A 56,412-nucleotide genomic window follows, 5' to 3' on the forward strand; every position below is an offset into this window, starting at 1 on the left:
GTCACCGAGGCAGGGGGAGCGGACACGCTCATCAACATCGCGGGCGGCGCACGGGGCGCTGACACCCTGGCCAATGCGCAGACCGAAGACTGGGACTGGATGTACCAAGTCAACGTGCTCGGCACCCTGAAGTTGACCCGGGCCTTCCTCCCGATGCTGCGGGCCAACGGAGAGGGCACTGTCCTGAACCTGACGTCTACCGCGGGATTCACGGCCTACGAGGGCGGCGGCGGGTACAACGCGGCCAAGTTCGCCCAGCACGCCATGACCGGTGCCCTGCGCCTTGAAGAAGCCGAGAACAACATCCGCGTGATCGAGGTGGCACCTGGCCTGGTCCACACAGAGGAGTTCGCGCTCAATCGCCTAGGCGATGCCACTGCGGCGGCGAAGGTGTACGCCGGGGTCGAGAAGCCGCTCACGCCCGAGGACGTCGCCGACGTCGTCAAGTACGCGGTCTCGGTCCCGCACCACATCAACCTCGACGAGATCATCGTCCGACCGGTGGCGCAGGCAGCTACCCACAAGTTGATCCGCAAGGGCTAAGGTCGAGGCGTCGCGCGTTTCACCCAAGTGGAGCTCGCGGCGCCGCTGCCGTTAGACTTGTGGCACAAGCTTTGACCCGGACATCACCGGTGAGCTTCCGGAAGAACACCCCCGCCACCACGGGAGCCAGTAGAACCGGACGGGTAAGCCCGTCACAGCAGCAATGAGCGGCCGACGCCGGAACGGCTCCCCTTCACAGGGGGCAGCACCAGCGGCGGTAAGTGAGGTGGTACCGCGGTACCGGCGCTGTTGGAAACAACGCAGCTGGCGCCGTCCTCGCATCCTGAATGAAACTTTGTGTTCACCGGCTCAACCCAGGATGAAGAGATGACGTATTACCCCAAGGCCTCCACAACTCCGTCCGGCACCTCACGAGGGGTGTCCGCCTCCGTGAAGTTCCCGGAGATCGAAGAGCGCATCCTCAAGTACTGGGATGAAGACGGCACCTTCCAAGCCAGCATCGACAACCGCAGCGCCGATCTGCCCGGCGGGCACCCCGGCAGCAACGAGTTCGTCTTCTACGACGGTCCTCCTTTCGCCAACGGGCTGCCCCACTACGGCCACCTCCTGACCGGCTACGCCAAGGATCTGGTGGGCCGCTACCAGACCCAGCGCGGCAAGCGCGTGGAGCGGCGCTTCGGTTGGGATACCCACGGCCTGCCCGCTGAACTCGAAGCAATGAAGCAACTGGGCATGACGGACAAGACCCAGATCGAAGCGATGGGCATCGACAAGTTCAACGACGCCTGCCGTGCCTCCGTCATGAAATACGCGGACGAATGGAAGAGCTACGTCACGCGGCAGGCACGCTGGGTGGACTTCGACAACGACTACAAGACCCTCAACGTCGAGTACATGGAGTCTGTCCTGTGGGCCTTCAAGCAGCTCCACGAGAAGGGCCTCACCTACAACGGGTACCGCGTCCTGCCGTACTGCTGGAAGGACGAGACGCCGCTGTCCAACCATGAGCTGCGCATGGATGACGACGTCTACAAGAACCGCCAGGACCAGACCGTCACGGTGACCTTCCCCATCAAGGCAGGGGAGACCGAGCTCTCCAAGTCCCTGGCCGGCGTGCAGGCGCTCGCGTGGACCACGACCCCCTGGACCCTGCCCACCAACCTGGCGCTCGCCGTCGGGCCGGACATCTCTTACGCGGTGGTTCCTGCCGGTCCCAACGGGATCAAGGCCGCCTCCGCGGAGGCTCCGGTGACGGGCAGCTTCCTGCTGGCCGCCGATCTGCTCGGCAGCTACGCGAAGGACCTGGGGTACGACGACGGCGCCGCCGCACTTTCTGCCGTCACGGCCAGTTACACGGGCACCGAGTTGGCCGGACTGGAGTACGAGCCGCTGTGGGACTACTTCTCCGACACCGAGAAATACGGCACCCAGAACGGCTGGCGTTTCCTCGTGGCGGACTACGTCACCACCACGGACGGTACGGGCATCGTCCACCAGGCCCCGGCCTACGGTGAAGACGACCAGAAAGTCTGTGAGGACGCCGGTATCCCCGTGGTCCTTTCCGTCGACGAAGGCGCCAAGTTCCTCCACCTGTTCGCGCACGGACCCCTCGCCGAAATCTCCGGGCTGCAGGTGTTCGATGCCAACAAGCCGATCACGCAGGCACTGCGTTCCGGCGGGCGTTTGGTTCGACAGGCCAGCTACGAGCACAGCTACCCGCATTGCTGGCGTTGCCGCAACCCTTTGATCTACCGCGCCGTGTCCTCGTGGTATGTGGAGGTCACCAAGTTCAAGGACCGGATGTCCGAACTGAACCAGGAGATCAACTGGATCCCCGGCAACGTCAAGGACGGACAGTTCGGCAAGTGGCTGGCCAACGCCCGTGACTGGTCCATCAGCCGCAACCGCTACTGGGGCTCGCCCATCCCGGTGTGGCAGTCCGATGACCCCGAGTACCCGCGCACGGACGTTTACGGCTCCCTCGCCGAGATGGAGGCCGATTTCGGCCGCCTGCCGGTGAACAACGACGGCCAGGTTGACCTGCACCGCCCGTTCATCGACGAACTGACCCGGCCCAACCCTGACGACCCGCGCGCTCCTGAAGAGGGCCAGTCCACCATGCGCCGGGTGGAGGACGTCCTGGACGTCTGGTTCGACTCGGGTTCCATGCCCTACGGCCAGGTGCACTATCCGTTCCAGAACGAGGAATGGTTCGAGACCCACAACCCTGCCGACTTCATCGTCGAGTACATCGGGCAGACCCGCGGCTGGTTCTACATGCTGCACATCCTGTCCACGGCGCTCTTCGACCGGCCGGCCTTCCGCAATGTGATCAGCCACGGCATCGTGCTGGGCTCCGACGGACAGAAGATGTCCAAGAGCCTGCGCAACTACCCGGACGTTTCCGAGGTCCTTGACCGCGACGGCTCCGACGCCATGCGCTGGTTCCTGATGTCCAGTCCCATCCTGCGTGGCGGCAACCTCGTGGTCACCGAACAGGGAATCCGCGACGGCGTCCGCCAAGTCATCCTGCCGCTGTGGAATGTCTACAGCTTCTTCACGCTGTACACGAACGCTTCCCACGCAGTGGATGGGACAGCCGCCGGTTATGACGCCAAGCTGCGCTACGACGGCTACACGGACACAATGGACCAGTACTTGCTGGCAAACACCGGCGACCTCGTCCGCAACATCACCTCCAGCCTGGACGCATACGACATTTCCGGGGCTTGCGATGAACTGCGCAGCTACTTGGACATGCTCACCAACTGGTACGTGCGCCGCAGCCGGCAGCGCTTCTTCGACGAGAACACCGACGCCTTCGACGCCCTCTACACGGCACTCGAGGCAGTCTGCCGTGTCTCGGCATCGTTGCTTCCCCTGGTTTCCGAGGAGATCTGGCGTGGCCTGACCGGAGGGCGTTCCGTGCATCTGGCTGACTGGCCCGAGGCCTCGTTGTTCCCGGCAAATCCGGAACTCGTCGAGGCCATGGACCGGGTCCAGCAGATCTGCTCCACCGGTTCCAGCCTGCGCAAGGCCGCCAACCTTCGCGTTCGCCTGCCGCTGCAGGAACTCACGGTGGTGGCACCCGGTGCCGATGCGCTGGAAGGGTTCGCCGCCGTCGTCGCGGATGAACTGAACCTGCGGTCCGTCCGCCTCCTCGACGCGGCTACAGCGTCGCCGGAGGAATTCGGTATCGAGCAGAAACTCGTGGTCAATGCCCGCGCGGCAGGTCCGCGGCTGGGCAAGAACGTCCAGCAGGCCATCAAGGGTTCCAAGTCCGGCGACTGGTCTGTTTCCGATGCAGGAGTGGTCACGGCAGGAGGCCTCGAGCTGGAACCGCAGGAGTACACGCTCGAGACCGTCGTCGCGGAATCCGCTGACGGTTCCTCCGCGGCCGTCGCTGTCCTTCCGGGGGGTGGCTTCGTGGTCCTGAACACCGAGGTGACTCCGGAATTGGCTGCCGAAGGGCTGGCCCGGGACATGGTCCGCGCCATCCAGCAGGCCCGCAAGGACGCAGGACTTAATGTCAGCGACCGCATCCACACCACGGTCCTGGCCGTCCACGACGTCGTTGATGCCTTGCGCGCCAATGAAGAGCTGGTCAAGACCGAAACCCTGTCCCTCAAGCTCGACCCCGTCGTCTCCGGCGACGCCGCCGAGCCGCAGATCACCGTTACCAGGATCGAGGCCTAGTACATGAGCGACGAATTCTCCGTAGAAAGCGTCTACGCCGAACTCCTCGGCCGCGCCCCGGAAAACAAAATGGAGCCGCGCCTGGCGCCCCTGTACCGGGCCATGGATGTACTGGGGGAGCCCAACAAGGCGTTCCCGATCATCCACATCACGGGCACCAATGGCAAGACGTCCACCGCCCGCATGATCGAGGCGGGGCTTCGTGCCCACGGCTTGAGCACGGGCCGCTACACGAGTCCGCACCTGTCCAAGGTCACCGAGCGCATCAGCATCGACGGCGAGCCGGTTTCGGACGAGACCTTTGTCCGGATCTGGGACGAGATCCGTCCGTACCTCGAAATCGTGGACAAGGAACTCGAGGCCGACGGCCAGCCCCGGCTCACGTACTTCGAGTGCCTGACCATCCTGGGCTTCGCGGTCTTCGCTGACCAGCCTGTCAATGTCGCTGTCATCGAGGTGGGCCTGGGCGGCATCACCGATGCCACGAATGTGGGCGACGGACAGGTTTCCGTGGTGACGCCGATTTCGCTCGACCACACGGATCTCCTCGGCGACACCACCGAGGACATCGCCCACGAGAAGGCCGGAATCATCAAGCCCGGCGGCTTCCTGATCAGCGCGGCCCAGCCCGTGGACGCCGCCCAGGTGCTCCTGGAGAAGGCGCGCGAGGTGGGGGTGCCGTTCCGCTTCGAAGGTGTCGAGTTCGGGGTCGAGTCCCGTAGCGTCGCCGTCGGGGGCCAAGTGCTCACCATCCAGGGGCTCGCGGGCCGCTATGAGGACCTGCTGCTGCCGTTGCACGGCGCCCACCAGGCCGAGAACGCGGCAGTCGCCGTCGCGGCACTGGAGGCCTTCTTCGGCGGAGGCGAGAAGGAACTCGACGGCGACGTCCTGCGCGAGGCTTTCGGAAACGTCACCTCGCCCGGCCGTCTTGAGGTGGTGCGCACCGCTCCTACGATCATCGTGGATGCCGCCCACAACCCTGACGGCATCCGCGTCTCTGCCGAGGCAATCGAAGAGGCCTTCAGCTTCAGCAAACTCGTGGTGGTCCTCGGGGTCCTGAAGGAAAAGGACGCGGAAGAAATCCTGCGGCAGCTCAAGGAATCCCTGGGCGGACTGGCAGAAGAGTTCTGTTTCACGCAGTCCAGCTCGCCGCGGGCGATCCCGGCCGCGCAGCTGGCCGATCTCGCCGTCGACCTTGGCTTCGGAGCGGACAACGTCCACATTGCCGAGAAGCTGGATGACGCGATCGAGTGGGCCGTGGAGCGTGCCGAAGCCAATGATGATTTGGCCGGCGGCGTGCTCGTCACGGGTTCCATCACCGTGGTGGCGGAAGCCCGCATGCTCCTCGGGAAGGTAGGTTCCTGAGCATGGCCAAACTCACCAAAGCCCAGCGTGAATGGCGGCCCGGGATGCCCAAGAAGCGCCGCTCCACCAAGGTGATGTTCGCCTCGACCGTGCTGCTTTTGGAGGCCTTCGTCGCGTTCTTCGCCACCTTGGCTGTCTTCGGACTGAAACGTGGAGAGCCGGCGCTGGTGCTGGGCTTCGGCATCACCCTGAGCGTCGTGCTGATCCTGGCGTGTGCCGTGCTCAGCAGGCCGTGGGGCATCGGCCTCGGCTGGGTAATGCAGCTGGTCTTGATTCTCTCCGGCTTCGTCGAGCCCACGATGTTCGTGGTGGGAGTCCTCTTCGCCGCCTGCTGGTGGTACGGCATCCGTGCCGGGATGAGGATCGACCGCGAGAATGCCCAGCGTGATCGTGAGCAAGCCGAATGGGACGCTTCGCACGGGGAAGACTCCGCCGGGCAATCCGCCTGAGCGAAACCCCGTAAACTGGCTGGGAAACCCACACATCCAACATTGGAGCAACCGTGAGCATTGAGCGCACCCTTGTACTGATCAAGCCCGACGGCGTCGCCCGCAACTTGAGCGGCAACATCCTCGCCCGCATCGAGTCCAAGGGATACTCCCTGGTCGAATTGAAGAAGGTCAACGCCACCCGCGATCTGCTGGAGCAGCACTACGAAGAGCACCTGGGCAAGCCGTTCTACGAGCCGCTGGTCGAATTCATGCTCAGCGGCCCGGTTGTCGCCGCCATCTTCGAGGGTCACCGCGTGATCGAAGGCTTCCGTTCCCTTGCGGGAACCACGGACCCGACGACGGCGGCGCCCGGCACCATCCGTGGCGACTTCGGCCGTGACTGGGGCCTGGCTGTGCAGCAGAACCTGGTCCACGGTTCCGATTCGGTGGATTCCGCCGAGCGCGAGATCAAGATCTGGTTCGGCGCGTAGTTTCCCACCACGCCAACGAACAACGCGGGGTCACTTACGGTCCATCCGGAGGTCCGGAATGGGCCGTAAGTGACCCCGCGTTAGTTAAGGGATAAGTGCTCAGTAACCCGAAGTGCCGATGAAGACATTGATGAAGGAAAAGAAAATGCTCGCGATCACGGCAACGTAGAGCAGCGCGGAAATGATCCAACCGGATTCGGCGAGGATCTTCGCCAGGCCTGCCGGCGCTGGAATGACCCCGTGCGCCACGTTCCTGATGGTCACGAAGACGAAGAGCGGGATCATGCATGCCCACACCACCATGCAGAACGGGCACAGGATGTGAATGACATACAGTGCCTGGGACCATAGCCAGACGATGAAGATGAAGCCCAGTGTGACGCCGGTCTGGAGTCCGATCCAGTACCAGCGGGCGAACTTGGCCCCCGCAAAGATTGCCATGGCCGTGGTGATGATCACGGCGAAGGCGACAATGCCGATGAACATATTGGGGAAACCGAAAACCGAACTCTGCGGTGTCTTCATGACGCTGCCGCACGATACCCACGGATTGAGGTCGCAGGCCGTTACGTGGTTCGGGTCGATGAGGACCTGCAGCTTTTCCAGCACGAGCGCCCCGGATGCAAGCCACGCGATGGCGCCGGTGGCGAGCAATAGCCACGCAAAGGGGCGGTCGCGGACCATGCGCGGAAATGCGGAGTCCGCGGCGTTCTTCCCTGCAGGGGTTTTCGCGTTCTCCTGCCGGAGGGATCGGGCATCGTTGTTGGCCAGGTTCGGGCTGGCGGGGCTCGGCATGGTTGGCTGTCCTTTTCTGGGAGGCCCGGCGCGGAACCGGGGAGTGCTCTTGGGAGGATTCTAGCCGCGCCGGCTGGAGGGCGCGTCCAGCGAGGGCGACGGCACGGAAGGTTTCAGGGCGTGCTTCCTGCCGGGAGTGCGGGCGTGTGAGAGAATGAACATGGCCGGAAGCCGATCCACATGCGGAATCCGGTCCGGTATCTTGTTCCCAAGACCGCCAGTCATATGCAGGGCATGCCCAGGATCCAATGATCCCCGGAAGCGCCGCAGTGGCAATGGACGGCACCTGGTTGTGTTTTTAGAACAACGGGTTTGGAGCGAAGCCGGCTTTCCGTGGATGCCGCACCCCCATGCTGGTGCGAACCGGAAAGAACACTACTGACTTCTGTCAACGCCTGCGGGTTTTGACAATATTGCCCCTCTGGGCACCGGATGTGGCGGTTGCGCAAGGGCAGGAGTGTTGCCACATATGGATAATGAGCAAGTTGTAGCCGCCGCCGAAGATGCGGCGTCCGCCGAGACCACTGAAGCACCCAAGAAGGTCACCCGCACCCGCCGCAAGGCGGCACCGAAGACGGTCGCTGCGGACGCAACCCCCGACGTCGGAGCTGCCGCCACCGTTGAGCCGCTCGCTGCGGACGCAACCCCCGACGCCGGAGCTGCCGCAGCCACCGTTGAGCCGCTCGCCGAGTCGGCGGACACCGTTGAGCCCAAGGCCCCTGTCCGGCGCAGCAGGTCTCGCAAGAAGGTCGAAACTCCGGAACCGTTGCCTGGTTTCGCCGAAGACGCTTCCACCGGTGGCGGCGAGGCACCGGATGCTGCCGTCGTCGTACCTGAAGTAGCCGCAGAGGCCGAAGCCGCACCGGAAAAGCCGGCCCGTCGTCGTCGTACCACGAAAGCCAAGAGCACCGAGCCCGTTGCCGAAGAAGCAGTGGTCGAAGCTCCGGTTGCGGAGGTTGTGCCCGAGGAAGCAAGTGAGGAAACCGCTGGGGAGCCGGCCGTCGAGGCGGAATCCGCAAGTCCGATCGCTTCGCTGTTCCTGGAACCCGGCTCCGTTACGTCCATGATCTTCCAGGCGCCGGACTTGAGCGCAGTCGCCCGTCCGGCCGTCGTCGAAGAAGAACCGCGGGCCGAGGCCGAGGAAGTCTCCGAGGACAACGAACTGGACGAATCCGGAAGCCGCCGTCGGCGTCGCAGCCGGGGCCGTCGTGGACGCCGGGGCACCGAGCGTGATGAAGCCGCGGGAGAAGAAACCGCCGCGGAATCCGAGGACGAGGCAGAAGCCGGTACCGAGGATGTCCTCGAAGAAGGCGTGACTTCCCGCCGTCGCCGGCGCCGTCGCCGTGGCGATCAGGACCTGGAACTGACAGGTGGGGGAGACGACGATCCCCCCAACACGGTCACCCGTGTCCGCGCTCCGCGCCCGCATGTTGAGTCCACCAGCAGCTCGGACCGCGTCACGAGCGTCAAGGGCTCCACCCGCCTTGAAGCCAAGAAGCAGCGCCGCCGCGAGTCCCGCGAGACCGGCCGCCGCCGCCAGGTCATCACCGAGGCCGAATTCCTGGCCCGCCGTGAGTCCGTCGACCGCCAGATGATCGTTCGCCAGCGCGACGACAGGATCCAGATTGGTGTCCTCGAAGACGGCGTGCTCGCGGAGCACTTCGTGTCGAAGACACAGCAGGACTCCCTCATCGGCAACGTCTACCTGGGCAAGGTCCAGAACGTGCTGCCGTCGATGGAAGCGGCATTCGTCGATATCGGACGCGGCCGCAACGCAGTGCTCTACGCCGGCGAAGTCAACTGGGATGCCGTCACCCTGGAAGGCAAACCGCGCCGCATTGAAAACGCGCTGAAATCAGGCGATTCCGTGCTGGTCCAGGTGACCAAGGACCCCGTGGGCCACAAGGGCGCGCGCCTGACGAGCCAGATTTCCCTTCCCGGCCGCTACCTCGTGTACGTGCCGGGCGGGTCAATGACGGGAATTTCCCGCAAGCTGCCCGACGTCGAGCGCAACCGCCTGAAGAAGATCCTCAAGGATCGCCTCCCGGAGAACGCGGGCGTCATTGTCCGCACGGCCGCCGAGGGTGCATCCGAGGAAGAGCTGACGCACGATATCAACCGCTTGCGGGCCCAGTGGGAAGGCATCGAAAGCCAGTCCACGTCCACCAAGATCCTGGCCCCGGAGCTCCTGTACGGCGAACCGGACCTCACCATCAAGGTTGTCCGCGACGTCTTCAACGAGGACTTCTCCAAGCTGATCGTCTCCGGCGACGAAGCCTGGGACACCATCGAGGCCTATGTCACGTACGTGGCGCCGGATCTGGTGGGACGCCTTGAGAAGTGGACCTCGGACCAGGACATTTTCTCGGCATGGCGCGTGGACGAACAGATCCACAAGGCGCTGGAACGCAAGGTCTTCCTGCCCTCCGGCGGTTCGCTCGTGATCGACCGCACCGAGGCCATGACCGTTGTGGACGTCAACACCGGGAAGTTCACCGGCAGCGGTGGCAACCTCGAGGAAACCGTCACCAAGAACAACCTTGAGGCTGCCGAGGAAGTGGTGCGCCAGCTGCGCTTGCGCGACATCGGCGGAATCATCGTCATCGACTTCATCGACATGGTCCTTGAATCCAACCGCGACCTCGTATTGCGTCGCCTCGTCGAGTGCCTCGGCCGGGACCGCACCAAGCACCAGGTCGCCGAAGTGACGTCGCTTGGCTTGGTCCAGATGACCCGCAAGCGCATGGGCACCGGGCTGCTCGAGGTCTTCGGCGAGCAGTGCGAGACATGCGCAGGGCGCGGAATCGTCACGCACGACGAGCCTGTCGAGCACCGTCGGGCCAACGTGGTGGCAGCTGAACACCACCACCCACGCACTGAGTCACAGCCGGCCGTCCGCCCGGAGCAGCGCAAGCGCCGCCGCGGCAGGGGCGCCGGCCAGGGAACTGCCGAACTCCCGGTCACGCCTCCGGCGCCGGTCCACACGGTCGAATCCACCGATCCGAACCGGCAGGCAGCCACCCGCGCCGCACTTGCCACCATCGCGGCGGCAGCCCACGCTGCCCACCTGCACGACGACGAGCTCCACCACGCGGCGGAATTGCTCGCTGACGGGCACGTAGCCGAAGCAACTCCCGCAACCCCGGCCGCCCCGGCTCCTGCCGCTGCATCGGGTGGCGAGGAGCGTTCGAAGCCTGTGCTGCGGTTCGGCGGCGAGGAAGTGGCCCTGCCCTTCGTCCACCACGAGGAAGAGCCAGCGAGCGGCGCCCCTGCGATGAGCCTGGATCTGTTGGCTCAGGCGTTCGCGGGACTAGGGGAGGCGCCCGGCACGGTCCCGGCAGCCGCGGAAGCCCAGGAATCCCCGGCAGAGGCCCGCGCGGGCGTTGCGAGCGGTGAATCCCCGGACTCGGGCTCGCGTGGACGCCGAGGCCGCCGCAACCGCAGTGCCAGCCGTGCCCAGGGTGCAGCCAACGCCACCAACGTGGAGCACCACGAGGTCGCTGTGGCTGCCTCCGGCGGGGCAGCGCACGAGGCCAAGGCACCGGACGCTGCACCGGCCAAGTCGACGCCGGCAGCGGAACCGATCATTCTCGGAGTCGGCGTGCCCAAGTCCCAGCTCTAGGCGCAATACCCTGCAGGGGCCCCGGCCGTTCCACTCTCGTGGAAACGGCCGGGACTTCTGCGTTTCCGGCTGTTTCACCTGGCCCCCGCACGCCCCGGTTGCATTGGGCGATTTCAGCGGGCGGGGTGTGATCCGGGTTAAGCTAGGGGACTGACACGGGGTGCCGCGCACCAAGCCGGCTGAGACCAAACCCGTTGAACCTGTCCGGTTAGCACCGGCGAAGGGATGTCTCGCATGACTGTTTCGGCGCAATCGGCCGTCTACCCGCTCAAGGCTGTCCAGAACCATATCCCCAGGGTCCTCAGCATCGCCGGCTCGGATCCCTCGGGTGGTGCCGGGATCCAAGCCGACCTGAAGAGCATTGCGGCCAACGGCGGCTACGGCATGGCCGTCATCACGGCGCTCACCGTACAAAACACGCAAGGAGTCACTGCCGTCCATGTGCCTCCCGTGGAGTTCCTGCGCCAGCAATTGGATGCCATCAGCGACGACATCACGGTCGATGCCGTCAAAATCGGCATGCTCGGGGACGCGGCGGTCATCCACGAAGTCCGCCGCTGGCTCGGCGGGGCGCGTCCCGCCGTCGTCGTGCTGGATCCGGTGATGATCGCCACCAGTGGAGACCGGCTCCTCGCGGAATCCGCTGAAACCGCACTGCGGGAGCTGCTGCCCCTCGCCGACTTGGTGACCCCCAACCTTCCCGAATTGGCCATGCTGCTTGGCGAAGCTGAGGCGACTGACTGGGCATCGGCGCTGGAGCAGGGCAAGCGACTGGCAGCTGCCTGCGGAAACACCGTCCTGGTGAAGGGCGGCCATCTGCAGGGAGCGGGCTGCCCCGATGCCCTGGTCAACACCGGGGGAGTCCTGAGCCAGGACGTGGTGGAATTCGCCGGCCAACGTGTGGAGACCCGCAACAGCCACGGCACGGGATGTTCCCTGTCGTCGGCGATGGCGACGGCCAAGGCGCGGCTCGGCGATTGGGAATCTGCACTGCGCGCGGTCAAGCCTTGGCTACAGGAGGCCCTGACCCAGTCCGAGGTGCTGGAAGTGGGGAAGGGCAACGGGCCGATCCATCATTTCCACGTGCTCCAGCAAGAGCTGCAGCCAGGGGATTTCGCCGTCCGGATGTGGGACGCCGCCCAAACGGAACTTGCGGCCATTTATGGCCTGGACTTCATCCAGCACTTGCAAACCGGTGGCCTCGGCGAAGCGCAGTTCAGCTACTACCTGTCCCAGGATGCCATCTATCTCAACGGCTATTCGAGGGTCCTGGCCAGGGCAAGCGCCCTTGCCCCCAGCGAAAACGAACAGCTGTTCTGGGCCCGCGGCTCGCAGATGTGCCTTGAAGTCGAGTCCGAGCTCCATCGGAAGTGGCTCAGCGGACGGCAGGTAAGCGGAAAGCAGGGCCCCGTCACCAAGGCCTACGTGGACCACTTGCTCGCGGCGTCGGCGTCGGGCAGCTATGCCGTGCTGTTGGCTGCCGTGCTGCCCTGCTACTGGTTGTACGCCGAGGTGGGACAGCAGCTCCACCATGGCTACCTTCAGGCCGGAGCGTCGGACGAGCACCCATATGCGGACTGGCTGCGTACTTACGCGGACGAGGCGTTCGCCGAGGCCACCCGCAAGGCGATCGACATCACGGATGCCGCCGCACGGGCCGCTTCTCCTGCCGAGCGCACGGCCATGATGGAGGTATTCTCCGAATCCTGCCGCTATGAAACTGCGTTCTTTGATGCCCCAAGGCTGCATGGCTGAACCCGTTTCCTGGTGTGGAAGGACGGGATGGCGGGGCCATTCCGTCGGACGCCGCAGCGTGTCGGCGTGAGGATCCGGGATTTTCCCGGTCGGCAGGGTAAGGTGGACGGGCACGGTACCGGATGGCGGCATAGCCAGTCTGTGGCAGCCATCACGTGGCGGCCTCCGGACCTGGCCTCATTTGCAGCCGAAGGCGAAACTAGCGTAATCTAGATCTTCGGTGCTTACGCCAACACTTGGGTTATGCCCCTAGAGACCTTTCATGTGGAATTGACATTTCACGTGGATTTGTTCGAGGGATGACTCATGGATTCCGTAACGGAGTCCACGGCGTTGAGGCACAGCGTGAACCAGGCCCGTTTTCGGATCGGGGTTCCGCACGCAAATTTAGTAATAAACGTCGAGAGAAGTGAGTGCCCAAGTGGTGTACGCGATTGTCCGCGCAGGCGGCCGCCAAGAAAAGGTTTCCGTTGGAGACTACGTAACCCTGAACCGCGTCCCCGGTGGAGCCGGCAGCACCCTTGAGCTGCCCGCACTGCTCCTGGTGGACGGTGACAAGGTCACCTCCGCTGCTGCGGATCTGGCCAAGGTCAAGGTTACGGCTGAGATCCTCGAAGACCTCCGTGGTCCGAAGATCGTCATCCAGAAGTTCAAGAACAAGACCGGCTACAAGAAGCGCCAGGGTCACCGTCAAGAACTGACCAAGATCAAGATCACCGGTATCAAGTAACCACTGGTTGCTGTTCAGGTTTTCAACAGATTCCCCAGACTTTAAAGGCAGGCATTTCAAATGGCACATAAAAAAGGCGCGAGCTCCACTCGCAACGGTCGTGACTCCAACGCCCAGTACCTCGGCGTGAAGCGCTTCGGCGGCCAGGTCGTTTCCGCAGGCGAAATCATCGTCCGCCAGCGCGGCACCCACTTCCACCCGGGCGCCGGTGTCGGCCGCGGTGGCGACGACACCCTGTTCGCCCTGCAGGCAGGTGCGGTTGAGTTCGGTACTCGCCGTGGCCGTCGCGTAGTGAACATCGTTGCTGCTGCAGCTGCAGAGTAATAACACGTTCTGAACGGGTGGAGCGGGCCGTATGGCCCGCTCCACCTGTCTTTTTAACCGCACTAGAATTTACTAGGGCGGGCGGCGGCGCATGAGCCCGCAACGCGCATTCAAGCAGTAATTTCCACAAAGAGGAGAAACACGTGGCGACCTTCGTAGACCGGGTAGTACTTCACGTATCCGGCGGAACAGGCGGCCACGGCTGTGTCTCTGTTAAGCGCGAGAAGTTCAAGCCGCTCGGCGGACCCGACGGCGGCAACGGCGGCAATGGCGGCGACGTCATCCTGCGCGTCGATGCCCAGACCACCACTTTGCTTGATTACCACCACGCTCCGCACCGCCACGCGACCAACGGCGGTCCCGGCATGGGCGACTGGCGCGGTGGCAAGAACGGTGAAACCCTTGTGCTTCCGGTCCCGGACGGCACCGTGGTCAAGACCAAGGACGGCGTCGTCCTCGCCGACCTCGTCGGTGAAGGCACCGAGTTCGTCGCCGCCGCAGGCGGCATGGGCGGCCTCGGTAACTCGTCGTTGTCTTCCCAGAAGCGCAGGGCACCCGGTTTCGCCCTCCTCGGTATCGAAGGCGAGTCCAGCGACATCGTCCTGGAACTGAAGTCCATTGCGGACATCGCACTGGTTGGCTTCCCCTCCGCAGGCAAGTCGAGCCTCGTTGCGGCGATGTCGGCGGCTCGGCCCAAGATCGCCGACTATCCGTTCACGACCCTGATCCCCAACCTTGGCGTGGTCCAGGCCGGTGACGTCCGGTTCACCATCGCCGACGTTCCCGGATTGATCGAAGGCGCGAGCGAGGGCAAGGGCCTCGGCCACAACTTCCTGCGCCACGTAGAGCGTTGCGCGGCGTTGGTACACGTGCTGGACTGCGGAACCTTGGAAGCGGACAGGGACCCGCTCTCCGATCTCGCGATCATCGAGCAAGAGCTGGACAAGTACGCCGTGGACATGAGCTACGCCGGCGTTGACGGCGAAGTTGTCCCTTTGAACGAGCGCCCCAAGCTTGTGGTCCTCAACAAAGTGGACCTGCCTGACGGTCGGGACATGGCCGAGTTCGTCCGTCCCGAACTGGAACAGCGGGGCTACCGCGTCTTCGAAGTCTCCGCTACGAGCCATGAAGGCTTGCGCCAATTGAGCTTCGCCATGGGTGAGATCGTCATGGCCGCCCGCAAGGCCGTTGCCATTGCGCCTCCCAAGGTCGCAGCGCCCGTTCTCCGCCCGCGTGCAGTCAATGAGTCCGGCTTCACGATCCGCCGCGAGGAAAAGAACCTCGAGCCGCTCTTCCGGGTATTGGGGGAGAAGCCTGTCCGCTGGGTCAAGCAGACCGACTTCACCAACGAGGAAGCCATCGGCTACCTGGCCGATCGCCTGGCCAAGCTCGGCATCGAAAACGAGTTGTTCAAGATGGGTGCCGTCCCGGGCGACACCGTGGTGATCGGCGAAGAGGACGGCGTCGTCTTCGACTGGGAGCCCACCATGATGGCAGGTGCCGAACTCCTGGCGACGCCTCGAGGCACCGACATCCGTGTTGCCGACATCGGCGACCGTCCCACCCGTTCGCAGAAGCGGGACGAGCAGATCGAACGCCGCGAGGCCAAGGCTGCCGCACGGGCCGAGCTCGAAGCCGAGCGGAAGGCGGGCATCTGGACCGAGTCCGTCAGCGGACGTCGTCTGCCCAAGCCCCTGAAGGAAAGCGGCCTGGAAGCCGAAAATGACGACTAGCACGGCCCGCATCGCTGAAGCCGCTACGGGCGACGACACGACAGAACGCCAGGCCCTGGCCGGCGCCAAGCGGATCGTCGTCAAAGTGGGTTCGTCCTCGCTGACCAGCATCAAGGGCGGCATCTCGGAGAAAGCGCTGACGGCCCTCGTCCACGCCCTCGCTGAGAAGCGCAATTCCGGGACGGAGATCATCCTGGTCTCTTCCGGTGCCATCGCGGCGGGCCTCGCGCCGCTCGGCCTCGCCAAGCGTCCCAAGGACCTCGCCACGCAGCAGGCTGCGGCCAGTGTGGGCCAAGGGCTTTTGATGGCGCGCTATTCGCAGGCGTTTGCGGCACACGGGGTCACGGTAAGCCAGGTCCTGTTGACGGCGGATGACCTGATGCGCCGCACGCAGCACAGCAACGCCTACCGGGCGCTGGACCGTCTGCTGAACCTCGGCGTCGTGCCCGTCGTGAACGAAAACGACACCGTGGCTACGCACGAAATCCGCTTCGGTGACAACGATCGCCTGGCCGCTTTGGTGGCGCACCTTGTGCGGGCTGACGCGCTGGTCCTGCTTTCCGACGTCGACGCCTTGTATGACGGTCCGCCGTCGTTGGGCGCCAAGCGGATTCCGCTCGTCACCGGTCCCGCCGACCTCGACGGCGTGACCATCGGCAAGGCCGGCAAAGCCGGCGTCGGAACCGGCGGCATGACCACCAAGGTGGAGGCTGCGTCGATCGCCGCAGGTTCCGGCATTCACGCCCTCGTCACGTCCACGGCCAATGCCGCAGCGGCACTGGCTGGCGCGGACGTGGGCACGTGGTTCGCCATCAACGGAAACCGCAAGCCGGTGCGCCTGCTGTGGCTGGCCCACCTCGCTTCGGTCCGCGGCCGTTTGCTGCTCGACGACGGCGCCGTCCGGGCCGTGCGCGACCGTCACACCTCGTTGCTGCCCGCCGGAATATCGTCGGTGCAGGGAGACTTCGAGCCCGGTGATCCCGTCGAGATGGTTTCCGCCGAAGGCGCAGTGATTGCCCGGGGCCTGGTGAACTATTCCGCTGAAGAGCTTCCCCGCATGCTTGGCCGCTCGACCAAGGAGCTCGCCAAGGACCTTGGCCGCGGATATGACCGCGTAGTTGTTCATGTTGACGACCTCGTACTGGTTCAGCAGCCCCGCTCCACTAAACTTGGAGAATGACTGAGGCCCTTACCCCTGATTCTCCTGTGATGACTGACACCCTGGCTTCCGGCAATGCCGGCCAGGTGCCGGAAACCCCGGAGCTGGGAACCGCGCCGCTCACGCCCGAGCAGGTGGAAGCGGCCGTGCATTCCATTGCGGACCGTTCGCGTCAGGCCGCGCGGCGCATGGCCCAGGCGAACCGTGCCTGGAAGGACCGTGCGTTGCATGCCATCGGCGCAGCCCTCCGGGAACAGCAAGCGTCAATCCTCGCCGCCAACGCCAAGGATGTCGAGTCCGGCCGCAACAACGGAACCTCCGCTGCCATGCTGGACCGTTTGACGCTGACTCCTGCGCGCATCGACGGACTTGTGGCGGCGCTTGAGAACCTTGCCGGCCTGCCGGATCCCGTGGGCAACGTCGTCCGGGGCCAGACCCTCCCCAACGGACTGCGCTTGCGCCAGGTCAACGTGCCGATGGGCGTGGTCGCAGCGATCTACGAGGCCCGCCCCAATGTCACTGTCGACATCGCCGGACTTGCCTTGAAGAGCGGCAATGCCGTGATCCTGCGCGGTGGATCGGCTGCCGCCCACACCAACGCAGCCCTTGTGACCATCCTCCGTGACGCGCTGGAATCCGTGGGCTTGCCGGCCGACGCCGTCCAGAGCGTGGACCAATTCGGCCGCGAGGGCGCCAATGTCCTGATGCGTGCCCGTGGCCGGGTGGACGTGCTGATTCCCCGTGGTGGGCGGGACCTGATTCAGACCGTGGTGAACAACTCTTCCGTGCCTGTCATTGAGACCGGCGAAGGCAATGTGCACATTTTTATCGACGAATCCGCCAGCGAAGAGATGGCCGTCGATATCCTGCTCAATGCCAAGACCCAGCGCCCCAGCGTGTGCAATACCGTGGAGACGCTCCTGGTGCACTCGAAATCCACGGTGCTGACGGCCGTCGCCACAGCTTTGCGGTCTGCTGGAGTCACCCTTCATGCCGACCCCCGGATTCAAGCGGCGCTGTCCGGTTCCGTGGAAACAGTCCCCGCAGACGACGTCGATTGGGCCACGGAATACATGGACCTTGACCTCGCCGTCGCCATGGTGGACAACCTGGATGAGGCAGTCGCGCACATCCGCAAATGGTCCACGGGCCACACGGAAGCCATCCTGACGAACAACCTGGCGAACGCCGAAAAGTTCATTGCGGACATCGACTCTGCGGCGGTCATCGTGAACGCTTCCACGCGTTTCACCGATGGAGGCGAGCTTGGCCTGGGTGCCGAGGTGGGAATCTCCACCCAGAAGCTGCACGCCCGCGGTCCCATGGGCCTCACGGAGTTGACCACCACGAAGTGGATCGTGCAGGGTGAAGGCCAGGTCCGGGGCTAGCGACGCTGTAACATAGAACAGAAGTCCTGGACGGTGGGAGGATCCGCCGTCGAAATCCTTTGAACCGCTAGGGGAGAAAATGCAGTTTCAGCAGATCGCCATTTCCATTCTCGCTCAAGGGGGCGAGAGTGAGGCCCCGGCGCCGTTGTGGGCTCCTCCTTTCGTCTTCGGCATCACCATTTTCTCCATCCTCCTGATCCTGATGTTCGTGGCGGTCTCCTACACGAACCTCGGCAACCGTCACGACGCCGTCGACGAGCACTCGGATCCGCACCGCCAGCACCCGGCCAAGCACCCAGGGCTGGGTCACTAACATTTCCGCCGCAAAACCCTTCGAGGAAACGGGGCGCCGGCATCGCTTGGGCGTGATGGGTGGGACCTTCGATCCCATCCACCACGGCCACTTGGTTGCTGCCAGTGAGGTTGCTGCCAAGTTCCGCTTGGACGAGGTGGTCTTCGTGCCCACCGGAGAGCCCTGGCAGAAATCGCACAAGCAGGTCAGCGAGGCCGAGCACCGGTACTTGATGACGGTCATTGCCACGGCCTCAAACCCCAATTTCACGGTGAGCCGGGTGGATGTGGACCGACCCGGTCCCACGTTCACCATCGACACCCTGCGTGATCTCCGGAAGCAGCGGCCGGACGCAGACCTGTTCTTCATTACTGGCGCGGATGCCCTGGCGCAGATCCTGTCCTGGAAAGACGTCGACGAGCTCTGGTCCTTGGCGCATTTTGTCGGCGTCACCAGGCCGGGCCATGTTCTTGATGGCATGGGCAGGGAGGACGTCAGTCTCTTGGAAGTGCCCGCCATGGCGATTTCCTCGACGGATTGCCGCGCCCGCGTGGGCGCAGGCAACCCGGTGTGGTACCTCGTACCTGACGGCGTAGTGCAGTACATCGCCAAATACAAGCTGTACTCGGGCGCACCCGGCATGGGGGAGCCCCTGCATGCTATGACCGGACCAGAACACCAAGCCCGTACCGAGTGAGTTTTGAATGAGCCAGGAACAACCCCCCATCCCTAGCCGGCGCGAGCTTCGGCGAGCCCGGGACGCACGCGTGGAAACCGGCGCACGTCCCGCGGTAGCCGAAGCCGGCACCACCGACGACGCCAACCATGCGTCCGGTGGCGCTTCGGTCAATCGGGTGCGCCGGGTGGCCGATGCTCCGCTCGACGCCAAACCCGCTTCGGAACGTTCTTCCCAGGCGCGCGCACGCGACCGCGCAGCCCTCCGTGCCATCAAGGAACTCGCGGATAAGGAACAGCAGCTTTCCCGCGGCGGTCCGCCCACGCGCCGTCAGTTGCGCTTGCAGCAGCTGCAGGAAGAAGTTGCCCCGGGAACCTCAGCGATCCCCGTTGTACCGGCACCAGGGTCCGGGCCGAGGACATCCAGCATCCCGGCCCAGGCTCCAGGCAAACAGCAGCCCGAACCGGATCGCAAAGGCGCATCGCCTGGCGGCGGTGTCCGCGTCACGGCAGGCCCGCCTCCCGGCGCCCCGGAAATGACCGTGGAGCAGGCCTTGATGGCCCGTGAGCTCCTCGCCGCCCAAGCGAACAATCAGACCAACAAGCTCGAGCAGATCGCGGCAATGGAATCCGCAGTGCAGAGGGTCCCGGCCGCTGAATCCGAGGCATCCGGAACCGACGCTGAGCCGGCGGATCCGGTTGTTTTGGCTGAGCAGATCGCCCAGGCCGAACGCGAGGCGATCCTCAACAAGAGGGCAATCGCCAAGCAGAAGCTTGCCGAGCAGAACAGCCGTCCTGCCCAGGCCCGTGCTGAACCTTCCGCGGCGAGCAACCTGGCCATGGTGACGCCCCTTGAGTTCGTGAAGGTTCCGGGACTCGATCGTCCCGTCATGAAGCCTCCCGGCACCACCTTTGTTCCCCTGGTGACCTCGCCTGCGCCGAAACTGAAGCCCGGGCAGTCGGCGTCGGGCAAGCCCCGCAGCCTGCGCGGCCGGGCAGGAGTCTTGGCGCGCGCCGAGGCCGCCGCGAAAGCGGCAGGCCGACGCCCGGCGTCGGACTCCGGATCGGACGGCCAGGCATTCGCGGAAGCGGCCGAACATCCGCCCGTTTCGGCAAGTTCGGCTTACGGACTTGAACCGCTCGACGCCGCGACGGCGGGACTTGGGCGCGCCCAGCGTACCCGGCTTCTGGTCCTGGGACTCGTTGGCATCGGAGCCATCGCCCTGATTGCGGGCATCATCATGATCACCAGCGGACTTTCCCGCTGACCACAACGGCTTTTGCCACCAAACAGGTTTCGTTCATTCTCGAAGCCGCATACAAGGAGTCCCGTGACTGCACATGAACAATCCGTCCTCTTGGCCCGCCACGCCGCCCGCGCGGCAGCGGACAAGCTGGCCGAGGACATCATCGCCCTGGATGTCAGCGAACGTCTGGCCCTCACTGACGTCTTCCTGATCGCATCGGCTCCGACCGAACGCCAGGTCAACGCCATCGTCGACGGCATCGAGGAAGAGCTGCTCAAGCAGGATCTCCGCCCGGTGCGCCGCGAAGGTCGTTCCGAGGGCCGCTGGGTCCTGTTGGATTACGCCGACATCGTGGTGCACGTCCAGCACTCCGAAGACCGGGTCTTCTACGCCCTGGAACGCCTGTGGAAAGACTGCCCGGTAGTGGACCTGGAGCTCGGCGACGATGCCTCCGCGAAGGCTCCCGCCGTCGAGGAATCCTAGGCTTTTAGGCGCAAACCAACTGAATATGCCCGATTTGGAATTTTCGGAAATGCTGTTCTAAGATATTTGAGTTGCTTCGGAGGAATCCGAAAACTGGACGGGGTTTTCCGGCCAGTTCTCGGATAGTGAAGCAGCGAAAATATGGGGCTGTGGCGCAGCTGGTAGCGCACCTGCATGGCATGCAGGGGGTCAGGGGTTCGAGTCCCCTCAGCTCCACCATATTGACCTTATTCGAACCATCGACATCGTGGATGCCGTCGAGTAAGTGCTCGACGGTTACCAAAAGGGAACCACCAGATCTGGTGGTTCCCTTTTGTGTGTCACTGTGGGCCGCGTGGTGCGCTTGCGCGCGTTCGAGGGCCTCGGGCCGGCTAGCCCCGGCGATGAGCGACTGGTGGCCTGCGTGAGCGGCAGCCAGCGTCGCAACGGGTTCGGCCAGTAGCGTCCCTGTTATTTCTTCGTCTTCAACGAGGACTTTGACGAAGACTGCTTGGTTGAGCTGGCGGCGCTCCTGGTCGCTGGCGGCCCGGTAGAGGGCTTCCGGGTCCGCCAGTAGGTCCAGATAGGTTTCGAGATGGCGGGTTCCCTTTTCCAGATTGACGGTCGTTCGTGATACCAGCCCTTGGCTCAGTGCGACCATGTTCAACGAATTCCTTGACGACAAAAGCACCTGGTAGTCCTCCGCCATGGCCCGCGCGCGTACAGCCTCGAGTTGGGGAAAGCGGCGGGGGAGCGCCTGCTCGTGTTCGCCATTTTGTTTCGATTAGGCTCGTAGGACGCCCGCTCTTGAGGCCCTGCCTGGAACGTAGGTACATTTTCCGGGTACGCCTCCACCACTTTGCCAACCGATTACGGTTTACTATGAGGCATTACCGTCCGGCGGATTGCGGTCAATCGCGAGCCCACCGCCGACAAGTCACCGACAATGCAGGGGGATACTCCTTGGTAACCATGGCCGATGTGGCGCGGGCAGCAGGTGTCTCCAGGAGCACTGTGTCCTATGCGCTCAGCGGGGTCAGGCCGATTGCGCCCGAAACGCGGGAGCGCATCCTGCAAGCCATGTCCGAGCTTGGCTATACGCCGAACCTGCTCGCCCAAGGGTTGGCCGGCAAGCGGACCGGCATTGTCTCCTTGATTTTCCCGGTCGGGGAGCAGGGCATGAACACCACGGAGTTCGAGTACGTCCAAGGTGCTGCCGAGCAAGCGCGGGCTGATGGATACCATCTTCTTCTGTGGCCGATGGATCCCGACGACCTCGTCGAAATGCAACGGATCGTGGCCCAAGGGCTGGTCGATGGAATCCTTCTGATGGAAGTCAGGTCATTCGACGAACGGATTCCACTACTCCTGGAAACGGGGGTTCCATTCGTCACGATCGGACGGCCGGCGGACGCCGCTGGCCTGACCTTCGTTGACGCGGATTTTGAAGCCATGGGTGAGTCGGCAGTGTCGCACCTCGTCAGCCTGGGGCACACGGAAATCGGCCTTGTGACGCATTCGCGTGAATCCCTGGACACCGGATACGGCCCGATGGTCCGGTCCTGGGACGCCGTGGCAGCTTCCGCGTCGAGGCACGGGATCACTGCCCGGCTGTTCCCAACCACGAGTTCGCTTGCCGGCGGTCGCGAGGTGTTCGCGCAGATCCTGGAAGAATCTCCGGAGACAACGGGACTCGTGATGATCAACGAAGCGGCCACCGCAGGCCTTCTGGGTGCCGCTGCGGCCCACGGTTGGCGAGTCCCCGAGTCCCTCTCCGTTGTCGCGATCAACACCAGCGCCGGCTCCGCCGAGCGCTTCATGCCCGCACTCACGACGGCGTCCGCCGAACCCGGCGTCATGGGGCGTGAGGCGGCACAATTCCTTACCCGGAGCCTCAGGAGCGACTCCGCGGACGCCTTGCAGTGGCTCGCTGAACCGGTGCTGACGTTGCGCGGAAGCACCGCCGCGGTACGCGCCAGACAGCCGTAGAACAGCCTCGCGGTTCGGGTGCAATCCGCCAATTCGCGGCCTTCATGACGCGGTTCCAACACACGTGATTGTGACATTTGACACACCATTGCGCTGCCAACTACTGTCGAGCCATCGACCCGCGTCGACAAGGCGCGTCGACGAACGGCGATGAGATTCCTCCTGATACAAACAAGGCGGATGGTCACCGATCAGCGTTCCCGGAAGACTAAGGAAGTAAGTCGTGCTTGGAATCATTCGGTGCCGACGCCCGGAGTTGACGATGCGGTCGACGTCACGCAAAACGGAACGGGAAATCCCCGGCTTTCGCCGCGGGTCCACAAGCAACCGCGTCCCCTTATTCCCCGACGGCGAGGGCCCCGGAATAGTGCGTGGACGGAACTTGGAGACCGCCACCCGCTTCTGAGCTCCAGGACCCGTGCGCCTGCGAGGCCAATGGTGCCCGCGCAAAGCATGTAAGCGCTTGCCCTTCCCCGATGGCTTCCCGGAAGCCTCCTCGCCGCGCGCCCCAGTGGTCCCATTCCCAAGCCACCATCCCCCCATCATCACAACAACCTCTTGGAGGTACACCCCCATGGAAACGTTGACCAAAGCGGCCCTGTCCGCGTTCGAAGGTGGCCGGAAGTGAAAGCGATCCGACGGTTCACAGTCCGAACGGTTCTGCCGGACGCAATCGCCCCCTTGGCGCGGTTAGCGAAAAACCTGCGTTGGTCCTGGCATTTGCCGCCGCGTGAACTTTTCTCCGCACTGAACGCCGAGGCCTGGGAACGAAGCGAGCACGACCCCATGACCTTCCTGGGCCTTGTCAGCCGCGAGGAATTGCAGGAGCTCGCAGCGGACGGCGCCGTCGTCGAGCGTGTGCAGCATGCGGCCGCGGATCTGGACCGGTATCTGAGCGAGCCGCGCTGGTACCAGAGCCTGGGTGCGGATGCCCCGGCGTGCATCGCGTATTTCTCGCCCGAATTCGGCATCACCGAGGTGCTTCCGCAGTATTCCGGTGGCCTGGGGATCCTGGCCGGGGACCATTTGAAGGCTGCCTCGGACCTCGGCGTGCCGTTGATCGGCGTCGGGCTGCTGTACCAGGCGGGCTATTTCAAGCAGTCCCTGTCCCGCGACGCGTGGCAGCAGGAAACCTACCCGGTCCTCGACCCGGACGGCCTGCCCCTGACACTGCTGCGCGAGGAAGACGGTTCGCCGGCCCTGGTCACACTTCCATTGCCGGGCGACCGGACGCTGCGCGCGCACATCTGGCGGGCCGACGTCGGGCGGGTGCCGCTGTTGCTGCTCGATTCGAACGTTCCGGCCAACGACGACGCCGCGCGCGGGATCACGGACCGCCTCTACGGCGGCGGGGGGGACCACCGCCTGCAGCAGGAGTTGCTGCTGGGCATGGGCGGGGTGAAGGCGCTGCGCGTCTACCAGCGCCTTACCGGCACCCCGGCCCCGGAAGTGTTCCACACCAACGAAGGCCACGCCGGGTTCCTGGGCATCGAACGGATCCAGGAGCTCATGTCTTCCGAGGCTCCGCTGAGCTGGTCCGAGGCCCTCGCCGCCGGGCGGGCGTCCACGGTGTTCACCACGCACACCCCGGTGCCGGCGGGCATCGACCGTTTCGAGGCCGTGCAGATCCGCCACTTCTTCGACGCGGGCCTGGCCCCGGACGTCCCGGTGGAGAAGGTCCTGGACCTGGGCCGGGAGAACTACGACGGCGGCAACCCCGCGGTCTTCAACATGGCCGTGATGGGCCTGCGCCTGGCGCAGCGGGCCAACGGCGTGGCCAAACTCCACGGAGTGGTCTCCCGCGAGATGTTCTCCGGGCTCTGGCCAGGCTTCGACCACTCCGAAATCCCCATCACCTCCGTCACCAACGGCGTCCACGTACCCACCTGGATCGATCCGAAGATGAGCCGGCTCGCCGCAAAGTACTTCGGCAGCACCGACGTGGATGCCACCGGTTGGGACAAGATCTATGACGTCGATGATGCCGAGCTGTGGGCCCTGCGAGGGGAGCTACGTTCCGCCTTGGTTGACGACGTACGCAAGCGCTTGCGATCTTCGTGGAAGAAGCGTGGCGCGGCTGATGCCGAGTTGGGCTGGACGGACACCGTGCTGGACCCGGACGTGCTCACGATCGGTTTCGCCCGGCGCGTGCCCACCTACAAGCGCCTGACCCTCATGCTCCGGGACCCGGCACGCCTCAAAGCGCTCCTGCTGCACCCGAAGCACCCGATCCAGCTGGTCATCGCCGGCAAGTCCCACCCGGCCGATGACGCCGGCAAGAAGATGATCCAGGACCTGGTGAAGTTCACCGACGACCCCGCCGTCAGGCACCGGATCGTGTTCCTGCCCAACTACGACATCGCGATGGCGCGGACCCTGTTCCCGGGCTGCGACGTGTGGCTGAACAACCCGCTCAGGCCCCTGGAAGCCTGCGGGACCTCCGGGATGAAGGCAGCCATCAACGGCTCCCTGAACCTCTCGGTCCTGGATGGCTGGTGGGATGAGATGTACGACGGCGAGAACGGCTGGGCGATCCCGACCGCGAACAACGACGCGTCCCCGACCGAACGCGATGACATCGAAGCCGCCGCGCTCTACGAGCTCCTGGAAACCCAGGTGGCCCCGCGCTTCTACGGCTCCACCGTCTCCGAACACGCCGGCGCGGCCGGGCCTTCGCAGACCGGCCCGGAAGCCGTTCCGACGCACTGGGTGTCCATGATCAAGCACACCCTGGCCCACCTCGGCCCGGCCGTCTCGGCCGACCGCATGCTCCAGGACTACGTCAACACCCTCTACCGTCCGGCGGCTGTCGCTGGCAGGCAAGCGGGAACGGCGTCGTTCAAGGAAGCAAAGGAACTCGCGGCCTGGACCAGCAAGGTCCGCGACGCCTGGCCGCAGCTCATCGTGGAACACGTGGACTCCGTGGGCGTCTCCGAAGAACCCCAGATCGGGGACACCCTCCAGGTCAACGCCTACATCGCCCTCCACGAACTCACGCCCGAGGACGTGTCGGTTGAAGTGGCGTATGGGCGGGCCCAAGACGGAGACGAGCTGGAGGAAGTTGCCCTGGTCGAGCTGACCGAAACGGAGGACCTCGGCAACGGTCGCCACCTGTTCACCGGGTCCATCCTGATCAACCGCTCCGGATCCTTCGGCTACACCGTCCGGGTCTTCCCGAAGCACCCCTCCCTGGCGTCAAAGGCCGAACTGGGGCTCATCGCGAACGCCTGAAAGTGCGCGCCCCCGCTGCCGTTCGGGCAGCGGGGGCGCGTTTCGTTAAAGCGGTGCCCGCCCAGCGGGAGTCAGCAGCAACCGCAGCTTTCCCGCACCACAAGCTCCACGGGCAGCTCTTGGGCCACGGGCGCGGATCCGGGATTGGCGATCTGGTGGATGAGGATGCTGGCAGCGGCGCGTCCAAGGGCGATCATGGGCTGCCTGACGGTGGTGAGCGTGGGGCGGTTGACGCGGCCGGCCGCCAAGCCATCGAAACCCGTCACGGCAATCCGTCCCGGCACGTCCACTCCGGCCCGTTCCAGGGCATCCAGAAACAGGAGCGCCTCGGCATCGACGGAACAGACGAGCGCGTCAGGAAGTGCGGCCCCTGAGAGCAAACGCTGGATGGTCGCGTCCGCGTCTTCGGCGAGATTGACCCCGGAGTTCAACGTACCGCGCGCGTCCCGCCCCGGCGCGGGCAGCGTTTGGGTGTCCAACCCCGCCCCTGCCATGGCTTGGACGTACCCGGCGAAGCGCTGCTCACGGTCCGGCGAGCCGGACGGGCCGGCAAAGGTGATGGCCCGGTGTCCGTGGTGGTGGATCAAATGGTTCGTGAGGACCCGCATGCCTTCGGTATTCTCCACGGAGACCCTGTTCAGCCCTGTCTCTTCCGGCGGTTCGGCCAGCTCCACTACGGGAATCCGTTCGGCGATCCGCCGCAGGACCTCGACCGGAAACGTGTTGGGGAACACCGCCAGCCCGTCCACGCGGCCGGCAATGTCGTTGATGTCCGCCTCGGATCTGGCGCCACCACCCTCGCCCACCATGAGCACGAAGCCACGCCTGCGGCATTCCATTTCAACGCCGCGCTGCACCTCGTCGTGATAGAGCGGGAAGAGGCGAAACTCGTCATTGGCGTCGTCGGAGAACAGATCCCGGGGCAGGAGCGCGTCCGCCTCGCCGTGGACGCGGGCCGCTCCGGCGCCTGCACGGTTGAAGTAGTCGTAGGAGAAAAGGCCGATTGCTCCTGTCTTCCCCCGGGCCAGCCCCCTGGCGCTGGCACTGGGCAGGTATCCGAGTTCGCGTGCGGCGTCCATCACCAGTTTCCTGGTGGATTCGCGCACCCGGTGCGGCTGGGTAAAGGAGAGCGATACCGTCGCAATCGAGACGGCGGCGCGCTCGGCGACGTCGTAGATTGTTGGTTTCCTGGCCATGGCGACTCCTTTTCCGGCCCCCAGTCTAGGGGCATGCGGCTTGGTGGCCGTTCGTGGCGTGCCCGGATCCGGAAACGTCGAAAAAGTCGAAGCGCTTAAGCGATTGACGCCCTCTGGGGCCCATGAAAGCGTATTTATTGGCTCCAACCCGAGATCACTGAAAGACAGGAATTCCGTGGGCATTCAGCAGGAAGCAACGGCAGCACGCCTCAGGGTGGGCGTTGTGGGCATCGGATGGGCCGGTCAACAGCACCTAAAGGCCTACAGCGCCATCGACGGTGTGGATATCGTCGCTGTCGCCGGGATGGAAGAGGATCTCCTCGCCCAGATGAAACAGGAATACGACATTCCGCATGCTTTCGCGCGCTGGGAAGACCTGATCGGGCTGGAAGGTCTGGATGCCATCAGTGTCGCCGTTCCGACCTTCCTGCACGCTCCGATTTCCATAGCCGCACTGGAGCGCGGACTGCACGTGCTGAGCGAAAAACCACTGGCACGCAACGGTGAAGAAGGACGCGCCATGGTCGAGGCGGCCCGGAAGGCCGGCCGCGTCCTGGATGTTGCGTTCAACCACCGCCGCCGCGGCGACATCCAAAAACTCAAGAGCATCATCGACGAAGGCGGACTCGGACGTCCGTACTACGCCAAGGGTTCCTGGCTGCGCCGCGCCGGCATTCCTACCCTGGGCAGCTGGTTCACCAATCCGGAGCTGGCCGGCGGCGGTCCGCTGGCTGACATTGGAGTCCACGTGCTGGACTACTCGCTCTACTTATTGGGCGAACCCAAGGTCCTGTCCGTTTCGGCGCAGACGCACTCGGAACTGGGGCCGCTGGGCCGTGGCGGCAGTGCCCGCTACACAGCAGGTCCCGCGAGCCACAAGTTCGACGTGGAGGACTTCGCCACTGCCTTCATCCGGCTCGCAGGCGGCGGCACCTTGATCCTCGAGGCGGGTTGGGCCAGCTACCGCGAGGTGGACGACCTGCTTGACTTCACGGTCTACGGGACCGACGGCGGTGCCGAACTGCGCGCCGTCGGGGCCCCGCTTCAGCCGGTCGGCAGCCTGAGAATCTTCGCGGAGAAGGACGGCGAAAACGCCGATTACGAGCCCGAAGCGATCCCAGGCCTTGCCCACCAGGCCGTCGTCGACGACTTCATCGCCGCTGTCCGCGGTGGGGAGACGGTCTGGGGACTGCACGACGGCTCGCTTGCCCTGAGCCGGGCCCTCATCCTTGATGCCTGTTACAAGTCCGCCGTCGAACAACGCGAAGTGGTGCTCTGATGACCGACAAGAAGCTGAAGATCGTCGTCTGGAACGAAGCCGTCCACGAGGCCCGCAACCAACCGGACACCATGGCGGACATGTACCCGGACGGCATCCACGGTGCCATCGCGGCCGGCTTGCGGGGCTTCTACCCGGATGCCGACATCACGACGGCGACCCTCGCCGATCCCGAACACGGCTTGGATGAGGAAACTCTTGCGGCCACCGACGTCCTGCTCTGGTGGGGGCACATCGCGCACCACGACGTGAGCGACGAGGTCGTGGAACGGGTCCAGCGTCACGTCCTCGGCGGGATGGGACTCGTGGTGCTGCACTCAGGGCATTTTGCGAAGATCTTCACCCGGTTGCTGGGCACCACGTGTTCGCTCAAATGGCGAAACGACGGCGAACGCGAACTGGTGTGGACGGTCAAGCCATCGCATCCGATCGCGGCCGGCGTCGAGAGCCCCATCCTGATCCTCGAACAGGAGATGTACGGCGAACTCTTCGACATCCCGGAGCCGGACGACCTGATCTTCATCAGCTCGTTCGAAGGCGGGGAGGTGTTCCGCTCCGGCGTGACGTTCTCCCGCGGCAAGGGGCGGATCTTCTACTTCAGCCCCGGTGACCAGGAGTACCCCGTTTACCACCAGCCGCAGATCCAGAGGGTCATCGCGAACGGCGTGGGCTGGGTGGCGCAGCCCGATCAGTTCCGGGATGCCCCGGCAGTGAGCAACCCGGCCCGGGACTGGTTCCTGGCTACCTGAAATCCCGGGAGTTGGACTTCGCCGCCAGGACCAGGGATTCCAGCTTGTCCGCCACGAGGTTGGTGACTCCTTCCGGCGATCGTTCGAGGAACCCGCGGACGATCAACGCGGATGATTCGCGGGCGACGCGGCGATGCCTCTTCCAGAGGCCAACGCTGCAGATGACGTTGAGGATCCCGCTCTCGTCCTCCAGATTGACGAAGGTGATCCCTTGCGCGGTCTGGGGGCGTTGGCGGTGGGTCACGACGCCGGCCACTTCAACACGGGTGCCGGACTCGACCTGGGAGAGCCGGTCCACCCGCAGCACCCCCCTGGAATCCAGGTTTCCGCGCGCATGGCGCATCGGGTGGTCATCGGTACTGATGCCTGTGGCCCACATGTCGTAGGCAACATTTTCCAGGGGGGAAAGCTCAGGCAGCAGCGGCGGCTGGACGGCGACATGGGTCCCTGGCAACTGTCCTTCCCGCTCGAGCGCGGCATCGCCGGCCTGCCACAGTGCTTCGCGGCGGTTCATCCCCAGCGAATCGAGTGCGCCGGCGGATGCGAGTGCCTCCAGCTGGTCCGCGCTGAGGCTTGCGCGGCGGGACAGATCGGCCATGTCCCGGTAGGCGCCATGTTCCTCGCGCTCGGTGACGATGCGCTTCGCCACCTCGGCGCCGATGGACGTGACGCCGTCGAGCCCCAACCGCACCGCGCGTGAGCCATCCCGCCGGTGCAGGTGGTCTTCGGGTGGTCGATCCTGCTGGAAGAGGCCGATCTCCGGCTGATGGAACTCCAGGCAGGAATCCATGCCGCCCACCTGTCCCGTTTCAGTCCTTCCAGCCTCGTCGAGCACTTCGAGGGTCGCCTCGGCCAGGGAATGCAGTACATCCGGGCGCAACACCTGGACCCCGTGCCTGCGGGCATCCGCGACGAGGGTTTGCGGAGAGTAGAAGCCCATGGGTTGCGCCCGGAGCAGGGACGCGAGGAATGCGCCGGGATAATGGAGCTTCAGCCACGAGCTTGCGTAGACCAACACAGCAAAGCTCAAGGAGTGCGATTCCGCGAAGCCGAAGTTCGCAAAGGCCTGGATCTTGCCGTAGATGGCGTCGGCGTCCTCCTTGCTGATCCCGTTGGCCGCCATTCCCGCATAGAGCTTGGCCTCGAGCGACTCGATCTTCTCCCGGCCGCGTTTGGAGCCCATCGCGCGGCGGAGCAGGTCCGCGTCCTCGGCAGTGCAGCCGCCCACGGCAACTGCCATCTGCATCAGTTGCTCCTGGAACAAGGGCACACCCAAGGTCCGCTTGAGCACTGGCTCCAGCAATGGATGGAGATACGTGACTTTTTCCGTGCCTGCGCGGCGCCGGATGTACGGGTGAACGGCGCCTCCTTGGACGGGACCCGGGCGGATCAGCGCGATTTCGACCACCAGATCGTAGAATTTCCTCGGTTTCAGCCGCGGCAGCGTGCTGATCTGGGCCCGTGATTCCACTTGGAAGACCCCGATCGAGTCGGCCCGGCAGAGCATGTCGTAGACGGCCGGTTCTTCCCGCGGGATGGTTTCGATGGTCCAACGCTCCCCGAAATGCTTGTCGATCAAATCAAAGGAGTACTGCAGGGCGGCGAGCATGCCCAAGCCGAGGAGGTCGAACTTGACCAGGCCCATCCATTCGCAATCGTCCTTGTCCCACTGCAGGACCGTGCGGTTTTCCATCCGGGCACGCTCGATGGGTACCACCTCGCCAACAGGCCGTTCGGTGAGGACCATGCCGCCCGAGTGGATGCCCAGGTGCCGGGGGAAGCCCAAAATTTGATCAGCAAGGTCCAGGACCGGAGCCGGGATGTTGTTGGTTTTGCCGTCGCTGAGATCTCCCCAGTGATCGAGCCGCTTGGACCAGGCGTCCTGCTGGCCCTGGCTGTAGCCGAGCGCCTTGGCGATGTCCCTGACGGCGTTCTTCGGCCTGTAACTGATGACATTCGCTACTTGGGCCGCGTTGAATCGTCCGTATTTGCGGTAGACGTACTGGATGACTTCTTCCCGCCGGTCCGAGTCGAAATCGACGTCGATATCCGGTTCTTCCTCGCGGAGGCTGGAGAGGAAACGCTCAAACGGAAGGTTGTAGAAGATACTGTCGACGGCGGTGATCCCCAGCGCGTAGCAGACGGCCGAGTTGGCCGCGGAACCCCGGCCTTGGCAGAGGATGCCGCGGGAACGCGCAAACTGCACGATGTCGTGCACAATCAGGAAATAGCCGGGGAAGTTCTTCGCCTCGATGACTGCGAGTTCCTGTTCGATCCGGCGATGGACCCGTTCGTCGGCGTCCGGATATTTGTCCTTGATGCCTTCTTCGACAAGTTGCCGCAGCCAGGTGATGAGGCTGTGCCCGGCAGGGACATCAAGCTTGGGGAGCTTCGGGCGGGCTGCCCTTAACTGGAACGCAAGCTCGTCAGCGATTTCGACGGTCCGTTCGACCGCGCCGGGATAGCGGGCGAACCGTGCTGCCATCTCGGAACCGCTCCGCACATGGGCGCCGCTGCTTGCGGGCAGCCAACCGTCCAGCTCCTCCAGGCTGCGGCGTGCCCGGACAGCCGCCATGGCAGTTGCCAGCGGAAATCCCTCCGGGGACGCATAGTGCACGGCGTTGCTGGCGATGAAAGGCAGGCCTGCGTGCTCGGCAATCCGGACGAGGGCGTCGTTGTGGCTGCTGTCGAGGGGATTCCCGTGATCAAAGAGCTCCACCACCACGTTTTCCCGCCCGAATCTCTCGATCAGCGCGTCCACCTCAAAGGCGGCTGCTTGCTCGCCGTCGCGCATAAGGGCCCTCCGGACAGAGCCTTTGCGGCATCCGGTGAGCACCACGCAGTGGTCCTTCAGGGAATGCGCCAGCGCATCGAGGTCATAGATGGGGTGGCCTTTCTCGGCATCCGCGGCCAGATGCGCGGCGGTCATCGCCCCTGCCAAGCGGTGGTAGCCCTCTTCCTGGCGTGCTAGGACGAGCAAATGGTCGCCTTCGGGGTCGGCTTCGCCTTGTTGGGGTTTGCTGAGCCCGAGCGACAGCTCTGCGCCGAACACGGTTTTCAGCTCGTAGGCTTCGGCGGCCTCCGCCATTCGCACGATCCCGTAGAAGCCGTCGTGGTCGGTCAGTGCGAGGGCATGGAGGCCAAGCCGGACTGCCTCCTCAACCAGTTTCTCGGGTGACGAGGCGCCGTCCAGGAAGCTGTAGTGGGAATGCGCGTGCAGTTCGGCATAGGGCACGACGCCGGCACCCGCCTTGGACACAACCCTTGCGGGATCGAGGGGGACCGGACGGTAAGGCCCGCGTTTCCTCGACCAGGCGGGGCTGTCGCCGCCGTCTCCTGTGGCCTTGCCGATCTCCGGCACGCGCCGGTCTGAGAGCGTGCGTTCGAACTCCGACCACGGGATCGATGGGTTGTTCCAAGCCATCTTTGCCTTCCTGCCTAAGGTTTCAGTGTCTGGTGTTCAGTCGTAGCGGGCCTCTGCCCACCAGTTCTGCTCGTCCAGGAGAAGGAGCCAGGCCTCTCCGTTTCCGTCCACAAGCTGGAACCGGTCCGCTTCGAGGCGGTGGTCGGCGTCCCACCATCTCTGCCGCAGCGGCCAGGGGCCGGCCCACTGAGCTACGAGCCGGCGTCGTGCAGGGTCTCCTCCGGGACAGAACCACATGGGCGGGGCAAGCAATCCGCCACGGTGGTCTGTACGGACTTTTTCCTTGTTCGCATCAAGAAGCAGGACAGGGATGAGGGAAGCGAACACCGTGGCGGGCTGCGGGTCTGGAATCCTGCCGGGCCACGGTCTGGTGGCCAGGGCGGCCGCTCCCGCGGGCAAGGCGTCTCCCCAAGGAACCAGGCGGCGCCGTTCGGCCAGCAGCCGGCCTCCGGAAATCGCGGGCACTACGACGGCTTCATGTCCCAGCATGCTTTGGATCCGGCTGAGTCCATGATGAATCTGTTCCTCGGCTCCGTCTCCGAAGAGCGCCCGCCCATGATGGGCGATGGAATCCACCCGGACGGGGACGAACTCGACCCGCGCGACCGGTGACGACAGCCCGCCGCGGGCCATGCCGGCGTCGTGCGTTCCGCCGTGGGCTGTTTTATCGCTGGCCTGGGCAGGGGGCTGCGACTGAAGCTGCCAACGCACCCTGTCCACGACGTCGCTGGCCGTGAAGTGGCGGGGGTGGCCCCACGTCCGCTCGGAGCGGCTCCCTGCTTCGTCAGTGATGAGGATCCTCAGCTCCGTGCAGACCAGGCCTTCCGTCTGCACCCCGGCCACGAAGGCGTCTGCCGTGGCGCGGAGCTGGAAGGCGAGTTGGTCTACCCGGTCCAGGCCGGGTTCGAAGTCCGCCCGTTGATCCAGTTTCCGCGGGGGCGTCCGGGGGACCACCTTGCGGGGATCCTGGCCGCTTGCCAGGGCGTGCGCAGTGATTCCGGCAGCCCCGAAACGGGCCCGGACATCTGCGACGGGAAGATTGGCGAAATTCCCCAAAGTGAAGACGCCCAGGCGTTTGAGCAAGGAAGCCAGTTTCGGCTGGCCAAGCACCTCCACCGGGAAGGGGGCCAGGAAATCCCGGGAAGAACCCGGCGGGAGCACAAGAACGGCAGAGAGTTCGCTGGTGCTCCGGGCTGCTTGCTCGGCGGCAAACACGGAATCGGCGATCCCCACCCTTGCCTCCACGCCGAGGCGGTCCGCCGATTCAAGCACGGCACCCGCGGCCGCTTCTTCTCCGCCGTAATACCGGGCAGCACCCTTGGCCCGGATAGCGCAAAGGCCGGGGCGAAGCACTTCCACTCCAGGAGTCCGTTCCTCAAGGGAGGAGACCACAGGCTCGAATTCCCTCGCATCCCGCGCTGGATCAACGGCACACACCACCAGCTCAGGGCAGCGGGTCTGCGCTTCCCTGAGCCGCAAGCCCCGGGCCACTCCTTCTGCCCGGGCTTCCGCGGAGCAAGCAGCTATGACACCTTTGCCTATGACTGCCACGGGTACATCAGGCGGCAGGGCATCTGCCAAACGGGCGGCGACAAGGGGCCAATCCGGGAACCATGTCACCAAGGCGCGCACCGGGGTTTCGAGCTGAAACAGCATCAGGCTCCCATCCGATGGCGGGACAGATCCACCGGACCGCTGTCCGTCAGATCCACGGAGGCCCTGCGGGAACTACCCCGCAGGGCGACCTCGAGCTCGAGCTCCTGCTTGGAGAGATGTCCATGGCCCTGCCCGAGCCCTGCCCACTCATATCCATTCACTTGCAGGACGGCTTCACTCTGCGGCCATGGTCCCAGGACAAGAAGGACGGCACTCCGCTCGCGGAGCCTGGCTCCCAAGCGTGCAGCCTCGGCGGGTGCGACTCTTTCCGGGGCATGCGCAAGCACCACCGAGAGCACGTCCGCCATGGCGGCGATCACCTGCGCCCAATGGGTCCCGGGATCAGGCACCAGTACCAGCCGGTCGAGCGCAATGCCGAAACCCGCCGCCGCCTCGACCCCGAAGTCCGGCAGTCCGGCTACCCCGCACCATGAGCCATTGCGTGACGGCCCGGCCAACAAGGCCATGGCAAGCGACATGGATCCCTGTATGGAGTAGGCCGCACCCGGGCGCAACCCGCCCGGGAGGAGCCTGCTGAGCGAGGGGAGCACTGGCAGTGAGCGTTCGCTTCCGCGCTTGCCCTGCATGAGGTGGATCTGCGCCTGCAAGTCATCGCGCAGCGAAGCCGGCGATGCGGAAGACAGGCGAGGAGGCATACTTCAATTTTCGAACATATATTCGAATGAGTCAATCGGGACTACTCCAGGGGCTTCCCTTTGCCTGCGCGCGCGACCACGTCACGCTGGACAGTGAAACTGCCAGGATCGAGGCGAGGATCAACGCCGACGCCGGGGCGGCGACAGCCCAAGGGGCCCGCTCCACGTAGTTGATTCCTTCAGCGAGGATGAGGCCCCACTCGGGGGACGGCTGATGAGGGCCGAGGCCCAGGAATCCCAAGGCGGCCAAGGCGAGCGCGATTCCCGGTACCCGGAGCATCGAATGCCTGAACACCGGGCCAAGGATGGCCGGGAGGATGTAGCGCCAGAGGATGCGGACCCTTCCCACGCCCAGGACCGGAAGGATCTTCACATGGGGTTGTGCCCTGGCCTCCTGTGCCAAGGCCGCTGTATGGGCGGCCAGGGGTGCCCAACTCACCAAGGTGACGGCTATTGCTGCTCCTTCGGCCGAGGGGCCGGTCATCACGGCAACGATCAGCCCGGCCAGGACGGGCGGAGCGGCGTTGGCTACTTCCAGCGGACCGGTGGCCGCGAGCGGGAAGAGCCCGACGACGATCCCGATCACAAGGCAAGCCAGCACCACGAGCAAAGCCGTCCCCAGGGTGGACACGGCGCCATGCCCCACCCGGGCAAGGAGATCCCGTCCGCTGGCATCGGCACCGAAGGGCAGTTCGAAGCCCGGGCCGGCAAGCCGTGCATGGCTCGAGGTGAACGGATCGCGAAGCAAGCCCGCGGCGACGATGAGCAGCAACGCTCCCGCCGCCACGAGCGGAACGGCGACATCCCGCCGTCGTGGTCTTCCCGGCGAGTCCGGAACCGGAACTGTGCCCGAGCGTAGCGCCGCTCCCACCAGAAGGTATCGGACCGCAGCACTGAGGGAACCCGCCCCGATCGCCAGCATGAGAAGGGCCAGGACTCCTGCCTGCAGCGCGGGTATGTCCTGGGCGCTCGCCGCGCCCAGGACCGCGCGGCCCAAGCCGGGAACCGCGAAGACCTTCTCCACCGCAACCGCCCCGCCGGTGAGGCCGATGAGGACAAGCCCGATCTGGCTCATCACCGACGGCAACGCCCGGCGGAGAACCGCCGCGGTGAGCCTGGCGGGGCTTGCTCCGGCCATCGCCCACGTGGCCACCCATTTTTCGGCGAACGCCAGGCTGGTGGCGTCGGAAAGCAGCCGCCCGATCAGCCCGCCGGCAGGCAGGCCGAGGGCGAGTGCCGGCAATACCGCATGGTCCAGGCCCTGCCAGCCATAGGGCGGAAACCAGCCCAGCCACACGGCACCGACGACAAGGAGCATCGCCGCCAGGAGGAACTCGGGAAGGGCGGTCATGGCCGCCGCTACGACGCCGGACCCCGGCCCGGGGTTCCCGGCCAGGCCCCGCATCACGGCAGGAACGCACAGCGCGGTGGCCATCACCGTTGCAACGGCCACCGCGCATGCCATCAAGGTGACGGACACTCCGAGGGTTTCCACGGTGCCGGGGCCGACCGGCGTATTCGTAATCCAGGAATTTCCCATGTCCCCGCGCAAGACGCTTCCTGCCCAGTCGAGGAAGATGTGTACTGGTCCTCGATCGAGTCCGAGTTCCGCGCGGATCATGCCCAGCGTCTCATCGGTCGCTTCCCGGTCGGCGTACCGGGCCCGCAGGATGGTGTACTCGGGGCGCTGTCCCGAAAGCCAGGGCAACAGCCCGATCAGCACCACTATGGCGAGGAGCGCCAAGGCCCGGGAAGCCGCGGTTTTGATGAACGCCGGGCCTGGCATCAGCCGGCGATTCCTGTCTTGCTGGTGATCAGGGCGCGCTCGCGGGGATCACGTTCGACGTTCCGGATCCTGGCCGATTCGCCTTGGATGACGCGCTCGTGCAGCAGCGGCACGGCAGCATCCTTCGAGAGGATCAGTGCTTCGGCGGCGGCAATTGCCGCCCGGCGCTCCGGGCCTGCGGGGATGGCTGCGGCCTTGCCCAGTGCTGCGTCCACCTCCGGATCGCAGAACTGGGAGATATTGAAGGAGCCTTTGCAGGAGAAGTCGCTGAACATGTAGGCGACAGGGTCGCCGGAGTCGAGGACCGTTGCCCGGGACAGGATGAAGGCGTCGAACTTGCCGGCCAGGGCGTCCGCCTCGATGTGCTGGTACTCGCGGACTTCCTGCTCCACGATGAAACCTGCAGCTTCGAGTTGCTGCTCAAGCTGCACGGCGACCTCGGGCAGTTCGGCGCGGTCCGTGAACGTGCCGAGTTTGATGCGGCGGCCATTGGCAGGTGCCGCTTCCGCCCGCTTCTTCAGCGTGTCGGCATAGGAGGTGCCCTGCCGCTCCTTCGCCGCCCAGGGAAGGGCCGGGCCCAAGAGGCCCTCGGCGATGTCCGCTCGTCCCTCGTAGACCCGTTCGACAAGGGCGGCCCGCTCGACCGACGCCCGGGCCACTGCCCGGACCGACGGATCCGCGAAGGGGCCCGTCTTGGTGTTCAGGTAGAGGGTGTTGGTGCGGGGCATGGGAACTTCGTGGATCAAGTCCGCCTTGACCTGGGCGACCTGGCCTACGGGAATGGCCTCCACGACGTCGGCAGTTCCGGTCCTGAGCGCGGCAGCGCGCGCGGTGCCGTCCGGAACGTACTGGACGTCGACGCCGCTGCTCGCCGCTTTCTCTCCCCAGTAGTCGGCGAAGCGGTTCAGCGTTGCCGAGCTGGTGCCGTCCGCGGACGCCAGGACATAAGGGCCCGTTCCGGCGTTGATGGGGCTCACGACCCCGCCTGGCTTGTAGGCGGATGCGGCGAGGATGGAAAGCTGGGGGCTCGAAAGCCGCTGCGGAACCAGCGGGTCGTCCGTTTGGGTGGTGACGACAACGGCGTTCCCGCCGTCCGCACGGACGCCCAGCTGCACGCCGTCGAGGATCCGCGGCTTGGGCTTCGCGTTGGCCGCCGCCGTCAACGATGCCGCCACTTGCTCGGCCGTCAGAAGCGTCCCGTCATGGAATTTCACCCCTGTGCGCAGTTCGAAGCGCCAGTTCCTGCCGTCCAGTTGCTCCCAGGCCGTTGAAAGCGCCGGCTGCGCATCGCCGAGCGCATCGAGGACAACCAGCGTCTCGGCGGTCTTCCAGCGTGAGAGTTTGAAGGCGTCGTCGCTCAAGGGAGTAAGTCCTGAACGGGGTGGCTGCAGCATGGCTACTTTGATTCGGGAGTCGGTACTGCCGGCCGATGATGCGTTGCCTTGGGCGAAGCAAGCGCTGAGGGCGGCGGCCATTGCGGTGGAGAGGAGTATCGCCGTCATTGCTTGTGGGCGTGGAATAGCCATGGATTGGTGCCTTCTTTCGTGGGTGTGAGTGGATCTAGGCGGGGTGGAGTTGTTGTGTGCGCGGCGCCGGAACGGGTGCCGCAAGGAAGCGGTGGATGAGTGCCGCGGAGGCTGCCGCGAAGATTGCCGACACCAGCCACGGAGCGGCCGCGGCCAGGGATGGTGTGGTGGCCTGTTCATAGAGGGGAGCAAGCGCGACATTGCCGAGCAGAACCATCGTTCCGCCGCAGCTCGCGAGCAGGCCGTAGTAGGCGCCGGTGGGGCGTCCTGCGGCATATTCGAGGACCAGATCCATGGCAACGGGTGCCACGCACATGTGCCCGAGGGCAAGCGCGGTAACCAGCAGGAACGCCGGCAGCGCAGGGAATACAGCGGGTGCAGGAAGCACGGCCATGGCTGCAATTGCCACGAACCCCAGGCCCTGGACGGCAAATCCCACGGCAAGTGCTGCGCCTGGGCCTTTCCGTTTCATGAGCCCCGCGATGGGCCATTGCAGGGTGATGGTCAGGATGGATGCATAGGCGAAAACCGCGGAAAGTGCCCCCAAGCCGGCGTCGCTCCGTTCCAGTTCGATGGGTAGGCCGAAATAGAGCTGGTTGTAGGCAAAGAGGTTGACGCTGTAGAAAGCCGCGAAGGCGACGAAGCGCTTCTCCCTGAGGCAGGACCAAGCGTCCGACGGCGGTGCGGCGCCCGGGTGCTTCGCGGACGGTGCGACCGCGCTCGCCGTAGTTGCTGGAAGGAACGCGTTGAAGACCACGGCCATCACGGCAAAGACACCCGACCCGGCGAGCAGTGCTGTGTCGAAGCCGGTCTGGAGCAGGATGGACCCGAGCAGGGGACCCGCTACCGCCCCGACTTCTCCGAAGATGACCAGCAGCGCAAAAAGACTGGTCTTGCGGGGCTGAAGGGCGGCTCGTCGTTCTTCGGCCCCGCCCACAAGGCTTTCCAGGGCGGGTGAAAAGAGGGCGCCACCGACCCCCGTGATGACGGCTCCCAGGAGAAAAAGGGGGAAGTCCGAAGCCCAGATCAACAGAAGGTACCCGGAAATCCTGGCCAGGCATCCGGCGATCATGACGGGCCGCGCTCCCCAACGATCCGCGGCGGCGCCGCCCACGAAGAACAATCCTTGCTGGGCGAAGGTGCGGGCCCCGAGGACGATTCCCACGGCCATCGCGCCCATGCCGAAGTCCTCGCGCAGGGAAACCGCCAGGAAAGGGACAACGGAGTAGAAGCCAAGGTTGAAAATGAGCTGGCTGGCCAGCAGGAGCCGCGGCATGGGCTCCGCGCGGGGGTTCCCGTTCATGCCCTGTCCTTGTGGTCTTCTTTGTGCCTGCGCAGACGGGGGATGGAGTTGACGAGCTCCCCGGCCTCCCTGGTCTGTGGCTTGGCGTACACGGCGTCGGTAGGCCCTTGTTCCACGATGCGTCCCTCGGAGAGAACGAGGGTCCGGGAGCACAGCCGGGCGACCGCGGCCAGGTCATGCGAGACAAACAGGAGCCCAAGCCCGTCCCGATGGACCAAATGCTCCATGAGGTCCAGGACGGTGTTCCTGAGCGGAAGGTCGAGCCCGCTCACCGGCTCGTCGGCCAGCAGGACGCTCGGAGCGGGGACCAGCGCCCGCGCAATGGCCACGCGTTGGTTTTGGCCGCCGGAGAGTTCCCGGGGTCGACGCGTAAGCATGCCCGGATCGAGATCGACCCGCTGCAGCGCATCCAGGATCATCCGGCGGTGGTCTCCGTTGATGCGCAGTTGCCTCAGGGGCTCCAGGAGAAGGCGTTCCACGTTCATCCCCGGGTCGAGGCTCGCTGCCGGATTCTGCGGGATGTATTGCACCGCGCGGCGGTACCACCTCAATGACGATGCCGGGCCGGGCGCCACCGGAGTGTCGTTGAACGTGACGGTTCCGGCGTCCGGCTTCTCCAAAGCAAGCAGGATCCGCAGGAGCGTCGATTTTCCGGCCCCCGAGCCACCCACCAGGCCGAGGCTGTCTCCGGCAGCAATCCTGAGGGACACGCCCCGCAATGCGGGCCGGGACTGGCGTTGTGCCAGGAGTCCTCTGCCGGGGTAGCTGAGGCCCAGATTGGAGGCACTCAATACTGCATTCATGCCGTGGCTTCCCGGGGGAGGGCATCGAAGCCGGCATGGGCTGCTTCAACCAACTGCTTCGTGTAGGGGTGGCGGGGCCGCTCCACCAGCGCTTTCATCGATCCCTCTTCGACGATCCGGCCGGAACTCAGGACAAGGGCGCGGTGGCACAATGCCGCTGCCACGGCTAGGTCATGCGTGATGAACAACATTGCGGCCGCGGATCCGGAACGTCCGGACGCAGGGCTGCTCGGCTTCGAATGCATCGACCGCGAATACGAGGTCAAAGCCTCGAGGACCTTGGCCTGGTTGACCATGTCCAATGCAGTGGTGGGTTCATCCGCCACCAGGACGGAACTATGGCAAGCGAGGGCTAGCGCGATGCAGACCCGTTGCAGCTGACCGCCCGACAATTCGCCGCTGAAGCTCTCCATGGTCCGCCCGGCTTCCGCTATTCCTACCGCCTCAAGCAGCTCACGTGCCCGTTTCCGGGCCATGGAGCCTGAAAACCCACCATGCCGCAGCGGGATCTCCAGCTGTTTGCCGAGGTGCACCAGGGGATTGAGGGCCGACATGGGGTCCTGATGTATGGCGGCGATCCCGGCGCGGCTGCTTCGCCTGCGGGACAACGGCACGTCCACACCATTGATCAGCAACTCCCCGGAAAAACTCATCGTGGCCGGAAGCTGTCCCAGGAGGGCCGCCGCGGTCAGGGACTTGCCTGAACCGGAGGCTCCGAGAAGCGCCAGTCTTTGTCCCGGGTCAATAGCGAAACTGACTCCGTCTATCAAGGCGCGTCCCCGGAGGGACACCCTCAAATCTCGGACCAGGAGGGCAGGGTGCATGGCGGACTTTCGGGTAGGAGCGATGATGAGTATTGATGCTATCAATACTCATTCTCATTAAGCGAAATAATGACATGCGTTGAGCCTTGCTCCGTGCCATGCGCGCGACGATTCCCTTAGTCCTGCGTCGCCCCGACCAGGCTTAGCGGCTCGTTATCGCGGCATGGAGAGCTGCGGCGTTTTCGGCGAGCCATGCCTGGCGGCGAAGAATCTTGTCCCCGACGCCTTCGTCCCACATCCGTTTCCAGCCGCCCCCCTTGGTGAGCGCCCGGTGCCTCATCAGATGCCAGGAGCGGTCTGCGGCGTTCCGGGCCACGTGGACTACCTTGGCGCGGTCAGCAGGACCCAGGCCATAGGCGTCCACCAGCACGGCGGCACGGGAGGCGGCGTCGACCCCGCGCATGACGGGATCGCGGTCGGTGACGGGCATCCAGGCGCCCCACCAGAGGAGTAAGTTCGCGACTTCTTCAGCCCGGGTCGCGGGGCGCAGGAGATCGAAGTCGATCAGGGCGACGGCGGTGCCGTCCCGGAAAACGACATTCTCCGGGGTGATGTCCATGTGGGCGAGGAATGTTGCCGGTCCCGCGATCGAGCCGGGGCACCCAAGGGGATCAGCGCCGTCGTGCGGGTACGCCCAGTCCGGTACCCCAAGCGGCTGCACGGCGTCATCGTAGGCCCGCACCAAGCGCGCGACGCTGATGGCGCTCGATTCGTCGGCGACCCGGCGTGGCCAAGGGCGGCCGGCGGCGTCGCCGGGAACGAAACTCAGGGTGTCCCTGCCGCTTTCGTCGATGCCGAGGAAGCGCGGCGCCCCCTGGAAGCCGGCCGATTGGAGGAAATCCAGGACGCGGCGGACCCGCGGAGAAGCGTCGCTCGCAGGGCGCCGCACTGTATCGCCCACCCGGACGAGCCCCTCCGTCACGTCCCCGCCAAGGAGCGGAACGGCAGGTTCCGGCTGGCCACACTCGACGTAGGGACGGGCATCGGTATCCATCGTCCGATGCTGCCACGGCCCGGTCGATGGCGCCAGCCGGTGCGGTCCGGGCAGGAGCGCCTGCTTCAAGCGGTAATGTCATCAGCGATGGAAGATCTGGGCGGCACCGTACTGACAGCGGCTGGAGCCTTTGCCGCGACAAACCTCGACGACCTGCTGGTCTTGTCCGTTCTTTTCTTGTCGGCCAGGACCCGGACGGTGCCAAGACTCTGGAGAATCTGGGTAGGCCAGTACATCGGCATCGGAATACTGACCGTGGTGGCGGCCGCGGCGGCATTGGCGCTCACTCCGGTCCCGGTTGAGTGGGTGGGTTTCCTCGGGCTGGTGCCGCTCGCTTTGGGGTGCTACGCCTTGCTCAAGGTCGCCCGCCCGTCCGGACATCCACCGAAGCCGCGCTCGCTGAACGTGCCCGTGGTTGTCGCTGTGACAGTAGCCAACGGTGGAGACAACATCTCGGTATACATTCCGCTTTTCCGCTCGCTGGGGCCGGCGGCCTCGGTGACGACGGGGCTCACCTTCGCGGTGATGGTGGCGGTGTGGTGCACAGCCGGCTTCTGGCTGACAGCGCACCCGAAGGTGGGTGTGCTCTGCCGCCGGGCTGGAAACCGGGTTATTCCCGTGGTGTACATCGCCCTCGGGATCACCATCATTGTCCGCTCCGGAGTCGTCGCCCTGCTGGTGCAGCCCTGATCTGCACGTAGCGTGCAGGTTTCTCCCATTCGGAAGTGATATGACTGCGGGTGGGTTTCAACCGGAAGCGCGCAGGAGGATTGGCAGGGTATGTTCCGAGGTTGGTTTGTTGTAGGCGCTCTGGTGGTGCTCTTCGTGGCGGCGGCTGTGTTGGGGTTCGGAGCCATCTTCCGGGCCAAGAGTGTGGCGGCACGGATTGACGCGGCCGCGGCGGGGCTATTGGCCGCAACCATGGCGGCGGTAGGGCTCGGATGGGCCCCGCTAGGTGTCGTCCCCTTGGGAGCAGCGATTGGCCTTGTCTTCCTCCTTTTCGTCATCAGAATCGTGTACAGGAGCTCGGGTCCCGGCGAGGCGGGGCGATGGTCCGCCATCTACAACGCCCTGGTGGCGGCGCTTTCGGGCTGGGTGCTGCTTTCCGCGTCGAGCGGAGCCGGATCGGTGTCGGATCATCCAGGCCACCAATTGGGCATCATCCTTGCCGACATCATGGGCGCCCTGCTCATGATTTTCGCCGCCACCGGGTGGGTGCTGGGCACCTTCGCGATGCCGGCCGAGAGCAAATCGCACGCCGTTCCTCGATGGAAGGGCATGCGCGAGGCGCTGATGGCTGCTGGACTTGCCGTCGCGTTGTTCGCGATATCCTAGCCCGATCCACCCAGCCCGGCACCGCCCTGAACGACCGGGTGGTGGCTTTAGAATGGAGCCATGATCGATATTTCGGTCGAGAAGATTGCCCTTCTCCTGATCATTGCCGTGTTGGTCCTTGGGCCGACCAAGCTTCCAGAGTATGCAAGGAAGCTTGGTCGGCTCATCCGCGAACTGCGGCGCATGGCCTCCGGCGCGCAGGAAAAGCTCCGGCAGGAGCTCGGCCCGGAATTCGAGGACATCGATTGGCGGAAAATGGATCCACGCCAATACGATCCTCGCCGCATTATCCGTGAAGCCCTCCTCGAGGACGAACCGCTGCCTGAGCCTTCCATCCCAGCCCAAATGCAGCATCCTGTACAGCCTCCCGCCCGCCCGGTTATGCGGCTGGCGGCCGGGCAGAAGGCCCCTTTCGACGACGAGTCCACCTGATCCGTCAGTCGAGGCGCGGTGTGCGCGGGGGAGCGGTACGACGCTCGCCTGTTGCTTCGAAGGCCGCAGCCAAGGCGAGCAGTGCGGTGTCGTCATAGGCGCGCCCGGCGAACGTGAGCCCGACGGGCATGCCGATATCGCTCATGGTTCCCATCGGCACTGTGACGGTCGGGATTCCCAGATGCCGCGGAACGAGGTTGCCGTTGGCCACCCAGACGCCGTTGCGCCAGCCAAGATCGGCTGAGGATTCGTTGATGTCCATGTCCGCCGGTCCGACGTCGGCGGCGGCGGGGAAGATGACGGCGTCCAGCTTGAGACCGTCCATCCATTCCTCGAGGTCCACCCGCCGGGTCTCTTCGAGTCCGCGCAGGCCTTCTTCGAGGAACGGGATGTCGGTGACGGACGCGACCCGACGCGCGCGGATGTGCGCGGGATAGTCGGCGATGTCGTCGTCGAAGCCGTCATAGCGGTCCGGAAGCGCCCCTTCCGGGTGCGGGAAGATCGCCCCGCCGTCGACGTCGGCCAGGCTGTTGAGCGCCGGGTCGCCGTTTGCCGAGAGGAAATCGTCCCAGGCCCACGCCGAGAGATCGACTATTTCCCGCCGGAGGAACTCCGGGCTCACCAGTCCGCGGGTGGCTATGGTAGGTGCGCCCGGGCGGTCGCCTTCGTAGTTGGAGACCACAGGGAAGTCCACCAACACCACCTCGGCACCGGCGGCTTCGAGGTCGCGCCGGGCAGCCTCCCATAGGTCCATCACCGAATCGCGCGTCCGGATTCGTTGGCCCGTGGGGCCGCCGATGCCCGGAGTTTCGCTGGTACCGGCCTCGAAGTCTGCGTTGATGTACATGCGCGGCACTCCGAGGCGTTTCCCCTTCAACGGCGAGCGGGCGCCGTCGAGGTCGGATGGTGCCAGCGCCGGATAGGAAGCCGGACGGACCCTTGACGCGGCCGGGACCTCCACCCACGGCTGCGCACGCCAGAAGTCGCCGCGGGTTTCGGCGTCGTCGGCAACGATGACATCGAGCAGTTCCAAGAGGTCCGCCATGGAGCGCGTGTGGGGGACCACCACATCCATGGTGGGGACCAGCGGCCAGTTGCCACGCACTGAAATGACTCCGCGCGAGGGGGTGTAGGCGCACAAGGCATTGTTCGACGCCGGTGCGCGGCCACTTGACCAGGTCTCCTCGCCCAGGCCGAAGGCTCCGAAGCTCGAGGCGGTCGCGGTTCCCGAGCCGTTCGAGGATCCGGATCCGAAGGCCGCGGTGAGGAAATCGCCGTTGTAGGGGCTCTCGGCGCGTCCATAGACGCCGCGCTGCATGCCGCCGTTGGCCATGGGTGGCATGTTGGTCAGGCCGATCAGCACAGCGCCTGCCGCGCGGAGGCGTTCGATGGTGAAGGCATCGCGTTGGGCGATGAGGTTTTCGAAGGCGGGGGAGCCCGCGGCGGCCGTGAGCCCTTTGGCCAGGTAGCTGTCCTTGGCAGTGTAGGGAATGCCGTCGAGGGGCCCGAGGACGCTGCCGTTTGCCCTGCGTTCGTCGGAGGCCCGGGCATCGGCGAGCGCTTCGGGATTCATCACAACCAAGGCGTTCAATGTGATGCCGTTGCGGTCGTAGGCGTCGATGCGGTCCAGGTACGCCTGGGTGAGTTCCTCGCTGCTTACCTCGCCTGTCTCCAGCGCTGCACGCAACTGCGCAATGGAGGCCTCGACGACGTCGAAGCGGCTCATCGTGCAGCCGGCCTGGTGAGCGTGGGCTGCTGTTGCGTGATGCAGTGGATTCCTCCGCCCCTGGCAAGGATTGGCCGGGCGTCCACGGTGACGACGCGGCGGCCCGGATACGCCTCGGCCAGGATTTCCGCGGCCAAGGCGTCGGCCCGTTCTTCGCCGTAGCCGCACGCAATCACGCCGCGATTGACCACGAGATGGTTGACGTAGCTCCAATCGACGAAGCCTTCTTCATCGCGCAGGGTCTCGGGTGCGGGAAGCAAGGTGATCTCGAACGGCTTGCCTGTGGCGTCCTGTTGGGTTTCGAAGAACCGTTGGAGGGTGCGGCTGACCTCGAAATCGGGGTGACCTGGATTGGTCTGCGAGTGCAGCAGGACCCGGCCTGGCGAAGGAAGTGTCGCCACCATGTCGATGTGGCCGCGCGTACCGAGGTCTTCGTAGTCACGAGTGAGTCCCCGCGGCACCCAGACGGTGTGGGTAGTGCCCAGCGTGCGTGACAGCTCGGCTTCGACGCGTGCCTTGTCTGCAGAGGGGTTCCGGCGTGGATCCAGTTGGACGGTTTCGGTGGCGAGCACGGTTCCTTCACCGTCGACGTGGATGGCGCCGCCTTCGTTGACCAGCAAGGAAGTAACCAGTTCCGCGCCGGACGCTTCGGCGACAAACCGGGCCATGCCCGCGCTCTTCTGCCATTCGGACCAGGCCGGTGCGCCCCAGCCGTTGAAGATCCAGTCGACTGCGCCCAGCACGCCGGGACGTTCGTCGTCGACGACGAAGGTGGGTCCGACGTCGCGCATCCAGAATTCGTCGAGGGGAGCCTCAAGCTGTTCGATCCCGGCGCCCAGCATCCGGCTGGCCCTGTCCCGTTCGCTGGGGTCGACCACCATGGTGACGGGCTCGAACTCGGACACCGCGTGCGCGACGGCGGTCCATGCCGCATACGCTTCTTCCGCCGACGCGGCGTCGTCGCCCAAGGTCAGGCCAGTGCGGGGGAACGCCATCCAGATGCGCTCATGGGGTGCGGTTTCGGCCGGCATTCTCCAGGCCATGGAAGCCTCCTCTGTGTTGGTGAGGTGAAAATTGTTATTGATCGCATGATCAATAACAGGAAAGCTACTTTAGACTGGTCTGTGATGTCAAGCACCATACAGAAACGCGCTGCGCGGAAGACGCCGGCCGAACGCGCTGCCGAAATAGCCGAGGCCGCCCGGGAAATAGCGCTCGAACAGGGGCTTTCCGCCATTACACTGCGCAACGTGGCGGCACGGGTGGGCGTGGCCTCGGGCCTCGTGGCGCATTACCAGCCCAATGTGGAGGCCCTCGTGGCGGGCATTTTCGCGACCATCGTGGCGGCGGAGACCGAGGAGGTTGCCGGCCTTCTGGAGACGCAGCCGACTCCCAAGGAACAGCTCGGAATGCTCCTCGAAACACTCATGGACGGCAGCCGCCTCGATGTCACGGCAATCTGGGTGGAGGCGTGGACCCTGGGGCGCCGGAACCAGGCGCTCGCAGCCTGCGTCCGTGAGCAGATGGATGCATGGCAGGCGGTGGTGCAGCGCGTCGTCGAAGCGGGGATCGACGCCGGTGAGTTCGAGACGTTCGATGCTCCGTCTGTCGCCTGGCAGATCCTGGGCATGGTGGACGGGCTGAATGCCCAGGCCTTGGTGCGCTGGGACGGCGTCAGCGACCGCGGTACGCACCTGGCCCGCGCAGTGGAAGGCATGGTGGGTGCGGCCCGCGGTTCGCTGCTGCCGGGCGGTGCCCCGCCCATAAGCCCGGACTCTTAGTTCCGCAGGTAGTGTTCCAGCCGCTCGAACTCCGGTTGGGAAAGCTCGCTCGCGACGGCGGCAGCCCCCACCGCGCAGGCCGCCGCGAGGCTGCTTTCCTCATCGAGGCCGGACGAGAGTGCAAGCACGAGGGCAGCACAGAAAGCGTCACCGGCCCCCACGCTGTTGACGACGCTCGTCTTGCTCGCAGGTGCGTGGGCGGTCTTGACCCCTCGCGTGTACATCGACGCACCGCCTGCGCCGTAGGTCACGGCCACGCGTTTGGCGCTCCGGAGCTCGGGGATGAGCTCGTACTCCGATTTGTTGACGATCACCAGCTCGCACCGCTCTAGAAGTTCTCCCGGGAGTGCCTGTGCCGGGGCCGCGTTGAGGGCGAAGAACCCGGACGTGCGTCGAGCGGCTTCGAGCACGGCATCGACGGAGATCTCCAGCTGTGCGAGTACAGGCCCGCCATCGGTGAAATCGACGTGGTCGAGCGAAACCATGGCGTTGGCTCCAGGAGCCACGGCGATCTGGTTCTCGCCCTCGCTGTCGATCACGATCAAAGCGGTACCGGTCGGCGCGGAAACCTGCTTCACTGCGGAAATATCAACCCCGGCACGGTCCAAGGCCTCCGTCAGGAGCCGGCCGTCCGCATCCGCGCCGACGGCCCCCACCATGCGCGCGGCGCCACCCAGCCGTGCGGCAGCCGCGGCTTGATTGCCGCCCTTTCCGCCGGGTTGACGGTTGAGGGCGCCTTCGCCGATGGTTTCACCGGGGGAGGGCAGGCGGTGGACGCGGCATGTGAGATCGACGTTGAGGCTGCCGACAACGGTGAGCGTGCTGGGGATGGGCATGGACTGTCCTTCGGGTGGTGCTGGATTGCGGTGCCGGGTTTCCGGCCCCGTGCCGGAAGCCTTGTTCATCGAAAGCCCCTTTAGTTCGCCGCCGGCAAGGACAGGATCCGTTCCAGGAGGTGGGCGGCGGCGTCGCCCTTGACGGACAGCACAACCCGGGACGCCCGTTCCGGCACCTGCAGCGCGCCCGCGACTCCGCCGTCGATCCGCTCACAGCGGGTCTTGCCATGGGCCTCGCCGGTGCTCGTGTCGACGGAAATTCCGACGTACGGGGCGTCGTCGAGCTCCAGGGCGCCGACGGCGATTGCCGCCGCCAGCGGATCGTGGAGGGCGGCGCAATGCTCACCGAAAATCGTGTTGTAAAAGGCGAAATACTGCACGAGCATCCCGGAGAGCGCATCGGCCACCGGGTGTCCGGCCGCCCCAAGGGCCGCACGATGGGCCTCATCGAAGCGGTGGTTCATGGTGACGTCCAAGGGAACCATGGTCACCGGCCAGGCGGCCTCCATCACCACGGCGGCCGCCTCGGCGTCATTGAAGATGTTGGCCTCGGCGACGGGGCTGATGTTGCCCGGCACAAACGCGGCTCCGCCCATGATCGTGACATCGCGGACGAGCGACGGGAGTTCCGGGTCCAGTTGCAGCGCGAGGGCCAGATTGGTGAGCGGACCGACGGCGATGACGCGCAATTCACCCGGGTGCTCGTTGGCGAGCCGCACCAGCATCTCCGCGGCAGTCTCCGATTCGAAGGTCAGCCCGGAGTCTTCCAGGACGACCCCGCCGATGCCGTTCTCGCCGTGAACGTGCGGCGCTCCGCCGTCGAACGTTCCCAGGAGGGGATCATGGGCACCCACGGCGACCGGGATCCCGGCCCTCCCGGCTGCATGGAGCAGGTTCAACGTGTTGACTGCCCCCGTTGCGGCGCTGACGTTGCCGCTGACGGTTCCGATCCCGGCCAGCTCCACCTCGGGGCTCGCCAAAAGATAGGCGATGGCGAGGGAATCGTCGATGCCGGTATCGCAATCGAGGTAAAACGGCTGCGGTGTGGTGGTGGTCATGGTGCTCCTTCGTGGGTTGGGTGACTCGGGTCCGGGATCAAGCATGGGAGACGACGACGGCGGGCGCCGCTGCGGCGTTCGCGGCGACAGGGCGCAGGATCAGGGAAGCGGCAAAGGCCGCGAGGGCGAAGCCCGTCGAGATCCACAAGGCATTTTGGTAGCCGGCGATGGTTCCGGCTGCGACGGCGGGTGCGACGACGGCGATACCCACACTGGCCCCGATTCCAAAGCACGCTCCATTGAGGCCGGGCACGGAACCCGGAGCCGATTTGGGCGAATTCAATACGGCGATGCCGCTGACGGTGCTCTGGAACTGGCCGAGATACAGGACGCCCATGATGATCAGCAAGCCGAACACCATCCAACGGTCCGCGGCAAAGATTGCGACCGCAACCGCGGCCACCACGATCAGCCCGCTGCTGATCCGCAAGGCCTTGAACCAGCCGATGCGCTGGGCGAACCAGCCGGAGAACACCGCGGTGAGCACACCGACGAAGGCTGTGGGCGTCAGGTAGAGGAGGGCGGACATGGAGGCGGACAGTCCGTATCCGGCTTTTGCGTCCTGGCTCAGGAGGATCACGGTGAAGTTCAACGCCGAGAAGATGCCGGCAAGCGTCAGCACGGTGCTTGCCAAAACCGGCCATACCTGGCGCGACCGCAATTGTTCGATGGCGATCAGTGGACGTGCAACGCGCCTTTCCACGGCCACGAACGCCAGCCCGGATACCACGGCGCCGGCGAGATAGCCCAGGGTCCAGATATCGCCCCATCCCGAAGTGGAAGCCTGCCCGATCAGGTTGCTCAAGAGAACCAGGAACGTGCCCAGGGTACCGGCGCCCCACCAGTCCATGCGTCCCTCGCGTGTCCGGGCGGCTCGCTTCGGGACGACGACGGCGACCAGCACGATCGCGAGCACGCCCACGCCGAGGACCAGCACAAAGAGGAATTGCCAGCCGATGGTGTCGGTGATGAAACCGCCCAGGAAGCCGTCGAGCCCGCCGATGCCGCCGTTGACCGCCGAGATGACACCGACGGAAATGCCGAAGAGGCGTTTGCTGAAGCGCTCGGACAAGAGCAGGAAAGAAATGGTGAACGTGGCGCTGGTTGCACTCTGCAGGACCCGGCCCACGAGGAGAACGGTCAGGTTCGGTGCCAAAAGGCACAAGACGGTGCCGCACAACATCATCGAGAGCACGATCAGCAGGGTGCGGCGGCGTCCCAGGAAGTCGCTCCATCGGGAAAATGCCATGCCCAGGACCGCGCCGGTCAGGAAGAACAACGACTGGACCTTGGCCACGTTTTCCGTGGATTCCTGGAAGTGGGCGGCCATGGCCGGCAGGGCGGCCGAGAACAGGCTGGCGTTGAGCTGGTAGCTGAGGATCGAAAGGATGAGCGTGGCGATGAGTATGGGCACTCGGGCTGCTTTTCGCCGAACGGGGAGCCCTGCGGTGCTGGTGGCTTGGGTTGTCATGGACAAACTTCCTTGTTTGAAACAGAACGGCTTGGGAGGCGGCTCAATGCAGGTGTGGCGCAGAGCACAAGGTGGCTTATATGTGAATCATACACGCTTGTTATACAAGCTTGGAATACCCATCGCGTAAACTCTCACTATCGACGAAGGGAGCCATCTTGGACCGCAGTGCTGAAGCCGTTCTTTCGGAGCCGTTGGATGCCACTGCCAACATCCCGCTCCGCGTTGCCGTCTACTCGCGCATCATGAACGCCATCAGGGCCGGGCATTTCCCTGTTTCCTCGCTGTTGCCTTCGGAATCTGATCTGGGTTCGGCGATGAAGGTCAGCCGGACGGTGGTCCGTGAAGCGCTGATGCTCCTCGAAGAAGACGGATATGTGCGCTCCCGCCGGGGCATCGGACGCTTTGTCGCCACCCGCCTGCCGCGGGTTGGCCTGGAACGGATCAGGCCCATGGAGGAGATTCTGGCCGAAGCCGGATCCGCTATCCAGGTCAGCCGTACGCAGCACGTATTGCACCCGTCGTCGTCGGTGTTCACCGCGGAGCCTCTCGGAATCCGGGAAGAGGAGGCCTCCTGGTTCTTCGAGAGCGTCCTCACACGGGATGGCTCACCCATCGCCCTGGTCCAGGAGCACGTGGCAAGCAAGGGGGGTCTCGTTGATCACGACCCTGAAGCGGCGCGGGCCATTGTGGACGACGCCGGGCAAGGGGCGACGCTGTTGGCCAATTTGATCTCGGCCATTGGCCCGGCCTTCGGGCCCGGCGAGACCGATATCGCAGCAGGCACCCCCGGCGTCGCGAGAGGGGAGTTGCTCGAGCTGGACGCCAAGGACCCGGTGCTGATCCTGACCCAGACCGTGGAGCATTCCGGCCAGGTTGTCTACCTGGCGAAGACGCTGGTCAATACCGGCGTAGTCCAGATTGGAATCATCCAGGGAACCTAAGTGCAGGGCTGCCCATTGTCGTGTGGCAGCCCAACTGCTGGGCCGACGCCGGCGAGGGTCCCTGCCTGAGCTTGCGAAGGCTGGGAGCCGGTGGGGACTAGTTGGCCGGGCGCACGGCCCGTCCCGCGACCGCGATCACCAGCTTCTCCGGCAGGAGCTTGACGGCCACCCGCGCAACAAAGGAATTGAGCCGGCCATCCACAACGCTCGGCTTGTTCCCGCGGATCGCGGACATCGCAGTGTCTACCACCTGCTCGGGGGTCCGCATGTTGCCGGCGGCAGCTGACTCACCGGCGATTTCAAAGAACGGTGTGTCCGTGGCTCCCGGGCAAACGGCGAGCACTTTCACGCCCGTGCCTTGCGTCTCCGCCCACAGCGCCTGGGTGAACGAAAGAACGAAGGCCTTCGTTGCGCCGTAGACGGCCATGTGGGGTATCGGCTGGAAGGCGGCCGTACTCGCGATGTTGATGATCGCCCCCGCCCCGCGTTCCACCATGCCGGGCAGGTAGCGAGTGCTGGTGCCGACCAAGGTGGAGCAGTTCAACTGGATCTGCTCCGCGTAGCGATCGGCGTCTGCATGGAGAACGTGTCCGTGTGTTCCGAATCCGGCGTTGTTGACCAGGATGTGCACTTTGAGTCCCAGGGCATCGGTGGCGAGCTGGAGTTCCTTGGCCGAGTCCGGCAGGCTCAAGTCCATGGCCAGGACGGTCACTTCGGTGCCCTGCCCGCGGAGTTCACCCGCAAGCGCATCGAGTTTGTCCTGGCTGCGGGCAACCAGGATCAAACGTGCGCCCTCGGCTGCCAACCTGCGGGCAAACACCGAACCAATGCCGGTGGATGCTCCCGTGATGAGGGCTGTTTTGGCTGAAATGTTCATTTCTACTCCTAATAAACTGACTGTGCGGTTTGTTTTTTGGCTAAGGGTCGAGATCTTTGGCTCGTGGTGCGCCGCATTACTGGCTGGAAATGAACTGACGCTCGACCAGCTCCAAGAGGAGGGTCGCACGTCGCTCGAAGGCGTCGAGATCTTTCGGGCCAAGGGCGTCGGTAACGGACTTCAACCCATCGAATGCGGCCACGATGACCGTTGCCGCATCGTCGGGATCCCCTGAAAACATCAGGACGCCGCTCGCGCGGCCCCGCTGAAGAATGCCGGCCACAAGATCCACCCATGCCGCCAGGGGTGAGGTGCCGCCGGCATTCTCGCTTGTGGATGCCAGGTGATTGGCCAAGTGAACCACGCCCCACGCGGACGAGTCGCTCAGGACTGTTCTGACCATGAATTGCCCGAGATGGCGCAATTCTTCGAGCGGGTTGTTCTTGCTGAGAATTTCCTCATGGACGCGAAGCAGCCACCGTGCCTTCTGCTCATCGACGACGGCCTGGGCCAACATGGCTTTCGACGAGAAGTGGAAGTAGATGGCTCCCTTCGTGAGCCCGACTGCGCGGATGATGTCGTCCATCCGGGTCTGCTCGAAGCCCTTGCGCGCAAAAACCTCCGCGGCAACCCGAAGGATCTCATTCCGGGTGGCCGCGCCCTTGGGTGTGCTGCCTGTGTCTGCGAATTCCACCCTACCAAGCTACAAACCGACCAGTAGGTATGTCAATGTGGGTAGTTCACCGGCATCGATCATCCGACGGGCACGCCTTGCCGATAGGATTTGGGCATTTAATAGGGGCGCAACAGCAGCGGTTGCTGCTCTGGCAGATTCCGGGAGGAGTGGGGGAACCCAATGCGCGATGAAGCGCTCTTCGAGGCTTCCGTCAATCGGGAGCTCGTTCATAAGCGCTCCGTTTCGGAAGTCTTCTTGACCGACTTTGTCCAATCAAGCTCCAGGCGGTTTGTCGCGGGAGCGCAATGGCCGCGATGGCATGTGTTTTATGGATCGCCCGACGGTTCGCCGGACTCTGCGCTGATGGCTGAGACCTTGAGGCAGGCAGTGATCTTCTTGTCCCATTTGTGCGGAGTGCCCTTGAGTCATACGTTCCTCATGCCGTACATGAGCATTTCGGTGGAGGCCGCGCTCCTGGATCCCTTGGTGCCCACGCAGGTTGCCGTCGGGCTCGACGTGAAGGATATGAAGCTCAGTGGAGGGCAATTGTCGGCACTGACGGTGTCCGCCCGGTTCGTTGTTGACGGCACTCCCGTAGGGGGAGGGGCGGCCGCAGCCCGCATTGTGAATCCCGTGACGTATGAGCGATTCCGCGGGACGGTCCGCACCGGGCTGCCCACCGCCGGCGAAGACTTACTGGCGTGTGTCGACGTCGGGCATGCCACCCAGCGGAACGTGATGCTCGGTCAAAGCAGCCGCCCGCTCATTTGGCCGTTGCGTGTCGATCCGACGCATCCGATCTTCTTTGACCATCCCCTCGACCACGTTCCGGGAATGCTGTTGGTGGAGGCCGCGAGGCAGGCTGTACGGGTGGCGACGTCCCGACCGGATGCCGATTTTGCCCTGTTTGAGGCGGAATTCATGAGGTTGGTCGAGTTCAGCTATCCCGTGGATGTTGCGGTGACGCAGCTCGACTCCAATATTGGGCGCGGCGTGGTGAAGGTCCGGTTGTTGCACGAAGGAGAGACCCTGGTGTCCTTGTTGGCCCGGGTCAAAGAGCCACGCTGATTCAGGGAGTCTCCGAGCCCTGCCCGCGTATCGGCGCAATGGCCGGCATCATGAAACGCCACATGTCCTCAATGCGTTTGAGGACGTCGCGTCGTTCCGTCAGCACATTGGAGACCATCTGCACGCCAGTGAAAGACGCCACCAGGTACCGTGCGAAGTCGCCGGCATCAACCTCGGGCCGCACGTCACCCTCGAGTTGGGCTTGGCGCGTCAGCATCTCCATGGTGGTGACCCAATCCTGGTACGGACCTTTGACGTCTCCGTTGAACGCCGAAGCTTCAAATGTCAGCCGGATTCCGGCCCTGACCACAGGCTCGTCGAGTAGCTGTTGCCCGAACGTGCGGCACATGGCGATCATCGTCTCCAGTGCCGGCAGGCCGGCGGAGGCGATCTTCTCGCCAGCGACGCGCACAATGTTGTGCTGTTCGGCTATGACGGCCAGCGCCAGGTCTTCCTTCGACTTGAAATGGAAATAGAGCGCGCCTTTGGTGACCGAGGCGCGCTCAGTGACGTCGCTTAGGCTCGCATTCCCATAGCCGACCTCTTCAAAGATCGACGCTGCACCCTCAATGACTGCCGTTCGGGTGGCTTTGGCACGTTGTTGCATGATCCGCGTGGAGACCTCTCCGGTTTCTGCGTCCGGGATACTTGAGTACATGAAGCTGGCGGACCGGGGGACCTGTGGGTGCGATGTCAACATGTGTTGACGATGTGCCCCGGGTTCTGGTCCTGGGTTCGTCGGGTTTCATTGGAAGCCGGGTTGTAGCCTCACTCGCCGGGTCCGGAGGGGCGCAGGTTGTGGCACTCTCGCGAAAACCGGTTGCAAGACTACGAAACAATAACGCTACCATTGCGACCGCCGACATTTCCGTCCCGGGGAGCCTGCTCCCTTTCTTGCGCGATACGGATGTTGTCATCCATGCCGCATCCTATGTGGGCTCCGACCCCCGCCTTGCCCACGCGATCAACGAGTCCGGCACCAGCGACGTCATTGAGCAGTGCAGGGAGGCAGGAGTTGCCCGGCTGATCTATGTCAGCACGTGCAGCGTTTACGGAAGCGGCCCTCACCGGGGCATCCGTGAATCCGAGGCCCGTTATCACCCCGCCTCGGTGGCCAGCGCCAGCCGTGCCGTCGCCGAAGAGCTGGTTCTCGGCCGCGGCGGGGAAGTTGTCCGCCCCAACCTCGTGTTCGGTGCGGGAGACCGCTGGTTTGTCCCGGGCCTGCTCAAGCTGTTGAATGTGGCTGGAGGCTGGCCAGGCGACGGATCGGCGCTGGTTTCGCTCATCGGCGTGGAGGCGCTCGGAAGGCTGCTTTCCGGGCTCGCGTTGGCCCCTCCGCAACCCGGACAGGCGTTCCACGCCGCATATCCGGAACCGGTTCCTGTGTCAGTTCTCCTGCAAAGCGTTGCCCGGGTATGCGGCGTGGAATATCCGAGGTTCCTGGGTGATGACGAACGTGCCGGCTCGGCCTTGCGCGCGGCCGGATTCAGCGGCCATCAGATTGACCTGGTGACGAAGGATCACTGGTACTCCTCTGAACGCCTTTGGCGGATCTCCGGGCGCGAACCGGAAACGTTCCGCAGCGCCCTCGGCGAATTTGCTTCTTCCTACGAAGCTTCCCGGCGACCCGATCGGTCATAAACCGGTTGAACGGTTTGTTTATTGGCCTTCCAGTCCCTAGACTTCAATCCAGTGGCTCGTTGCGATTGCGACAACAAGCTGAAGGGCAGGAATGGGGGGAGGTGCGGCCGAGAAATCGACCGCACCTCATCTGTCCCGAAGCTGCCGGGTTCGATTTCCTATCTCACATCGTTGTGGTTTAGTATTGACGAGTTGCTCCGGCGGGGATGGAAGTCCCTGGGGGCAAAGTTCGGGGCTGTGGCGCAGCTGGTAGCGCACCTGCATGGCATGCAGGGGGTCAGGGGTTCGAGTCCCCTCAGCTCCACCGAAGAAAAGGGAATCACCCGAGAGGGTGGTTCCCTTTTTCGTCTCTCCGTGGAAAACGCGTGGTCTGCCCAACTAGCTCGCAGTTAACGTCGTTTTCAGCCCTCAAAACGACATCAACTGCGAGCTGATATGTGGGTCTGGTTGTCAAGAGGCATGGATGAGCGGCTCCTGGTTGT

Annotated in this window: 46 protein-coding genes, 2 tRNA genes and 1 riboswitch (1 of these 49 running past the window's edge); of the genes, 29 read left to right on the top strand and 19 right to left on the bottom strand. The window is 64.8% G+C overall.

The features are described 5' to 3' along the window. The 5 genes from QRN45_RS05450 to ndk all read left to right on the top strand — a co-directional run. Positions 1-543, top strand: the 3' portion of a protein-coding gene (locus QRN45_RS05450; RefSeq protein WP_241709868.1) for an SDR family oxidoreductase. Its footprint begins 216 nt before the window's first position; the window shows 543 of its 759 coding nt (coding positions 217-759); the start codon falls outside the window, past its left edge; the stop codon is at positions 541-543. A gap of 327 nt (positions 544-870) precedes the next feature. Beyond that, positions 871-4,200: an isoleucine--tRNA ligase gene (gene ileS, locus QRN45_RS05455; protein WP_284762591.1), complete on the top strand. Its 3,330-nt coding sequence runs from the start codon at positions 871-873 to the stop codon at positions 4,198-4,200. A 3-nt stretch (positions 4,201-4,203) separates the two neighbouring features. Beyond that, positions 4,204-5,565, top strand: a complete 1,362-nt coding sequence (locus QRN45_RS05460; protein WP_284762592.1) for a bifunctional folylpolyglutamate synthase/dihydrofolate synthase — start codon at positions 4,204-4,206, stop codon at positions 5,563-5,565. A 2-nt stretch (positions 5,566-5,567) separates the two neighbouring features. Then, entirely contained in the window at positions 5,568-6,014 is a 447-nt protein-coding gene (locus tag QRN45_RS05465) for a DUF4233 domain-containing protein (protein ID WP_078108679.1), read from the top strand. Between the two features lie 53 nt (positions 6,015-6,067). After that, the gene (gene ndk, locus QRN45_RS05470; RefSeq protein ID WP_284762593.1) at positions 6,068-6,487 is read left to right on the top strand and encodes a nucleoside-diphosphate kinase; all 420 of its coding nucleotides are present in this window, start codon (positions 6,068-6,070) and stop codon (positions 6,485-6,487) included. Between the two features lie 99 nt (positions 6,488-6,586). On the opposite strand, the gene QRN45_RS05475 is transcribed toward ndk, so the two are convergent. Beyond that, positions 6,587-7,282 carry a vitamin K epoxide reductase family protein gene (locus QRN45_RS05475; protein ID WP_284762594.1) on the bottom strand — a complete coding sequence of 232 codons (696 nt, stop codon included), beginning with the start codon at positions 7,280-7,282 and terminating at the stop codon, positions 6,587-6,589. Positions 7,283-7,751: 469 nt separating this feature from the next. On the opposite strand from QRN45_RS05475, the gene QRN45_RS05480 reads away from it, so the two are divergent. From QRN45_RS05480 to glgP, 14 genes are all read left to right on the top strand, one after another. Continuing rightward, positions 7,752-10,904, top strand: coding sequence for an Rne/Rng family ribonuclease (locus tag QRN45_RS05480; RefSeq protein ID WP_284762595.1), 3,153 nt, complete (start codon positions 7,752-7,754; stop codon positions 10,902-10,904). 146 nt (positions 10,905-11,050) lie between these two features. After that, positions 11,051-11,147: riboswitch (TPP riboswitch) on the top strand. Then, positions 11,139-12,659: a bifunctional hydroxymethylpyrimidine kinase/phosphomethylpyrimidine kinase gene (thiD, locus tag QRN45_RS05485; RefSeq protein ID WP_284762596.1), complete on the top strand. Its 1,521-nt coding sequence runs from the start codon at positions 11,139-11,141 to the stop codon at positions 12,657-12,659. Its footprint overlaps the riboswitch before it by 9 nt. 421 nt (positions 12,660-13,080) lie before the next feature. Beyond that, positions 13,081-13,389: a 50S ribosomal protein L21 gene (gene rplU, locus QRN45_RS05490; RefSeq protein ID WP_028267456.1), complete on the top strand. Its 309-nt coding sequence runs from the start codon at positions 13,081-13,083 to the stop codon at positions 13,387-13,389. Between the two features lie 60 nt (positions 13,390-13,449). Next, on the top strand, positions 13,450-13,713 hold the full coding sequence (gene rpmA / locus QRN45_RS05495; RefSeq protein WP_003803426.1) for a 50S ribosomal protein L27: 264 nt from the start codon (positions 13,450-13,452) through the stop codon (positions 13,711-13,713). A gap of 143 nt (positions 13,714-13,856) precedes the next feature. Then, positions 13,857-15,446: a GTPase ObgE gene (gene obgE, locus QRN45_RS05500; RefSeq protein ID WP_241709875.1), complete on the top strand. Its 1,590-nt coding sequence runs from the start codon at positions 13,857-13,859 to the stop codon at positions 15,444-15,446. After that, positions 15,436-16,626, top strand: a complete 1,191-nt coding sequence (gene proB / locus QRN45_RS05505) for a glutamate 5-kinase (RefSeq protein WP_284762597.1) — start codon at positions 15,436-15,438, stop codon at positions 16,624-16,626. The genes obgE and proB overlap by 11 nt, the downstream gene beginning before the upstream one ends. Continuing rightward, positions 16,623-17,993, top strand: a complete 1,371-nt coding sequence (locus QRN45_RS05510) for a glutamate-5-semialdehyde dehydrogenase (RefSeq protein ID WP_284762598.1) — start codon at positions 16,623-16,625, stop codon at positions 17,991-17,993. The genes proB and QRN45_RS05510 overlap by 4 nt, the downstream gene beginning before the upstream one ends. Positions 17,994-18,072: 79 nt before the next feature. Next, positions 18,073-18,306 (top strand): hypothetical protein, encoded by a 234-nt coding sequence (locus QRN45_RS05515; protein WP_078108687.1) that lies wholly within the window; start codon positions 18,073-18,075, stop codon positions 18,304-18,306. Between the two features lie 46 nt (positions 18,307-18,352). Further along, complete coding sequence (nadD, locus tag QRN45_RS05520) at positions 18,353-18,982, top strand: nicotinate-nucleotide adenylyltransferase (protein ID WP_284762599.1); 630 nt, start codon at positions 18,353-18,355, stop codon at positions 18,980-18,982. A gap of 7 nt (positions 18,983-18,989) precedes the next feature. After that, positions 18,990-20,228, top strand: a complete 1,239-nt coding sequence (locus tag QRN45_RS05525) for a hypothetical protein (protein ID WP_284762600.1) — start codon at positions 18,990-18,992, stop codon at positions 20,226-20,228. Positions 20,229-20,291: 63 nt separating this feature from the next. Then, complete coding sequence (gene rsfS / locus QRN45_RS05530) at positions 20,292-20,690, top strand: ribosome silencing factor (RefSeq protein WP_059389355.1); 399 nt, start codon at positions 20,292-20,294, stop codon at positions 20,688-20,690. A gap of 143 nt (positions 20,691-20,833) precedes the next feature. Beyond that, positions 20,834-20,909, top strand: a tRNA-Ala gene (locus QRN45_RS05535). Between the two features lie 741 nt (positions 20,910-21,650). Next, positions 21,651-22,658 carry a LacI family DNA-binding transcriptional regulator gene (locus QRN45_RS05540; RefSeq protein ID WP_284762601.1) on the top strand — a complete coding sequence of 336 codons (1,008 nt, stop codon included), beginning with the start codon at positions 21,651-21,653 and terminating at the stop codon, positions 22,656-22,658. A gap of 624 nt (positions 22,659-23,282) precedes the next feature. Further along, positions 23,283-25,889: an alpha-glucan family phosphorylase gene (gene glgP / locus QRN45_RS05545; protein WP_284762602.1), complete on the top strand. Its 2,607-nt coding sequence runs from the start codon at positions 23,283-23,285 to the stop codon at positions 25,887-25,889. 71 nt (positions 25,890-25,960) lie between these two features. Here glgP and QRN45_RS05550 read toward each other — a convergent pair whose 3' ends face one another. After that, positions 25,961-27,085: a LacI family DNA-binding transcriptional regulator gene (locus QRN45_RS05550; RefSeq protein WP_284762603.1), complete on the bottom strand. Its 1,125-nt coding sequence runs from the start codon at positions 27,083-27,085 to the stop codon at positions 25,961-25,963. Between the two features lie 175 nt (positions 27,086-27,260). Here QRN45_RS05550 and QRN45_RS05555 point away from each other — a divergent pair, with 175 nt between their 5' ends. Together QRN45_RS05555 and QRN45_RS05560 are read left to right on the top strand one after the other, a co-directional pair. After that, the gene (locus QRN45_RS05555; RefSeq protein ID WP_284762604.1) at positions 27,261-28,364 is read left to right on the top strand and encodes a Gfo/Idh/MocA family protein; all 1,104 of its coding nucleotides are present in this window, start codon (positions 27,261-27,263) and stop codon (positions 28,362-28,364) included. Further along, positions 28,364-29,113 carry a ThuA domain-containing protein gene (locus QRN45_RS05560; RefSeq protein ID WP_284762605.1) on the top strand — a complete coding sequence of 250 codons (750 nt, stop codon included), beginning with the start codon at positions 28,364-28,366 and terminating at the stop codon, positions 29,111-29,113. Before QRN45_RS05555 ends, QRN45_RS05560 begins: the two co-directional genes overlap by 1 nt. Here QRN45_RS05560 and QRN45_RS05565 read toward each other — a convergent pair. The 9 genes from QRN45_RS05565 to QRN45_RS05605 all read right to left on the bottom strand — a co-directional run bounded on the left by QRN45_RS05565 (position 29,106) and on the right by QRN45_RS05605 (position 42,085). Continuing rightward, positions 29,106-32,537 carry an error-prone DNA polymerase gene (locus QRN45_RS05565; protein WP_284762606.1) on the bottom strand — a complete coding sequence of 1,144 codons (3,432 nt, stop codon included), beginning with the start codon at positions 32,535-32,537 and terminating at the stop codon, positions 29,106-29,108. The two genes, QRN45_RS05560 and QRN45_RS05565, sit on opposite strands and share 8 nt — an antisense overlap. 36 nt (positions 32,538-32,573) lie before the next feature. Beyond that, a complete protein-coding gene (locus QRN45_RS05570) occupies positions 32,574-34,193 on the bottom strand; it encodes a DNA polymerase Y family protein (RefSeq protein WP_284762607.1) in 1,620 nt (539 codons plus the stop codon). Then, positions 34,193-34,849 carry a DnaE2-dependent mutagenesis accessory factor ImuA' gene (imuA', locus tag QRN45_RS05575; protein WP_241710514.1) on the bottom strand — a complete coding sequence of 219 codons (657 nt, stop codon included), beginning with the start codon at positions 34,847-34,849 and terminating at the stop codon, positions 34,193-34,195. Before imuA' ends, QRN45_RS05570 begins: the two co-directional genes overlap by 1 nt. Before the next feature lie 31 nt (positions 34,850-34,880). Then, positions 34,881-36,635, bottom strand: a complete 1,755-nt coding sequence (locus QRN45_RS05580; protein ID WP_284762608.1) for an ABC transporter permease subunit — start codon at positions 36,633-36,635, stop codon at positions 34,881-34,883. Further along, on the bottom strand, positions 36,635-38,161 hold the full coding sequence (locus tag QRN45_RS05585; RefSeq protein ID WP_284762609.1) for an ABC transporter substrate-binding protein: 1,527 nt from the start codon (positions 38,159-38,161) through the stop codon (positions 36,635-36,637). Before QRN45_RS05585 ends, QRN45_RS05580 begins: the two co-directional genes overlap by 1 nt. A gap of 34 nt (positions 38,162-38,195) precedes the next feature. Continuing rightward, positions 38,196-39,464 carry an MFS transporter gene (locus tag QRN45_RS05590; RefSeq protein ID WP_284762610.1) on the bottom strand — a complete coding sequence of 423 codons (1,269 nt, stop codon included), beginning with the start codon at positions 39,462-39,464 and terminating at the stop codon, positions 38,196-38,198. Beyond that, entirely contained in the window at positions 39,461-40,267 is an 807-nt protein-coding gene (locus QRN45_RS05595) for an ABC transporter ATP-binding protein (RefSeq protein ID WP_284762611.1), read from the bottom strand. The genes QRN45_RS05590 and QRN45_RS05595 overlap by 4 nt, the downstream gene beginning before the upstream one ends. Further along, positions 40,264-41,136 (bottom strand): ATP-binding cassette domain-containing protein, encoded by an 873-nt coding sequence (locus QRN45_RS05600; RefSeq protein ID WP_264636500.1) that lies wholly within the window; start codon positions 41,134-41,136, stop codon positions 40,264-40,266. Before QRN45_RS05600 ends, QRN45_RS05595 begins: the two co-directional genes overlap by 4 nt. Positions 41,137-41,233: 97 nt before the next feature. Further along, entirely contained in the window at positions 41,234-42,085 is an 852-nt protein-coding gene (locus tag QRN45_RS05605) for a phosphotransferase (protein WP_284762612.1), read from the bottom strand. Positions 42,086-42,160: 75 nt separating this feature from the next. On the opposite strand from QRN45_RS05605, the gene QRN45_RS05610 reads away from it, so the two are divergent. From QRN45_RS05610 to QRN45_RS05620, 3 genes are all read left to right on the top strand, one after another. Continuing rightward, on the top strand, positions 42,161-42,775 hold the full coding sequence (locus QRN45_RS05610) for a cadmium resistance transporter (RefSeq protein ID WP_284762613.1): 615 nt from the start codon (positions 42,161-42,163) through the stop codon (positions 42,773-42,775). A 123-nt stretch (positions 42,776-42,898) separates the two neighbouring features. Further along, positions 42,899-43,420 carry a hypothetical protein gene (locus tag QRN45_RS05615; protein ID WP_284762614.1) on the top strand — a complete coding sequence of 174 codons (522 nt, stop codon included), beginning with the start codon at positions 42,899-42,901 and terminating at the stop codon, positions 43,418-43,420. A 60-nt stretch (positions 43,421-43,480) separates the two neighbouring features. Then, positions 43,481-43,852, top strand: a complete 372-nt coding sequence (locus QRN45_RS05620; protein WP_264636496.1) for a sec-independent translocase — start codon at positions 43,481-43,483, stop codon at positions 43,850-43,852. A 4-nt stretch (positions 43,853-43,856) separates the two neighbouring features. Here the strand turns inward: QRN45_RS05620 and QRN45_RS05625 are convergent, their stop codons facing one another. Continuing rightward, positions 43,857-45,578 carry an amidase gene (locus QRN45_RS05625; protein WP_284762615.1) on the bottom strand — a complete coding sequence of 574 codons (1,722 nt, stop codon included), beginning with the start codon at positions 45,576-45,578 and terminating at the stop codon, positions 43,857-43,859. After that, complete coding sequence (locus QRN45_RS05630; RefSeq protein WP_284762616.1) at positions 45,575-46,621, bottom strand: agmatine deiminase family protein; 1,047 nt, start codon at positions 46,619-46,621, stop codon at positions 45,575-45,577. The genes QRN45_RS05625 and QRN45_RS05630 overlap by 4 nt, the downstream gene beginning before the upstream one ends. An 84-nt stretch (positions 46,622-46,705) precedes the next feature. On the opposite strand from QRN45_RS05630, the gene QRN45_RS05635 reads away from it, so the two are divergent. Beyond that, a complete protein-coding gene (locus tag QRN45_RS05635) occupies positions 46,706-47,359 on the top strand; it encodes a TetR/AcrR family transcriptional regulator (protein ID WP_284762617.1) in 654 nt (217 codons plus the stop codon). Here QRN45_RS05635 and QRN45_RS05640 read toward each other — a convergent pair. The 3 genes from QRN45_RS05640 to QRN45_RS05650 form a co-directional block, all read right to left on the bottom strand. Beyond that, complete coding sequence (locus tag QRN45_RS05640) at positions 47,356-48,195, bottom strand: PfkB family carbohydrate kinase (RefSeq protein WP_241710527.1); 840 nt, start codon at positions 48,193-48,195, stop codon at positions 47,356-47,358. The genes QRN45_RS05635 and QRN45_RS05640 overlap by 4 nt on opposite strands. Positions 48,196-48,275: 80 nt before the next feature. After that, complete coding sequence (locus QRN45_RS05645) at positions 48,276-49,253, bottom strand: nucleoside hydrolase (RefSeq protein ID WP_284762618.1); 978 nt, start codon at positions 49,251-49,253, stop codon at positions 48,276-48,278. A gap of 37 nt (positions 49,254-49,290) precedes the next feature. Beyond that, complete coding sequence (locus QRN45_RS05650) at positions 49,291-50,724, bottom strand: MFS transporter (RefSeq protein ID WP_284762619.1); 1,434 nt, start codon at positions 50,722-50,724, stop codon at positions 49,291-49,293. Positions 50,725-50,882: 158 nt separating this feature from the next. Here QRN45_RS05650 and QRN45_RS05655 point away from each other — a divergent pair, with 158 nt between their 5' ends. Then, complete coding sequence (locus QRN45_RS05655; RefSeq protein WP_284762620.1) at positions 50,883-51,668, top strand: GntR family transcriptional regulator; 786 nt, start codon at positions 50,883-50,885, stop codon at positions 51,666-51,668. A 97-nt stretch (positions 51,669-51,765) separates the two neighbouring features. Here the strand turns inward: QRN45_RS05655 and QRN45_RS05660 are convergent, their stop codons facing one another. Together QRN45_RS05660 and QRN45_RS05665 are read right to left on the bottom strand one after the other, a co-directional pair. Next, positions 51,766-52,545: an SDR family NAD(P)-dependent oxidoreductase gene (locus QRN45_RS05660; protein ID WP_284762621.1), complete on the bottom strand. Its 780-nt coding sequence runs from the start codon at positions 52,543-52,545 to the stop codon at positions 51,766-51,768. A 76-nt stretch (positions 52,546-52,621) separates the two neighbouring features. Further along, positions 52,622-53,239, bottom strand: coding sequence for a TetR family transcriptional regulator (locus QRN45_RS05665; RefSeq protein WP_284762622.1), 618 nt, complete (start codon positions 53,237-53,239; stop codon positions 52,622-52,624). A gap of 162 nt (positions 53,240-53,401) precedes the next feature. Between QRN45_RS05665 and QRN45_RS05670 the strand changes: the two genes are divergently transcribed. Further along, the gene (locus tag QRN45_RS05670) at positions 53,402-54,289 is read left to right on the top strand and encodes a ScbA/BarX family gamma-butyrolactone biosynthesis protein (protein ID WP_284762623.1); all 888 of its coding nucleotides are present in this window, start codon (positions 53,402-53,404) and stop codon (positions 54,287-54,289) included. 1 nt (position 54,290) lies between these two features. On the opposite strand, the gene QRN45_RS05675 is transcribed toward QRN45_RS05670, so the two are convergent. Next, positions 54,291-54,989, bottom strand: coding sequence for a ScbR family autoregulator-binding transcription factor (locus tag QRN45_RS05675; protein WP_284762624.1), 699 nt, complete (start codon positions 54,987-54,989; stop codon positions 54,291-54,293). Between QRN45_RS05675 and QRN45_RS05680 the strand changes: the two genes are divergently transcribed. Together QRN45_RS05680 and QRN45_RS05685 are read left to right on the top strand one after the other, a co-directional pair. Next, the gene (locus QRN45_RS05680) at positions 54,980-55,930 is read left to right on the top strand and encodes an NAD-dependent epimerase/dehydratase family protein (protein WP_284762625.1); all 951 of its coding nucleotides are present in this window, start codon (positions 54,980-54,982) and stop codon (positions 55,928-55,930) included. The genes QRN45_RS05675 and QRN45_RS05680 overlap by 10 nt on opposite strands. Positions 55,931-56,161: 231 nt before the next feature. Further along, a tRNA-Ala gene (locus tag QRN45_RS05685) sits at positions 56,162-56,234 on the top strand. Positions 56,235-56,412: the final 178 nt, after the last annotated feature.

It is taken from the genome of Arthrobacter sp. efr-133-R2A-63 (assembly GCF_030209795.1).
In the GTDB taxonomy this organism is placed as follows: Bacteria; Actinomycetota; Actinomycetes; order Actinomycetales; family Micrococcaceae; genus Arthrobacter; species Arthrobacter bambusae_A.

Bases quoted from the DNA above. Each gene is read 5' to 3' on its own strand.
- ileS (WP_284762591.1), top strand. From the start codon at position 871: ATGACGTATTACCCCAAGGCCTCCACAACTCCGTCCGGCACCTCACGA.
- QRN45_RS05460 (WP_284762592.1), top strand. From the start codon at position 4,204: ATGAGCGACGAATTCTCCGTAGAAAGCGTCTACGCCGAACTCCTCGGC.
- QRN45_RS05465 (WP_078108679.1), top strand. From the start codon at position 5,568: ATGGCCAAACTCACCAAAGCCCAGCGTGAATGGCGGCCCGGGATGCCC.
- QRN45_RS05475 (WP_284762594.1), bottom strand. From the start codon at position 7,282: ATGCCGAGCCCCGCCAGCCCGAACCTGGCCAACAACGATGCCCGATCC.
- QRN45_RS05480 (WP_284762595.1), top strand. From the start codon at position 7,752: ATGGATAATGAGCAAGTTGTAGCCGCCGCCGAAGATGCGGCGTCCGCC.
- thiD (WP_284762596.1), top strand. From the start codon at position 11,139: ATGACTGTTTCGGCGCAATCGGCCGTCTACCCGCTCAAGGCTGTCCAG.
- rpmA (WP_003803426.1), top strand. From the start codon at position 13,450: ATGGCACATAAAAAAGGCGCGAGCTCCACTCGCAACGGTCGTGACTCC.
- proB (WP_284762597.1), top strand. From the start codon at position 15,436: ATGACGACTAGCACGGCCCGCATCGCTGAAGCCGCTACGGGCGACGAC.
- QRN45_RS05510 (WP_284762598.1), top strand. From the start codon at position 16,623: ATGACTGAGGCCCTTACCCCTGATTCTCCTGTGATGACTGACACCCTG.
- QRN45_RS05515 (WP_078108687.1), top strand. From the start codon at position 18,073: ATGCAGTTTCAGCAGATCGCCATTTCCATTCTCGCTCAAGGGGGCGAG.
- QRN45_RS05525 (WP_284762600.1), top strand. From the start codon at position 18,990: ATGAGCCAGGAACAACCCCCCATCCCTAGCCGGCGCGAGCTTCGGCGA.
- QRN45_RS05550 (WP_284762603.1), bottom strand. From the start codon at position 27,085: ATGGCCAGGAAACCAACAATCTACGACGTCGCCGAGCGCGCCGCCGTC.
- QRN45_RS05560 (WP_284762605.1), top strand. From the start codon at position 28,364: ATGACCGACAAGAAGCTGAAGATCGTCGTCTGGAACGAAGCCGTCCAC.
- QRN45_RS05565 (WP_284762606.1), bottom strand. From the start codon at position 32,537: ATGGCTTGGAACAACCCATCGATCCCGTGGTCGGAGTTCGAACGCACG.
- QRN45_RS05570 (WP_284762607.1), bottom strand. From the start codon at position 34,193: ATGCTGTTTCAGCTCGAAACCCCGGTGCGCGCCTTGGTGACATGGTTC.
- imuA' (WP_241710514.1), bottom strand. From the start codon at position 34,849: ATGCCTCCTCGCCTGTCTTCCGCATCGCCGGCTTCGCTGCGCGATGAC.
- QRN45_RS05580 (WP_284762608.1), bottom strand. From the start codon at position 36,635: ATGCCAGGCCCGGCGTTCATCAAAACCGCGGCTTCCCGGGCCTTGGCG.
- QRN45_RS05585 (WP_284762609.1), bottom strand. From the start codon at position 38,161: ATGGCTATTCCACGCCCACAAGCAATGACGGCGATACTCCTCTCCACC.
- QRN45_RS05590 (WP_284762610.1), bottom strand. From the start codon at position 39,464: ATGAACGGGAACCCCCGCGCGGAGCCCATGCCGCGGCTCCTGCTGGCC.
- QRN45_RS05595 (WP_284762611.1), bottom strand. From the start codon at position 40,267: ATGAATGCAGTATTGAGTGCCTCCAATCTGGGCCTCAGCTACCCCGGC.
- QRN45_RS05605 (WP_284762612.1), bottom strand. From the start codon at position 42,085: ATGGATACCGATGCCCGTCCCTACGTCGAGTGTGGCCAGCCGGAACCT.
- QRN45_RS05610 (WP_284762613.1), top strand. From the start codon at position 42,161: ATGTCATCAGCGATGGAAGATCTGGGCGGCACCGTACTGACAGCGGCT.
- QRN45_RS05620 (WP_264636496.1), top strand. From the start codon at position 43,481: ATGATCGATATTTCGGTCGAGAAGATTGCCCTTCTCCTGATCATTGCC.
- QRN45_RS05625 (WP_284762615.1), bottom strand. From the start codon at position 45,578: ATGAGCCGCTTCGACGTCGTCGAGGCCTCCATTGCGCAGTTGCGTGCA.
- QRN45_RS05630 (WP_284762616.1), bottom strand. From the start codon at position 46,621: ATGGCCTGGAGAATGCCGGCCGAAACCGCACCCCATGAGCGCATCTGG.
- QRN45_RS05635 (WP_284762617.1), top strand. From the start codon at position 46,706: ATGTCAAGCACCATACAGAAACGCGCTGCGCGGAAGACGCCGGCCGAA.
- QRN45_RS05640 (WP_241710527.1), bottom strand. From the start codon at position 48,195: ATGCCCATCCCCAGCACGCTCACCGTTGTCGGCAGCCTCAACGTCGAT.
- QRN45_RS05645 (WP_284762618.1), bottom strand. From the start codon at position 49,253: ATGACCACCACCACACCGCAGCCGTTTTACCTCGATTGCGATACCGGC.
- QRN45_RS05650 (WP_284762619.1), bottom strand. From the start codon at position 50,724: ATGACAACCCAAGCCACCAGCACCGCAGGGCTCCCCGTTCGGCGAAAA.
- QRN45_RS05660 (WP_284762621.1), bottom strand. From the start codon at position 52,545: ATGAACATTTCAGCCAAAACAGCCCTCATCACGGGAGCATCCACCGGC.
- QRN45_RS05670 (WP_284762623.1), top strand. From the start codon at position 53,402: ATGCGCGATGAAGCGCTCTTCGAGGCTTCCGTCAATCGGGAGCTCGTT.
- QRN45_RS05680 (WP_284762625.1), top strand. From the start codon at position 54,980: ATGTCAACATGTGTTGACGATGTGCCCCGGGTTCTGGTCCTGGGTTCG.
- QRN45_RS05675 (WP_284762624.1), bottom strand. From the start codon at position 54,989: ATGTTGACATCGCACCCACAGGTCCCCCGGTCCGCCAGCTTCATGTAC.